This window comes from Paenibacillus senegalensis JC66 (genome assembly GCF_000285515.1).
Classification (GTDB): Bacteria; Bacillota; Bacilli; order Paenibacillales; family NBRC-103111; genus Paenibacillus_L; species Paenibacillus_L senegalensis.
In genome coordinates this window covers 1,309,462-1,357,174 of record NZ_HE610957.1, presented here as the reverse complement: position 1 = coordinate 1,357,174, position 47,713 = coordinate 1,309,462, and the positions used below count along the sequence as shown (strand labels likewise).

Below are 47,713 nucleotides of genomic sequence, written 5' to 3'. Positions count from 1 at the left end.
GCCGTGCTGCCCGCGCCGGAGCCCGCAGCGAGCGAAAGCGCCGTGCTGCCCGCGCCGGAGCCCGCAGCGAGCGAAAGCGCCGTGCTGCCCGCGCCGGAGCCTGCAGCGAGCGAAAGCGCCGCGCCGCCCGCATCGCGGGACTCGCGGGCAGCTGCTTTGGGGAGGCTTAAGGAGCGTGATCCGCGAGCGCTCTGGCTTGTTTACATGCTGCTGTCTATCGGCATCTTTCTGCAAAACAGTCTTACGGGCCTTATCGTTTCCATAGCGATTACAACGGCAGCTTTTACGATCAGTAAGGTAGGCTGGCATTCGGTGCAGAAGGTGATCAAGGTGCTGCTGATCTTTATCGGGGTCACGGCCGTTGTGTCCGGTTTACAGCTTTCCTTTGCCGGAAACTCGCTGCTAGAGATCGGCTTTTCATTTCAGCCTGCTTGGGCTACCGCACTACAACTGGGCAAACTTGGCTGTGCTATGGTACTTGGTGTTATTTTTCCTCTTGCGGTCGGGTATTTAAGAATGAAACAGGGGCTTAAGCAGTCTCTTGCCTTTATGCAGCGCTGGGGATTCCCGGTGGAAGCTTTGGCGCTTTCGGTGGCGCTCATATTTCGCTTCATCCCTCTAATGTTTCAGGAATGGCAGCGGTTCTCGCGAATTGCCCGGGCCCGCGGCCGTTCTGCTGCGAAGCCAGGTACGGTCAAAATAAAGGATTTGCCGGCGGTCAGCATTCCTTTTGTTCTCTCCCTTCTACAATTGGCCGAGCAAACTTCGCAGGCCCTGGAAATGAGGGGATACACATCCATCAGTCAGCAGAGAACTACTTCGGTTCACCTGCAGATGCAGCATCGTGACTATTATTGGATTGCAGGGGGTGGTTTTCTGTTTGCCGTAATGCTTGCAGTCCGTCTTCTGCAGCTCTAAACTAAGCGGCAGGCCGCTGTTTCTTTAGGCGGCCCGTGTGCTGTCTTACGCTAACGCTCGCCCTCGCTCTTATTTAGCCGAAAAAGCAGGGGTTTTATTTCTAACGCTCCTCCTCGCTCTTATCTGTGACAAAAACCCAAAAAATGAAAAATAAGGACAATGGCGAGCGTTTGAATCCGCAGCGGATCGAGTCCGGGCAACGACAGAGAAAAAAGAGGGGAGAGCGCAGCGGATCGAGTCCAGGCAACGAACAGGCGACAAAGAGGGACGAGCGCAACGTCCCCACCACCCTCTGCGCAACTGTCATTCACAGTTAATCGGCAGTTTCATGACAAGCATTAAAGGCTAACGCAAACTGAAAAAAGAATAACTCATGCCTCTTCATGATTTGGTGCTGCTTTTCCTTTACGCACCTGCTCCTTTAGCCGCTGCGTCTGCTCTGCCATAATCCGATTCGACTGCTCCAGAAAATCAAGCAGCAGCCGCAGTTCTTCAGGTTTGTATTTCGAGTAAAGGCCGTTCATCGCTTGAGCTAGTGGAGCGAAAACCTCCTTGAGCTTGTACAAGTTGTCCGACTGGGGCTCCACCCATACTATACGAAGATCGCCGGGATCCTTTACCCTGCGGACATATCCAGACTTCTCCAAGCGGTTCAGTGCACTCGTTATCGCTCCAGTCGTCAGCCCGGTCATTTCCGCAAGCCGTCCGGCCGTTACTTTTCCGGCTCCCAGCACGAAATCCAATATTTTATGATCCGTAATATTAAGACCAAGATAAGCCGCCACCATCTGATGGAACATTATCGTTTGGGTAGACATCCCCTTCGATTCTTCCTCAAGAAATTGCTCGAGCTTGGAATCGGGTATAGGTCGTTTAGGGTCCATAATTTGCATCTCCCTTTTTTCTGCAAAACATCCGTTCCACTTTGTGGTCATATTATAGACTGGTTCCACGACTAAAGTCTAGTTTGCTTGCTGATCTTAAGACGGTGTTACCTATGTGAGAAGCATTGTATCCTACATAAGGGAATGAAAAACAACTGTAACCATTTATCTTAATTTTTAAGATTTCAGCAATCCGGGGTTAATTATCTTAATAATTAAGATTATAGCAAGTACAGCGCTAATTTACATGGTGAGGACTTTAAAGAATCTAGATTACATCGTCCAATTAATTGTAACGTTAGGGACTCTGAATATTTATCTTAATTTTTAAGATTCAATCCACTTGGTACTCATCTTGAATCATCTTGAAGATTTTCACCCACTTAGTATCTTTCTTTTAAGTATTTTATTTAACTTATTATCTTAATTTTTAAGATAATATTTAATCACATAACACATAATTACGTAACGAAAGGAGAACAAAAACAATGAAATTCATGAAAAAAGCGCTAATTATCGGAGGAGGAGTTGCCGGACCGGCGGCTGCCTTGTTTTTAAAACGGGCCGGCTGTTTACCGGAAGTTTTTGAAGCTGAGGAGGAGCCAAACCCTTATGGTGGCTTGTTCCTCAATGTTGGGCGCAATGGGCTTGGCGTATTAGACGAGCTTGGAGTTGGTGAAGCCATCCGGGAGTCCGGCTTTGAAATGCGGGTGATGAGCTTTCGCAATGGTGCAGGCAAGCAGTTAGGCGCAATCGGTGATCCGCACAAGCCTCATGGGGTAACGGTTAAGCGAAGCCTGCTGCAGCAGGTGCTGCTGGAGCAAACGGAACGAGAGAACATTCCCGTTTCTTTTGGAAAAAAACTGACCGGGATAGAAAGAAGCGGAAATGAAATAACGGCTTACTTTCATGACGGCAGCTCGACAACCGGAGATTTTTTGATCGGCTGTGACGGGATTCACTCCCGGGTACGTAAAGAGCTTTTACCTGATGCCGCACCCCCTTCTTTTACTGGCCTGATCAGCTTTGGCGGCTTTTCTCGCGTACAAGGCCTCGCTCCTGAGCCCGGCGTTCAAAATATGGTGTTTGGCAAACGCGCATTTTTCGGCTATTTAGTAAAAGAGGATGGAGAGATTTACTGGTTCGGCAACATGTCTATGAATGGAACGCCAACACGCAAAAGCCTGCAATCGATCCCGGAGGCTCAATGGAGGAAAACGATTGACGATCTATATAGCGATGATCCGGCTCCGATTCTGGACATTATCCAGGGAACTGATGCCAACATCAACGCCTACCCCATCTACGATATGCTTACCCAGCCGGTGTGGCATACCAATAGAGCCGTGCTGATCGGAGACGCCATTCATGCCGTTTCTCCGAATGCGGGTCAAGGCGCATCGCTCGCTCTGGAGGATGCTCTCGTACTTGCCAAATGCGTGAGAGATAGTGAGCATATCCACCAAGCGTTTGCTCTTTTCCAGCAGCTAAGAAAGGAACGGGTAGAACGGATTGTGCGTTATTCGCGTTCCATCGGCCAGCGCAAACACGCGACCAGCCCGGTTCAAGTGTTTTTCCGCGATCTCATGCTCCCGCAATTTCTGAAGGCATCCAATAAACAGTCGCTGTCCTGGATGTACGATTATCCGGTCCGGTGGAACGAGAAAGTGTCTCAACTGAATGGAGGCTCCGTATGCTAGAAGCTTTATACGGTATAGAATTTCTCTTGTTAATGGCATTTGCTGGCGTATGGGGGATCAACAGCCTTTGTGCGGCCAACTATGCCTATGCCGTGTTTCGAAAGGAGAAGGAGAACCTGTGGAGAATCATCGTCCGGTACGGACTGATTACCGGGATCAGTATATTTTTCCTATGGCTTGTTAATGTTCTGTTGATCATGCTTCTGTTAGGACCGTGGTTCGCACTCGACCGGCTTGTCGTGATGCTGCCCGTAGCGGCCTTCCCGGCGTTATTCGTCATGATTATGTCCCAGCCCAAATGGAAGTACAACGGACCTGTTGATCCCGATACACTCGTCACGATGGTTGTGCCTATTCATTCGATGTTCATCGGAAGTCTGCTTGTTTTTCACCTGCTCACCATGAACATCCCTGCTGTACCTGATACCACGGAAGCAATAGCCTATCTTGCTATCCTAACCGGCAGTGCCGCTATATTATGGTGGCTTCACAAGAACCGCTTCCACCGGCTGCGTTACCGCACTCCGGGCAGAGTAGTTCAAGTGGTTCGCGCTTCCTCACTTGTCACCGCATCCTGCCTGCTTCTAAGTGGAGGCTATGCCTGGTCCATTTACAGCAGCAAGCTTCCCGATACAATGGCCATGGTTAGTCATCATATGGTCGATTTCGGTGGAGGTGTTGAGTTTGCTGTGGATGGGATGCATCAGCATGGCCACAGTCACGGTCAACAGGCGGCGCCCAGCGAAGCGGCGATAAGTGTTACCGAACTGACCGGCCCCCAGACGGGAGAAGCCGACAAGCGGTTTACACTTGTTGCAGAAAAAAAGACCATCGAACTCAGCTCCGGAAAAACGATCGAAGCTTGGACCTACAATGGTCAAGTGCCTGGCCCCGAGCTAGTGGTCAACCAAGGAGATCTGGTTGAGGTTACAATCGTAAACCGGGATATTGAGCAAGGGGTTACCCTCCACTGGCACGGCATCGATGTGCCGAATGCCGAAGACGGTGTGGCGGGCATGACCCAGGATGCCGTGCTTCCCGGCGAATCGTTCACTTATCGTTTCGTTGTCGAAGAGGTCGGAAGCCACTGGTACCACTCCCATCAAGTTTCATCTATTCAAGTGCAAAAGGGGCTGTTCGGCTCGTTCGTCATTTTGCCTGAGCATCAGGAGCCCGCTCCAAACTCCTTGGATATTACGACAATGGCTCATGACTGGATCGAAGGCCATGAAACAGTTGCCACGACTCTGGATAACTTCGACACGGTCCGGCACGAAACCGTCGCTCCAGGAACGGAGATGAGAATTCGTCTGGTGAATTCGAGCAGCTTAACGAAGATTTTCGGGCTGCACGGCACAGCCTATACAATAGCCGCGATTGACGGGTACGACCTGAATGAGCCTGGGCAGCTAAGCGACGTTCTGCTGGAAATCGGGGGCGGCGGAAGATATGACGTCACGTTTACGATGCCGGATACTCCGGTAACCCTTCAGCTGCATGGATCGGACGCGGCCATTGTATACAGCAGCGATGGAAAAGGCGAGCCTTCGCTGTACGATTCCCGCCGGACACGCATGCCCGTGTTGGATCCAACCCGATACGGCTCACCTGACCCGGAAGCATCACCTTTTAGTGCTGACACCGAATTTGACAGGGAATTCACGGTGCTTCTTGATATGATTTATTTAGGCAGCCATAATGGACAGGGCAATGCGTTGTGGGCTATTAACGGCAAAACGTTTCCGAACACCCCTACCTTTATGGTGCGGGAGGGAGATCTCGTGAAGTCGACTATTTACAACCGGACGTTTGCGCATCATCCGATGCATCTGCACGGCCATCACATCCATGTTGTAAGCAAAAACGGCAAGCCGCTGGAGGGCAGCCCGCTCGTTCTGGATACCCTGCTGGTCAAGCCGGGCGAGGTGTATGAGGTCGCCTTCGAGGCCAACAATCCGGGAATGTGGATGGATCACTGTCATGACCTGAATCACGCCGCGCTCGGTATGTCGATGCACCTGTCTTATGAAAATGTGACGACCCCGTATAGGATGGGAGGTCCGGCGGGGAATCATCCGGAGTAAAGCGGGTTTGGCTGCGAACTACTTTAACAAGCAAGCCGGCAGGCCGTTTGTCCTGCTGGATATCAGCCTGATCGAATCGGCGACTCGCGGAGAACTCGCCGTCGCTAGGATCCGATTTTTGGCCCACGTTTTTGGTATCAAATAACGGTGTTCAACGGCTTCGGGGACCGGCACAAGGGATAGGTAAAGATTCGAAGCTAAAACTTCGCAGCATGTGAGCTTCCCGCCCGGCGATCGTCGGCCCCTATAAGTTTGTAGGGTTATTTTAGGGTTCAAGGCATACATATGAAGTAAGATTTAAAGTTCCCGTTTGAGAGGAGGATAGCAAATGAGCTGGTGGTTGATCTGGCTCCTGCTCGGAATTGCCTTTCTGATTTTGGAAATTGTTACATTTACCTTTATCTGCTTGTGGATTGCTGCCGGCGCCCTATTCGCTACGCTGTTGGCCTGGTTTATGCCGGAGGCGCTTGCTGTGCAGATTTTTGCTGGGAGTGCGCTGACCCTGGTGCTTACGCTGGCAACGAAGCCGCTGACCCGGCGTTTTTTTCGCAAATCTGAAGGCTTTCGGGATACTCCGATCATAGGCCAGCAGGCAATTGTGGAGGATGATTTTCCTGCTGGGCAACTGGGCACTGTCAAGCTTAACGGAGAGAGCTGGAGCGCACGCAGCACCCAACATTTGAAGGCGCAGGACCGGGTCAAGATCACCGCCCGCAGCGGCACGGTATTGATTGTACAAAAGCTGGACGAATCTAATTCGACAGGAGGATAAGCGATTGTGCTTGTGTTAGCTATCGTTTTTTTCATTTTGGTGCTCGTCATTGCCATTTATACGGTCAAGATTATCCCGCAGCAGCAAGTCGCGGTGATTGAGCGGCTCGGTAAGTACCACCGGCAGTTGGAGGCCGGCATCCGGATTATTATTCCTTTTCTTGATCTTGTCCGGGAACGCCATGATCTGCGGATTCGCCAGCTTAATGTCCCGCCCCAGAAGGTTATTACGAAGGACAACGCCCAGGTAGACATCAATACGGTCATCTTCTTTCAAGTCACAGATCCGCATCTGGCTACATACGGGATTCAAAACCATGTGGAAGGTGTTAAAAACATAAGCAATGCAACGATGAGGCAAATCATTGGAAAGCTGGAGCTGGATGAAACGCTATCCGGAAGGGACCGCATTTCCATAGAAATCCGCCTTGCTTTGGACGAAGCGACTGAAAAATGGGGAGTGCGCATCAACCGGGTAGAAATCGTCGACATTCTGCCCCCGGTAGAGATTCAGGAAGCGATGAACAAACAGATGCAGGCGGACCGGGAACGCAGAGCGGTCATATTGCAGGCAGAGGCGGCTAAGCAGGATGCGATCCTGAGAGCACAGGGGCAAAAGGAAAGTCAAATCTTGCAGGCGGAAGGGGAGAAGGAGGCCCGCATCCGTCAGGCGGAAGGGCTGAAAGCCGCGCAAGAGCTCGAGGCGGAAGGAGAAGCCAAAGCGATCGAGCTGGTTGCTTCCGCAGAAAGAAACCGGATAGAGAACTTGAAGCAGGCTGGACTAGACAGCCAAGTGCTGACCTATAAATCCTTTGAGGCGCTGGAGGAGCTGGCTAAGGGCGAGGCCAATAAAGTGTTTATCCCGACGGGAGCGATTGATACACTAGGCAGCATCGGAGCCATGGCGGAAATGCTCAAAGCGAGCGGCAAGAACAGCCAGCCGTAAAATCAAATAATCAAGGCGGAACCCGCTTGGAGGGATCCGCCTTTGCATTTTAGTACAGCTTTCCTTGAAGATAAAGCTTGGTACAAAGCTTGCGTACCGCAAGAACATAACAGTTTTCACGGAGGGAAGCCGGGTTGCCGAAATAAAAGGGAAGAATCGCTTTCATTGTAGAAGTCATTTTATCGTACAAGAGATTAAACACTTCCGGTTCGCTTAGAAACCTTGTGTCGCGCCCCTGCAGCCATTCGAAATAAGAGACAATAACCCCTCCGGCATTGGCCAATATATCCGGTATGACGATCACTCCCTGATCATTCAGCCAGGTGTCGGCTTCTCCGGATACAGGTGCGTTGGCTCCTTCAACGATGATGCGGGCTTTCACTTTTTCCACGTTATCTTGGCGAATCTGGTCCTCGAGGGCGGCTAGAATGAGCACGTCCACCTGTAAATAGAGCACTTCCTCATGACTTAGCAGCTCAGCTTTAACTCCGGCTTCCGTCAGATGCTCTTCTTTTGTTGGCAGCTCTCCATGCTTTCGGGCGAAGGCGGCAAGAGCCGGAACATCGAGGCCGTCATCGTTGTACAAAGTAACATTCCGGTCACTGACCGCCACTAATTTGTTTTGCAGATGCTTGCACTGGTAAGCCTCAAGAGCAGCGACCGAGCCTACATTGCCGAACCCTTGCACCGCCATTCTGAGAGGTTTCCCGGCATGGGCCAAAGCGGTTCTGGCAAAGGGGTTGTCACTGTCGGACAGCCAGTTGGTCTGATCCTGCAAAAAGTCGTGCAGCATGTAACGGAGTGTAAAGTAAACCCCCTTGCCGGTAGCTTCCCGGCGTCCCAATGAGCCGCCGCTCATGACGCTTTTGCCTGTGAAGCTTCCCAGGTAAGGCTTGCCGGGGTTAATGCTTTTATATTCAGACATCATCCAGTCCATTTCCCTTTCACCCGTACCAACATCAGGCGCCGGGATATCCTTGTCCGGACCGAGGACATCATTAAAGTACTGAACATACTTCTTGCAAATCTTATTCAATTCTCTATCGGAAAATTGTCTGGGATGAATGGCTACCCCCCCTTTGCCTCCGCCAAAAGGCACCTCGTGCAGGGCATTTTTTAACGTCATCAAAGTGGCCAGGTTAAGAACCTCTTCTTCATTTACGGTTTCGTGAAACCGGATTCCGCCCTTGTACGGCCCCAGCGTATCATTATGCTGAATGCGAAAAGCGGGAATGCGTACCACCGACGCATCGTCTCTTGCTACCCGCAAATAGGATTTATGAATATGATTGGGTGTCGTCAAAATAGTGGCTAACGAAGTAAATGCACGCTCCCGGTCTTGATGCTGCAGACTGGGCAGAAATGAGGAATCTTCCAGCAGTGCCTGCAGAGAATGTTTTACAATCGTATCTGTTTGGTGTGCCATAATGATCAGAACCTCCTTTTTTGGTGAAGCCTGGATCTTCCATGGGAAAGGTTGCAGTTCCTGACATTATAGCGGTTTTATTCCCTTAATTCAAAATTGCGGCTTATAGGCAGCGATTCGGAGTCTTTTGTAGTCGGCGTATACCGCATCTTCTTTCCACAACTTGGAGACTACCAAGGAACGTGTACGCTGTACCGCCCTGTCTATTTGTTCGGAAGTAAACCCAACAAAGAAGTCGCCGGCCAGATTTTTGAGCCAGGTATCCACTCCCGCCTCCCCATCCGGCAGCCGGGTGGGACGGTCAAAGTGATGCGCCAGCTTGACTTGAAAGCCTGTTTGCTCCAGCAAGCTGCAGTAAGCCCCGATGCTGGGAAAATACCACGGGTTCCGGCTTGCCGCATCAAGCCCAAAATCTTCAGATAATACTTCGGACAAAGACTGAACGATCGTCTCGACATTGCCTGCACCGCCAAACTCGGCGACAAAGCGGCCCCCTGGCTTCAGCGCATTCCAAATGCTTGCGGCAGCCTTGGCCGGCTGGTTCATCCAGTGCAGCGCAGCGTTGGAGAATACGGCATCGACCTGCGAGTCCAGCTGAAACGTATAGGCGTTATCGACTATAAACATAATGTCCGGATATTTGGCTTTTGCTTTTAAAATCATTTCTTTAGAATAATCAATGCCAATAATATGAGCTCCTGCAAGCCGAATTTGCTCGCTTAAAACTCCCGTTCCACAGCCCAGATCAACAATCCGTTCCCCGGCCTTCGGGGCAAGCCACTGCAGCACATCTTCCCCGTATCCGGAAACAAAGCTTAGCTTTTGATCATAGACATCAGGGTTCCACTGGTTTTGTGAGTTCATATAAAGGACCTCCTCAGGTTGCAAAATGGTGGGGCCGTTGCTTTAGATTCATTTTTACACAAGAGAGTTCATTATGAAAATATATAAAAACTATTTTGTTTATAGGTAATAGCTATAAGACGTAACCAAAAGGGTCAACCACTAGTTTAAGTTTTGAGCCAGAAAAATTAAAAATCATATGGTTTAAAGCTGGGGGCGTTTTCAAAATTGTGGTATTCTATTCACAAACTAGTTTGAATAAAGGACACTTGTCTAGTAAAAGACGCTAGCCTAAACAAAACACGATACATAACTATTTTCGTATTGAGGGGTGGATGTAAGTGGCGGCTTATGATTCGCAGGCGGGAACCTGCTTGGGCATCGACTTGGGCGGCACGGGCATTAAAGGGGCCGTTGTTAATAGGGAGGGAGAACTGAAATACCAGCTATCGGTGCGTACCCCCGTTGAAGAAGGAAGAGAAGGAATCCTGCGGGCGCTGTTTTCTTTAATCACTGAGCTGATGCATGAAGCTCAGGAGCCGGTAGCGGGCATCGGCATCGGTTCAGCCGGCAGAATTGATCCGGTTACCGGCACCATCTTGGCAGCGGCTAACCTTCCGGGGTGCGCCGGCACTCCGCTGGCTAAGCTGATACACGAAAAGTTCGGCATCCCGGTGCATGTCGATAATGATGTGAATGCTGCAGCAATTGGAGAGCTATGGGCAGGTGCTTTGGGGGATATCCAATCGTTTGCTTTTGTTGCTCTAGGCACTGGAGTAGGCGGGGCTTTGGTCAATGAAGGCAGGCTCATATACGGCGAACGCGGAGCCGCGGGTGAAGTGGGCCATATGATCTTAAAGCCCGGCGGCACGCTGTGCGGCTGCGGCCAGCGGGGCTGCCTGGAACAATATGTCTCAGGGACAGCGCTTAACCGTGCCGCTCAAGCTGTACATCCGGAGTGGAACAGCCATAGGCTTATTCAGCAATGTGCAGAAGGCCACCCCGCAGCATTGGAGGTTATTGACCAATTTGTCAAGGACTTGTCCAGCGCCCTAATTACGCTCCACAACCTATTGGATCCAGGAGCTATTGTTCTCGGCGGAGGCTTGACTGCATCCAGTTCCGTATGGTGGAGCCGTCTGGAAGAGGCGTTAAGCGCTATGTCCCCAAAGAAGTCTGTCACGGTTCGTGCTGCGCAGGCGGGCAATCAAGCGGGAATGATCGGGGCCGCAGGCCTGGTTTTTTCGCGTTTAACTTGAAAGGATACGTCTTTTAGATTTTGGGAGGTTGGGAAATAGTGAAGGACACAAGCAATATTTATATATATAATGCAAAGGCTGTTACCGAAACAGAAGTGATTGAATCGGCGATTGTGCTCATTAAGGACGGTGTTATCGCTCATATCGGGCAAGCCATGGATATTGATAGTCTTCCCGCAGATATATTGGCGCTGGATGCGGAAGGCTCCTACCTTGTACCTGGATTTATCGATCTGCATGTACATGGAGGGGCCGGTGCGGATTTTATGGATGATGATCCTTTGGCCGCGGCAAGGGTATGCCGGTTCCATGTCAAGCATGGAACGACCGGTCTTTTGATGACTACCCGGACGGTACCAGCAGAGGTAGCCTCAGCGGCTGTGGAGCGTTTGGGCCAATATGTGCAGCAGCCTGATCCATATGGAGCTGTCCCGCTGGGAATTCACCTGGAGGGACCGTTCCTCAATGAACAGTTTAAGGGGGCGCAGAACGCCGACGATCTGCTGCCTCCTTCTGTGGACTGGGCTGAGCGTTGGATTAGACTCTCCGGCGAAACTCTGCGACTCTGTACACTGGCTCCGGAGCTAGAGGGTGCGGATGTCTTAATCTCTTGGCTAGCTGAGCAGGGAGTTATCGTATCGGCAGGCCACTGCGGTCCGAACCATGATGAAATGAAGCGGGCTATCGATCGGGGAGTCCGTCACATTACCCATTGCTTTAATGGAATGCGCGGATTCACCCACCGGGAGCCGGGGATGCTGGCCGCTCTGCTGATGGATGACCGGGTTGCGGCGGAATTAATTATGGACACGATTCATGTCCATCCGGCTAGCGGCCAATTGCTGTTTCATAACAAGGGGACGGCGGGCACGGTTCTAATAACGGATGCGAGCCGGGCAACAGGGATGCCGGATGGCGAGTATCCGGGGCCGGCTGGAAGAAAGCTGACCGTTAAAAGTGGGATCGTGCGCCTGCCAACAGGTGAACTGGCCGGCAGCACGTTGACGATGAATCGGGCAGTGGGAAATGCCGTCCAGCATATGGGTCTATCCCTGGTTGAAGCGGTCTGCATAGCCAGCTTGACGCCGGCTCGGAAATTGGGGATTGACAATCGTACTGGTTCGCTTGTTCCTGGCAAGTCAGCAGATTTAGTGATGCTCGACAGCAAATTCGATGTTAGGCTGACTCTGCTGGGAGGAAGAATCGTATATCAATCAGAGAGTTCCGGGTTCGGTCTGCAGCTGCCGAGCTAAATCCTTTGCAGCCGAGTTAATCCATTTATTATTATGGGATAGGATAGGTCAGAAGCAGACTACATCAGAGTAGAATAGGCCAGACGGTCAGGGAATTTTTGAGCGAGGCGCTCGGCACAAAAATTCCATGGAATCTTACAGCTATGTAAATAGCATGTAAGTGACTATATAAGGAACTTTGCATATAGCTTGCAAGTAACTATGTAAGGAACTTTGCAAGTAGCTATGCAAGAAGTATGTAAGGAACTATGTAAGGAACTTTGCAAGTAGCTATGCAAGAAGTATGTAAGGAACTATGTAAGGAACTTTGCAAGCAGCTGTGTAAGTAACTATGTAAGTGGCTATGCAAGTGATTTATGCGAGTTCGCGGACACGTTTAACCATCAGCTGATTAAAAAGCTCAGGTTCTTCAAAACAAGCCAGATGCCCGGATTGATCGAATTGCACAATTTCTTTGTACGGAGCGCTTATTGATCGGCAGTAAGGGTCAATAAAGTCGTGGACAATTTTGTCATGGCAGCCTTTAATGAACACGAGCGGAACCTCAACCGCAGATACGGCCTCAAACAGGTTTACATGGTTGAATTCCTGCCACATATGCTGCATGGTGTAGGTAAAGCCCTTCATAAAATTCAGCCGGTCTTTCCAGGAAAAATGGGAGCTAAGCAGGCAATGAATATTGATAGAGAGCGCGTTTTTTTTGTGGGTGACACCGCCAAACCGGGTGAGCCATTTTCTCTGAATGACTAAATCATCCATAGAGGAGTAGCTGCCGTGATTCGGAGGGCCAATGCGCTCCAACTGGAGAATGGCTTTGCGTAAGTCTTTGTCCCTAGCTTTTTGCAAGCAGTAGCTGTAAGAAAGGGTTTCTTCCTCCGAACGGTTGACCGGCTGATTAATACCAACGAAGGCCTGCACAAACTCGGGGTGTTGATGAACATATAGCATACCGAGCAAAGCCCCCATTGAATGTCCTACAATAAATACTTTGTGCCGGGAATGTTCATTCAGAAGCAGCTGCACAAGCTGATGAGCATCGGAGAGAAGCTGTGCGATGTTCATCGTATCAGGGGGTATCTGGGCATTGTAAGATTTGCCGCTGCCCCGTTGGTCCCAATTGACGACCAGGTAATGCTCTTCAAGCTCACGATTGAATTTGCGAAGAGCACCGGCTTGCGGACTTCCAGGGCCTCCATGAAGAAAGAGCAGAAGGGGAAGATCGGCATGCCTGCCGCGTATCGTAAACCATTGGTACGTTCCTCCAAGCATCACTTTACGTATTTGATGGATCATAATCCATCTCCTTTCGCCCATATTATATGCGTCCTAATAACGTTTCTTTATTTTCATGTTATAAGGATGATATTCTGAAAAGGTATGGACAGAGCTTTTTGCTTCGTTGTAATCTCCGTCGTCCGCTGTGCGTGGTAGCAGGATAATGGAAAGGTGGATGCGAGGTTTCCTAGCGCGATATATTTGTGCGCTGTGCTTGCGCGCTATCAAGCGATGCCAATCACACGATACTGTGGGTAGATCAGCGCGAATCCTGCGGCACTATGTCTGCGGGAGGATCAGCGGCTATGCTTTCGTGATGTCCTATGCTAACGCTCGTCCTTGCTCTTATGGAGACAAAAAGTCCCGAAAACCGCTTTCTGAGCAAAATAAGGACGAGCGCGAGCGTTAAAACCCGAAACGGTTACAAATCAACTCACAAAATGCCCAATATGGCCTGACGGTCTTTTCCTAACCTCTTTACAGTTAAGGCGTCAATCTCATTTTCACGACACGAACAAGAAAATTATACCAGAAATAACACTGCCATGACGGTTTGCACAACAAAATAAAGCTGTTATAGTCAAACTTATCCTAGAATAAATATATGTTATAATTTATAGAGTGAAGTTGCGGAACCCCATTTTAAACGAAAAGACGAGAAATTATTTGATGAGGTGACTTCTGCTAATGAGCATTTTTAAAAACTTTATTCTTGTTGTGCTTAACTTGATCGGCGAGATGTGGTTCGGCTATAGCCGCAAATCAGAGTTTTATGACGAACATGCCACGACCAAAACAAAGGGTGGTTACTTTGTATTTGTAGCTCTAGCTCTGATCGTTGTTATTTGTGTGCTAACCTGGCTATGTATAAGAATTTATCGATAGATGCAAAGGACGAAATTACTTTACTGCATGAACACATATAGCTGCAGTTCAACGCAGGAAGTAAAGTGCAAAACAAAGGGAACATATGCGGAAAATCGTATAAATTCGCCGCTGACAGCATCCCAGTTGACAGGATGTTTCGCGGAGAATGACCCAGGACACCACCGGGCTATGATAGGAAAACAACCGCTGAACAATCGTGAACACCCAGCAAACACCCCCGCATGCTCCATTTCAATCAAATAACCTTGATGAAAAAGCAGACCCGCAGGCGATGTTGCGCTGCATGACGGCGGGTCGATCGATGCTTATCCGGTTCTCAATGCGTTTTTCGGTCTATTTGGCCTACATATTTTCCGTAATCCGGCACAGCAATCTCAGCAAATTCTTTAACCAATTTCTTCAGGCTTGTAGTCAGCAGTTCACCAGACATGGGTAGACCGTGCCCCGTAACCGCTGCCGCAGGCTGCAGTGCCTCTAGCTTAACGACCGATTGCTGGGCGGATTTCCAGTCCGTAGTCAAATACCGTGGAGGTCCGCTAATTTCCTGCTCCTGGGTTATTACTTTATAGAGGTACTCCTGTTTTACAGTAACAAAAGCGTCTCCTGCAATTAACGTTCGATCCTTTTCCCTAAACAGCGAGATGTGGCCTGGTGTATGCCCCGGAGTATGAATCCATTTAAAATCCGGCATATGTGGAACGGTTCCATCAGCTGCAAGCATGCGCACATGGCTTCCTAAATCGATCGGTTCGTTGGGGAATAGGGGGGACAATTTCGCCACCATGCCCCCTTCAACGGTCGGGTCCGGGTCCGGATAGCTTTTCTGGCCTGTCAGGAAAGGCATTTCCAGTTGATGGGCATAGACCGGAACATCCCAATGCTTGACCAGATCAATTACGGCACCGACATGATCAAAATGGCCGTGAGTCAAAATGATAGCTTTAGGCCGGCTATTTGCACCAAATCGTTCTTCAGCGACCGCAATAATCTCATCCGCCGAGTGTGGCATTCCAGCATCCACTATCACAAATTCCTGATGATCGGGATTTCCGGCAAAACAGAGGTTAACGATCTGCACGGTGTAACAAAACAAATCAGGCATCACCTCAATTCCCGCACCGCTTCCAATTGATGTTGCCGGAATATATTTATAATCGCTTCCGTAGTGCATTTCTTTATCCATTATTTTATCTCCCTTGGCAGAATTAGCATTTCTTTGTTTTTGCTTCATTTAAAATGCTCGTATGATGAGCAGTCTCGAATTTCTTGGGACTGATCCATATATTTTCTGAGATTGAACCATGAATTTTTTGAATTAACGTTATTATGCCCCATATTACAAGAACAATAATTGACCAAGTATTCTTCGCGATCCTCTCAGGAAACTGGAACACCCGCGCGAATATCTTAATCGCCACGGGTAAGATGCGGAAACAGGGGGAGGAATGAAGTAATCCGATATAGATAAGAGAGGGCGCACGCAAACCATCAGGCATAGCAAAGCACCCCGCTCATCGAGAGAAGGGTGCTCCGAAATGTCCTCACTCCTGGTCGTGTTGAATTTTGCCCCGTCAATGGGCTGAAATTGTAAAGCACTGCACATTTCCATTCATTGTTAGAGCTTGCAGCTGGATTGAATGATAAGGCACATCGTACCGGTGCAGAACTTCTTGGATCGCACGGGCATAAGTTGAGAATGATTCCTCCGGCAGCCTTTCCATTTCGTCAGCATACGCTCCGATAGAGATGACGTAGTTCAGCTTCGCGCTTTCCGTTTGTCTATGCACTGCTGCTTCACTGCGCCTCACGGGGTCGTAGGACAAATTATCGAAAACCTCACTCAGCATATCACGGGTAACGTTCAGGTTTTCCTCCGGCTCGGCGGCAATTGTTACGGGCAAGTAATCGACCGCCGCGGTAATCCAGGATTTCAGTGCGCTGCTGCGTTCAGCGATAAACCGGGTCTCCAGTACATATTGATAATGGTCGTATAGTTCATCATTTTTCATAATTTCCACTGCGGCGACTTGTCTGGTTCCATTTAAGACATACTCAAATTTTCCGAAATGGTTTTTGGTTTTGAAATCGAACCCGACACCTTTAAATACGAGCGTTCCTTGTTCATAAGTTTGATTCACATAGTTTCTGGACTTGACCATCGCTTCCATATAGCCTACCGGATTCCCGAAAAAAGAAAAATAACCGAGGCAGCTTGCGATGAGCAGGCCTCCAGCGAGCAAGCCAAGAATGGATTTGCCAAGCAGCTTCCGTTGGCGGAATGCGAGTTTGCACAGTTCGGCGATACCAATCCCCATGCAGGCAAAAACGAAGGCCAGCAGGGCGAAAAACGGAATATAGCTGGAATGAAAATCACTTAAAATTGCCCCTGCCCCGCCAAAAACAAGTGAAGCAGCAAGAATCGGCAGCATCTTCCCATAATATAATCGGCATGCGAAGGGGGTCAGAATTAAGAGCGGCAGAGTGTACAAAAATTCGACACTCGCCCCCGTAACGATACAGGAAAGCAGCATAGCCGCCAGTACGCCACCGAGCTTGATGCGATTTTGGTATTTGGCGAGCTGAGAGCCGAGCTGATTTACTTTAGCCTGATTATCCGGGACAGCTTCTGTGCGCGCATCAAAGTCTTCCTGTACAGCCTTGAAGTAATCTCTGCATTCCTCACATTCAGAAATATGCTGCCGGACAAATGCCTCGCTTTCCTCCGCAGCCAGCTCCTCTATGACGAGCGGTATTAGATCTTGGGCAATTCTGCATTTGCTCATGGTGCCATCTCCTTTCTAAGCTTCTGCCTGACGCGGTAATAATTGACTCGGCAGTAATTGGCGCTTTTTCCGACCCTTTTGGCAATTTCATCGAATGAAAGATCGCGGACTAATCTCAACCACATGATTTCATTAAGAGGAGGAGAGAGCTTATTGATCTGTGCTAAAAGGTCCTCAGCCAGCATCTTGTTTTCCACATCATCGCGATGACTGGCCTCTTCAGCCTGGGCCTTGGTAACATCATCGATATTTTGCAGCGGTTTTCCCGCTTTTCGGTAATGCCGGTACAGCTGATGCTTAGCAATACCGAACAGCCATGTTTTCAGCGAGGCTTCACCCCTGTACTGTTCCATGTTCTTAAGCGCCTCAAGAAATGTGGTCTGGATGATATCATCGACCATATCCGGCTGTACGCAGCGCGCTCTAATAAAACGGTACAGCTCTTGGTAATACAGCCGATATATTTCCTCTATCTGCTCTACCACCCACACACCTCCTCGCTGAGCTTTTTATAATTGTTAGTGTCGCTTAGCCGCTTTTTTGTTACAGCGCTAAATAAAAAAATACTTGGCGAAAACTCGCCAAGCTCCAGATTGCAGTGCCGATGGTTTTTTATCTGATCATTTGTAATATTCGATAATAAATGAAGGAGAGGATGTTCGGCTTTTCAATGGTGTTCTTATCGGGCTTTGCAAAAAAAATAAGCCTTCTATGTGGTTAAATGTGATCCGTTGATTAGACCGTTTCATTTAACAGCATAAAATGCTTATTTTACAATACAGAATATGCGTCCCAGGAGAGATTCGAACTCCCGACACACGGCTTAGAAGGCCGTTGCTCTATCCAGCTGAGCTACTGGGACTTGCTCGAAAATGCTGCTTGGTTTTTGCAACAAGCAAGAGTTATAATAGCATAGCCAAAAAAGAAATGTCAATACGTGCTATGAATATTTTTTTGATGAATCGATTTTTTAATGCTGTCCAGGGAGAATGGTTTGCTATTCCCCATATAATTTATTTAGAATTCCAAGATTGATTTTGCAATTAGGTAATGAAAACGGTACTATCTAGCTAACCTTGTATTTCCAGTTGAGAAGGTGGTGATTGATTAAATGAGCGTGGTGAAAGACAACGTCATTCTGTTTCCGAAGACGATTGATTATTATCAGATCGAAATAACGCGGATGCTGGAAGGCGAACGTTATAAAGAAGCAATAGAGCTGCTCGAATTTCTGGTGCAGTGTAACAGCGGGGATTCACGTACGGACGAAGAATGGGAATCACTGCTGGGATGGCTGAAATCAATGCAGGGTGAATGGATGAAAGGCTCCCTAGAGGAAGAAGCGGACTATAGTGAAAATGAAGAGGACATGCGCGAGAAGGCATTGGCTGCGAAGAGCAGAGATGACCAGCATTATGCGGAGAACCTGCTTGCGATTTTGCAGGAGGGGGCATCGATAGCCAAACAGACTCTTGCTCTGGAGCAGCTGGCCTATCTCGATCATCCGAAGATCAACCAGGTTTTGAAGCAATGGCTTCCGGAGGCTGCTCTTCCGCCCATGCTGCAATTCAAATGCCTGCAAATACTGAAGCGGAGAGGCGAGGAAGGAGTCGTTGAACTGAACAAGCTTGGCGAGCCGGTTCATCTAATGATTCAAGACACTCCGTCCTCCATAGAGGACTTTCCGGCACAAATTAAACAAATTGTAGAACGGCTGTTGTCGATTAGTGAAGTTAACGATCCGAATCTGTCTTATTTTGCTACTGAAACCTGGCAGGAGTTTTTGGCTTACATTTACGGAACACCGATCTATGACGAACTCCTTGTTCTGGAGACGGAGGAGGCCGATGCCTGGGCCTGCGCTTTTCATATCCTGCTCGAAGAAACGATGTTTGGAAGCAGCGATGAACAGGAAAAGACCGATAAATATGGCATCACCGAGCAGCTCAAATTCACTTTGCTAAAGGCTCTGCAGACGTTTAGAGAATTCAAGGCCAATGTTTTTCCGGGCGGATAACCGATTCTTGAAATGGAATCGTTTTATGATATAATGGAATGGTTATGTTAGCTGAAGCGTGAAAAGTAGGTACATTTTTGGAGGGGAAGGCATAAAATGAAAGCAAGCTGGGAAAAAATAGAGAAGAACCACGGTGTTCTTACCGTTGAAGTCAATGCCGAGCAATTTGCCGAAGCATTGGATAAAGCCTTTAAGAAAGTTGTTAAGAAAATCAATGTTCCGGGATTCCGTAGAGGCAAAGTGCCGCGCCCTATTTTTGAACAAAGATTCGGTGCGGAGAGCCTTTATCAGGATGCTTTGGACATTCTGCTTCCAGACGCCTACATACAGGCCGTAGAGGAAACAGGAATTGAGCCGATTGATCGTCCTGAAATTGATGTCGAGCAAATTGGCAAGGGACAGGCTTTGAAGTTTAAGGCCAAGGTAGAAGTGAAGCCAGAGGTTGAACTCGGCGAATATAAGGGACTGGAGTACCCTGAACTGAGCTCCGAAGTAACCGAGGCTGAGATTGCCTCTGAGCTAGAGAAGCTGCAGCAGCGTCATGCTGAACTGATTGTCCTTGAAGAAGGAACGGCTGAGCAGGGTGACACGGTTGTCATTGATTTCGAAGGCTTTTTAAACGGCGAGGCCTTTGAGGGCGGCAAAGCGGAGAAATACTCGTTGGAACTCGGCTCTAACAGCTTTATTCCAGGCTTTGAAGACCAGCTTGTCGGCATGGCTAAAGATGAGGAGAAAGACATTCAGGTTACTTTCCCCGAAGATTATCAGGCCGATAATCTGAAAGGACAAGAAGCAACCTTCAAAGTAAAGGTTCATGAAATCAAGCGCAAAAATCTTCCTGAGCTGGATGACGAATTCGCAATGGACGTGAGCGAATTTGAAACCTTGGAAGAGTTCAAGCAGGATCTCAGCAGCAAGCTGAAGGAAAGAAAGGAACAAAGCAACCGCAATCAGATTCAGGAAGTTGTCGTGAACAAAGCTGCAGAAGCCGCTCAGGTTGATGTTCCGCAAGTTATGGTGGACAACGAAGTAGGTAATATGCTGAGGGATTTCGAGAACCGCTTGAGAATGCAAGGAATGACACTGGATATGTACTACCAGTTCTCCGGGCAGGATGAAGAGGCATTGAAAGCACAGATGCAGGGAGATGCCGAGAAGCGCGTTCGCAATAATCTCGTATTGGAAGCCATCGGAACTGCGGAGAACCTGGAAGCTTCGGAAGAAGAGATCAACGAAGAAATCGAGAAGATGGCTGCTGCTTATCAACGCACGGCTGATGAAATTCGCGGCATTTTGCAGGCGAACGGAAGTCTGGACAGCATAGGGAAAGATCTCGTCATTCGCAAAACAATTGATTTCCTGGTCGAGAACGGCAAAGCCGTACAGCAGCAGGATAATGAAGAAAGTGCGGAAGCAGCTTCCGAAGACAAGTAAACCTATACCTTTAACAGCAAAGGCGCGTCTAGAACGTGCCTTTCTTTTAACCCGACTTAACTTTTTTTAATTAAAATTGTGCGGGAACAGGTGTGGAAATGACACAAAAAGGCAAACATGATAGAATGAAGTTGATTCACACCTTACAATCAGCTTTATTTAGGATAAGGAGGGGAAATCCATGGCATTGATTCCAATGGTCGTTGAGCAGGAAGCTCGCGGGGAGCGATCGTACGACATCTATTCCCGGTTGCTTAAAGACCGGATCGTTTTTATAGGGAGCGCCATTGATGACGATGTAGCCAACCTGGTTATCGCCCAGCTGCTGTTTTTGGCTGCTCAAGATCCGGAGCAGGATATCCATCTGTATATCAATTCACCCGGTGGTTCCATTACGGCCGGAATGGGTATTTTTGATACCATGCACCATATTAAGCCTGACGTCTCTACTATTTGTGTAGGAATGGCAGCCAGCATGGGTTCCCTTTTGCTCACAGCCGGAGCCCCTGGAAAGCGTTACGCGCTTCCTAACAGTGAGGTGATGATTCACCAGCCTTTAGGCGGTGTAAGAGGGCAGGCGGCGGATATTAAAATTCATGCCGATTGGATTATCCGAACTCGTGAGAAGCTGAATCGGATTTATGTAGAGCGGACGAAACAGCCGCTGGAAGTGATCGAGAGGGATACTGACCGGGACTTTTTCATGACTGCCGAAGAGGCCAAAGAATACGGCATCATTGATAAAGTCATCACCGGCAAGATTTGAAAGGAACAGGGGTGAGCTAATGTTCAAATTTAATGAAGAAAAAGGCCAGTTGAAGTGCTCTTTTTGCGGAAAATCCCAAGACCAGGTGCGCAAGCTGGTAGCTGGTCCGGGTGTATATATTTGTGATGAGTGTATTGAGCTTTGTACTGAAATTGTGGAAGAAGAACTCGGACATGAGGAAGAGCTCGATCTGAAGGACATTCCAAAGCCGAAAGAAATCCGCAATATTCTTGATTCTTATGTCATCGGTCAGGACCAAGCGAAGAAATCTCTTTCTGTTGCGGTCTATAACCACTACAAAAGAATTAACTCCCAGAGTAAGGCTGATGATGTCGAGCTCCAAAAGAGCAACATCCTGCTTTTAGGACCTACAGGAAGCGGAAAAACGCTGCTTGCTCAAACCTTGGCTAAAATTTTGAATGTGCCGTTTGCGATTGCCGATGCGACATCACTTACCGAAGCCGGTTATGTGGGTGAGGATGTGGAGAACATTCTGCTCAAGCTTATCCAGGCATCGGATTACGATGTGGAGAAGGCGGAACGCGGTATTATCTATATCGATGAGATTGATAAGGTAGCGCGCAAGTCAGAGAATCCGTCAATCACCCGTGATGTGTCCGGCGAGGGTGTACAACAGGCACTGTTGAAAATTTTAGAGGGCACGGTTGCCTCCGTACCTCCGCAGGGCGGACGCAAGCATCCTCACCAGGAATTTATTCAGATTGACACTACGAACATTCTGTTTATATGCGGTGGTGCTTTCGATGGTCTGGAATCGATCATCAAGCGCCGGATCGGCAAGAAAGTAATCGGCTTTGGGGCTGACGGCTTAAAGGCGGATTTGAAAGCAGGAGAATATTTGTCCATGGTATTGCCGGAGGACCTGCTCAAGTTCGGCTTAATTCCGGAATTCATCGGGCGTCTGCCGAACATTTCCACATTGGAGCCGCTGGATGAAGCTGCTCTGATCCGGATTCTGTCGGAGCCGAAGAACGCTCTTGTCAAGCAGTATCAGAAGCTTCTTGAACTGGATAACGTCGAGCTGGAATTCCAGCAGGAGGCGCTTGAGGCGATTGCCCAGGAAGCTATCAAACGGAATACAGGAGCACGCGGCCTAAGAGCGATCCTGGAGAAAATCATGCTCGATGTCATGTATGATATTCCGTCCAGAACCGATGTGAAAAGCTGTCTTGTAACTAAAGAAGTAGTACAGGAAAAGATCGCACCGATGCTGATGACAGGGGATAGTGACAAGAAAAAAGAAGAAAGTGCATAAAGGGTAGTTATTACCGGTCAAACACCTCCAATCTGGTTCCAGTTAATGGAATTCGGAGCGGGGGATGTTTGCTGTCATGGGAGAGAGATACCAATGTACCATAGAACCGACACCATTCCCGTTCGAGTGGGCGATCTGGTCATCGGCGGGAATAATGATGTTATTATTCAAAGCATGTGTACAACCAAAACCGCAAATGTGGAAGCGACCGTTGCTGAAATTCTCAGGCTCGAGGAAGCCGGCTGCCAGGTGGTTCGGGTAACCGTTAATAATATGGAGGCGGCAGAAGCCATTAAAGAAATTAAAAGCCGTATTCATATTCCGCTTGTTGCCGATATTCATTTTGATTACCGTCTTGCTCTTAAAGCGATTGAGAACGGGATAGACAAGGTTCGCATCAATCCGGGCAATATCGGCAGCCGGGATCGGGTTGAGGCTGTAGTCAAGGCTTGTAAGGAAAAGTCCATTCCAATTCGCATAGGAGTCAATGCGGGATCTCTTGAGAAGCATCTGCTCGAGAAATATGGATACCCGACGCCGGAAGCGATGGTGGAAAGCGCGATGTACCATATTGGCATTCTCGAAGAGCTGGACTTCCATGACATTATCGTTTCCCTGAAAGCTTCGGATGTGCCTATGGCCATTCAGGCGTATTCCCTTGCTGCCGAAACGATTAGATACCCGCTCCATCTTGGAATTACGGAATCGGGGACACTTCATTCCGGAACGATTAAGAGTTCAGCCGGGATTGGCGCTCTGCTCTCCATGGGGATTGGTTCTACTGTGCGGATCTCGCTAAGCGCAGATCCGGTCGAAGAAGTGAAGGTAGCCCGTGAGCTGTTGAAGACCTTTGGCCTGATCTCCAATGCCGCTACTCTCATTTCCTGTCCTACTTGCGGAAGATTGGATATCGATCTGTTCGCGATTGCCAATGAGGTCGAGGAATATATTTCCAACGTCAAGGTGCCGATCAAGGTTTCCGTTCTCGGCTGTGCAGTGAATGGCCCGGGAGAGGCGCGCGAAGCGGATATCGGCATCGCCGGGGCTCGCGGGGAGGGACTCCTGTTCCGTTACGGAGAAATGATCCGCAAAGTGCCTGAAGCAGAGCTGGTTAGCGAGCTGAAGAAAGAAATCGATCATATTGTCAAAGTATATGAAGAAACCGGGACCATTCCCGGCCGCAAGCATTAGGCGCCACTTCTTCAATCCACAATAACCATAAATAAACCGCTCGCCGTCTTAAGAGGGTTTCACAGTTGACTGGTCTAGTCGAACTGTTGGGCCCACCTTAAGCAGGCAGCGGTTTTTTAACGTGAGTAAGAAACTATTCTGTGGACGGCGAGGAATCGTCTGTGGTCTGCAAATACTGTACAATGCCGTCAGCAATTGAACGCGCGAGCTCTTTCTGGAGCGGTTCTTCGGTCAATCTCTTGCGATCCTGCGGACTTGAGATGAATCCCATCTCGACTATAACAGAAGGCACTTTGCTGTGTTTGAGCAGGAAGAATGTTTTGCCGTAGACGGGGGCATGATCTTGTTCGTACAAATCATTCAATGATAGCTGAATAGCTTTAGCCAGAGCTTTGCTCTCGGGATTGTTTTGATATAAGACAACTCCGCCCGACTCTGATGGCGAAGAAGCCCAATTGACATGCAGGCTTACCATTACACTCGGCTTTAGCTGGTTAACGATTTCCTTGCGCTGCACAAGATCCCGCCGATGTCGCGAGCGCAGCTTTTTCCAGCCATTATCCTCGCTTAAAGCGTAGTCCCCTGTGCGATTTATAACTACTCTATAATTTCTTTCGGTCAATTCCTGGAACAATTTACGAGCCAGTTCGAGGTTCAAATTTTTTTCCAGCAGCTCTTTGTAGCTGGTCCCCCCATCAATACCGCCGTGTCCCACATCAATTAAGATATCGGTCTGCGGGATAATTTCAGGCGAAAGCGGCATGGGAGAAGATTCCGCCGGCGGATTCGCCAGCGCGAAGCTTGAATAGAGCAAGGTTAACAGGAGCAGCAGGATGGAACCTAAACGGATGGGCATAAACGTATCATCCTCACCTTAGTACATTTCAACCGATAGTGTTGGCGCCTATTCAGGAAATATTCATAGGAGTGGCAAAATCATAAGAGGTATGATGGGTCCAATACAGCCAGTATATAGCCAGGTCCGCAGCCAGTCAGTCTGTAGCCGTGTCGTATAGCCGGCTCTAAAGCCATGTCTATGCCCGTTGCATTTGCAGTCGGGTTTTCCAATTGGAGCTGCACCTGTTCCCAAATTCTAACGCTCGCGGGTGTCCTTATTTGGGCGGAATCAGGGGATTCAAATTCTAACGCTTGCGGTCGTCCTTATTTTGCTGCAGAACAAGCGTCAGGGCATGGGTTCCACCCAATATTATAGCCTCTGAAATCAAACTGGCAAAATGCTCAGACAAAAAACTTTGCCCATATCGGGGACTACGAGCTACAAGTAACGGCAATACTAGAGGAAAGAAATTTTGACACAATGAAGGGTAGGACTGGAGGTTCGTTTATGAGTTTGAGTTGGATCTTGATGGGAGTACAATTCGTATTTGCGGTTATTATAGGTTTGTATTTCTGGAATTTGCTGCGCAATCAGCAATCCAACCGAATTGCCGTAGATCGGGAATCCAAGAAAGAAGTTGAAAAGCTAAGAAAAATGAGGGCCATCACGCTGACGAAGCCATTGGCGGAGAAAACACGCCCTACCTCAATGGACGATATCGTTGGTCAAATGGATGGGCTCAAGGCGCTGAAGGCTGCTCTGTGCGGTTCTAATCCGCAGCATGTACTGGTTTATGGGCCTCCGGGTGTAGGAAAAACGGCGGCAGCCAGGGTCGTATTGGAGGAAGCAAAGAAAAACCCGGCCTCCCCCTTCCGGAAGGAATCGACATTTACGGAGATAGATGCTACGACCGCCCGCTTTGACGAGAGAGGCATTGCGGACCCGTTAATTGGCTCTGTTCATGATCCTATTTATCAAGGTGCCGGAGCGATGGGGGTAGCCGGAATTCCTCAGCCGAAGCCGGGCGCTGTAACTAAGGCTCACGGGGGAATCTTGTTTATTGATGAAATCGGGGAACTGCACCCTATTCAAATGAATAAATTATTAAAGGTGCTTGAGGATCGCAAAGTGTTTCTGGAAAGCGCCTATTATAATTCGGAGGACACGAATATCCCGAGTTATATCCACGATATTTTTCAAAATGGGCTTCCAGCCGATTTTCGTCTCGTAGGAGCGACTACACGGACACCTCAGGAAATACCTCCAGCTATCCGCTCGCGCTGTATGGAGATTTTCTTTAGGCCGCTAACTCCGGATGAAATCGGTGAAATAGCCGCCAATGCGGTAGCGAAAATCGGACTGCCGGAAGCTCCGGATGCGGTCCGCGTAGTCAAGAGATATGCTACAAATGGGCGTGAAGCGGTTAATATAATACAACTGGCCGCGGGGATTGCGATGACAGAGAATCGGAAGGTTCTGAGCGCGGCTGATGTAGAATGGGTTGTAAACAGCAGTCAGATTCCGCCTAGACCTGATAAAAAGGTAGCGCAGAATCCGGAAATTGGACTCGTTAATGGACTTGCGGTATACGGGCCTAATCTGGGAACCCTGCTGGAAATCGAAGTAACCTCCATGCCCTCTGACCCGGGACGAGGATCATTTACGATCACCGGGGTTGTCGATGAGGAAGAGATGGGAAATAGCTCCAAGACGATCCGCCGCAAAAGTATGGCCCGCGGTTCTGTGGATAATGTGCTGACAGTGCTGAAAAGACTCGGTTTAAGGCCGCAAGACCATGATCTGCATATTAACTTCCCCGGAGGAACGCCAATTGACGGACCTTCGGCAGGGGTTGCGATGGCCGTTGCGATTGTGTCCGCGATTCACCGCATCCCGGTCGACTCTAAATTAGCGATGACAGGGGAAATCAGCATTCATGGAAGTGTTAAGCCGGTGGGCGGTGTCGTGGCCAAGGTTGAGGCAGCTTTACAAGCGGGAGCTACTCGGGTGCTGATACCAGCTGAAAATTGGCAGGATCTTTTTGACGGCTTGCAGGGTGTAGAAGTCATCCCGGTGCATACGATAGAAGAAGTGCTGAACCTCGGGCTGGGTATTGAGGTGAAAGCGGTCGAGCCGAAAACGGATGAGCCGCTGCCTTTTTCCAAAGAGATTCATGTACCAGCCACGCCAGGCATTACCTACATGCAGGCCGTTTCCAAGGAAACGAATGCAACCTGATTAATGGCTCTCGGATCAGCCTGGCTGTAGGGGAGTAACCCGGCTGTACGGGTAGAAAGCCAATCATTTTAATTAAAGATAACAGCCGAATTGGTGTTTTGAAAAAACTTTTGATAAAATGGGTTAACAGCTAAAAGATAGGTACATCGGAGGTGCTGTACGATGGGGAACAGAACAAAGGTGCGTACAATGCCTTTGCTCCCACTCAGGGGGCTGTTGGTTTATCCGAGCATGGTTTTGCACTTGGATGTCGGACGTGAGAAGTCCGTTAAGGCGTTGGACAAAGCAATGGTAGAAGATAGTCTGATCCTCCTATGCTCCCAGTCCGAAGCTAACATGGAAGAGCCGGACCAGGACGATATTTATCGGATCGGCACCGTTTCCAAAGTCAGGCAAATGCTTAAGCTGCCCAATGGAACGATACGGGTGCTTGTGGAGGGCATAATCCGCGCCGAAATTCTTGAATACAAGGATACTGCAGAATATTATGAGGTAGAGATCAAGGAACTGCCTGAACAGCTGGTTCCTGATCCTGAAATAGACGCGTTGATGAGAACGGTATTGACCCAGTTTGAACACTATATCAACCTGTCTAAGAAGGTAACACCCGAAACTTTGGCTGCTGTTTCCGATATTGAAGAACCAGGACGGTTAGCCGACGTGATTTGCAGCCACTTATCTCTAAAAATTAAAGATAAGCAGGAAATTTTAGAGACGGTTAATGTAAGAGCCCGTTTGGAGAAGCTTTTGGATATTCTCAACAATGAACGGGAAGTGCTGGAGCTGGAGCGCAAGATCAGCCAGAGGGTCAAGAAGCAGATGGAAAAGACCCAGAAGGAATATTACTTGCGAGAACAGATGAAGGCCATTCAGAAGGAGCTTGGAGACAAGGAAGGCCGCGCTGGCGAGGTAGAAGAGCTGAGAGCGCAATTAGCCGAAGCTGAGCTGCCGGAGAAGGCGCACGAGCGAGTGCTGAAGGAGATCGACCGGCTGGAGAAAATGCCCGCCACTTCCGCGGAGGGAGGAGTTATCCGCAATTATATAGACTGGCTGCTGGCCCTTCCCTGGTCGAAGCAATCCGAGGATGATCTGGACCTGGATCATGCGGAGCAGATTTTGCACGAGGATCACTTCGCACTGGAAAAACCGAAGGAACGGGTGCTGGAATATTTGGCGGTACAAAATCTGGTGAAGAAAATGAAAGGGCCTATTCTTTGTCTGGTAGGACCTCCCGGAGTCGGTAAAACGTCCATCGCTCGATCCATCTCGAGAGCTCTTGGGCGTCAATTCGTGCGAGTATCGCTTGGCGGTGTTCGAGACGAGGCGGAAATCCGCGGCCACCGGAGAACCTATGTCGGAGCGATGCCCGGCCGGATTATTCAAGGTTTGAAGACAGCGGGAAGCAATAACCCCGTATTTCTCTTGGACGAAATTGACAAAATGGCGATGGATTTCAGGGGAGACCCTGCATCCGCTCTGCTCGAAGTATTAGATCCCGAGCAAAACAGCACTTTTAGCGATCATTACATCGAACTGCCTTTTGACTTGTCCAATGTCATGTTCGTGACGACAGCGAATTCGGCGCATAACATTCCTCGCCCGCTGCTGGACCGGATGGAGCTGCTCTATATTCCGGGGTATACGGAGCTTGAGAAGCGGGAAATCGCCCGCCACTACCTCCTGCCGAAGCAGGAAAGCGAGCATGGATTGAAGGAAGGCCAGCTGGAGCTGGAGGATGAGGCATTAGCGACAATTATCCGCAGATATACGCGTGAAGCCGGCGTGCGTAATCTGGAACAGCAGATCGCCAGCCTGTGCCGCAAAAGCGCCAAAAAAATAGTTTCCGAGCAATTAACGAAGGTGGAAATCAATCAGGAGAATTTGAAAGATTTCTTAGGACCGGCTAAGTTCCGCTACGGGATGGCAGAAGTCGAAGACCAGATTGGTACCGTTAGCGGCCTTGCCTGGACCGAGGCTGGCGGAGATACTTTAGTGATTGAGGTCAGCATCGTTCCCGGCAGCGGCAAGCTGACCTTGACCGGTAAGCTCGGTGACGTCATGAAGGAATCGGCCCAGGCGGCATTCAGCTACACACGCTCCAAGGCAAGAGAATTGGGGATCGCTGCAGATTTTCATGAGAAAAATGACATTCATATCCATATTCCGGAAGGGGCCATCCCGAAGGACGGTCCTTCTGCCGGAATAACGATGGCTACGGCGCTCATCTCGGCCCTGACGGAAATTCCCGTGTCGCGCGAGGTTGCCATGACCGGGGAAATTACCCTTCGCGGCAGAGTGCTGCCCATTGGCGGGCTGAAGGAAAAATCCCTGGCTGCTCACCGGGCCGGGATTAAAAAAATTCTGCTCCCGAAGGACAATGAAAAGGACATTCAGGACATACCGGAAAGCGTTCGCGATGAGCTGACTTTCATTCCGGTGAGTCATATGGATCAAGTGCTGGAGCATGCTCTTGTGGAGCAGCCATTTAGCCGGCAGGAGCCTGTAGCTCCTCATCACGACGAACAATGGGAAGAGCAGGTGCAGCCTTAATGAAGATCAAGCAAGCGGAATTTGTCATTAGTGCTGTCAGCTCTGCCCAATACCCCAATGATGCTCTGCCAGAGATTGCTCTGGCAGGGCGTTCTAATGTCGGGAAAAGCTCTTTGATCAATCGGATGCTCGGACGCAAAAACTTGGCCCGGACAAGCTCGCAGCCGGGAAAAACGCAAACGCTTAATTACTATCGCATTAATGAACAGTTATTCTTTGTCGATTTGCCCGGTTACGGGTACGCCAAGGTGTCTAAGACGATGCGTGCGGAGTGGGGTAAATTTATTGAACGTTACTTGCTCGAGCGTGAGCCGCTAAAGCTTTTATTGCTGCTGGTTGACCTGCGCCATCCACCGACGAAGGACGATCAGGCGATGTATGAATGGCTTCATTATCATGAAATTCCACTCTGTGTAGTGGCTACTAAGGCCGACAAAATTCCAAAAGGAAAATGGGCGAGGCACAGCAAGCAGGTAAAAGAAACGTTGCAATTAGACCCCGCTATTCCTCTAATCATGTTCTCATCTGAAACCGGGATGGGGAAAGATGAGCTTTGGGCCATTATTGAACAGCATAGCCAATCTTAAGGCGGGAATCGGAAGAGAACGGAGCGATCCGTAAAAAAAATGCTTCCGGTTGCCGCTTCTGCCCTTTTTTCAACCTTTTTTCCGCGAAATGACTAGAAAACTAGGAAAATAAGCAGGAATAATTAATCGATTTGTAGTATAATTATTAATGTAGTGAGAGGTGGATCAATTTCATAACGCTCATTATAGCCTGCTGGATACGGGTATATAGATACACACAAATCATGTAATTTATATATAATAACTAAAACATCAGGCGGAATTATGAAATTGATTCATGTATTGTTTTAAAAAACAGAATTGAGGGATTTTTATGGCTCAAAGGTTAGCGACTGAATATGTCAAGACCTGCCTGAAGTTATCAGAAGCCGAAATGACCGATTTCATCCGCTTGTTTGAAGGGTATAAAGCCAGTATGCAAGTCATGGTGATGGATAATGGAAGCCAAAATCTTGTGCTGCATGACGATGCATCTGGTGAAGACATTGTATTGACGTTCGAACGAACTACGGAAGGTTATGTCTGTCTAGGCTCCTGCAAGCTTTGCAGTCCCAAACTGGCTAACCTGATGCGCAAAGCCGTTTCGCGGTTTAAAGGCGATGCTATAGTCAATCGGGTATACTCTCATTTCACGATGATTTATCATTATGAACAGGGCTCAGTGGTTAAGATTGTTGAGGCAAAGGGCAAGATCAGCAGAGTCGTTTACGAACGTAAAGACTCAATGGCTGAACTTGAACGGATTTATCAAAACCGGGCTGCCGAGAACGAGATTGATTCGCTCTACGTCCAGATCAATCAGCTTTTAGATTTGCGCAATGCTACACCAGAGCAGGAAATCAGAGTTCATATTGATCAAAAGCTGAAGAAATTGACACATCGTCTGTTTGTACTTGAAGCCTAGTCTTGTGTTACTAGTCTTGTGTTATATGTAATACCATATAAGGGGGCTGTTCTCAATAAGTCTCTAAAATAAAAAGGCCGGGGCTGTCCATCAGTCAGTATAAACTGACTGATGGACGGCCCCATTTACTTCCGATCGCACTGCGGGGGCGATTGTATGCGGTTTTTTGCATACCATTCGCATCCGCGCCCCGCTCGGCGGCAAACGTATGCGGTTTTTCAATTTCGTCTAGATCACTGGCTGCAGCTCCTTAATAGCTTAAAGCCCTGCATTTGTACGATTTGTCATACAAATCTCGGGTAATCGCACTTCAATCTCCTGCGTTTGTACGATTTGTCATACAAATCTTGGGTAATCGCAGTTCAATCCCTGTATTTGTACGATGTTTCATATAAACCTCCGGTAATCGCACTTCAAACGCATGAATTTGTACGACAGTTCGTACAAAACGCAGGAACAAGCCCGCGTGCCCTCGAACCCCGGCAACCTTTGTTATTTTCATGCCGGAGTTGTGCCTGAGAATTCAATGGCATGACTGTTTTCGCAAACAATTTTGCATACAATTTCGCTTACCCTTTCACATGCACTTTCGCAAACAATTTCGCATACAATCGCCTCAGGGCCGCTGGTCTCGGGTCCGCTGCTTGCGGGGCGATTATGCTAACTATCGGACTGCAACAGCCGCTTTTCGGACAGTCCCTTTTAGGACCTTATTAAAAAATGCGGTAAGGTGACGCAAAGCTGGGGAATCGAGGTTGTTGATTTATCGCTCTTGCTTATTCGCTGCGGAATAGGTAACAGGGGGGCGGCGGGATGTACGGCGAGATATCCGGTGAGGTGATCGCCAAGGGATCTAGGGCTAACGCTCGCCCTCGCTCTATACATCATACCCATTTTCGCAGTAAGCTTAGTCGCCAATCAGAAGTACTATCTATTTGCTGGTTAAGTTCGCCAAATGGAGGACAAGTTGTTGGTTCGTTACACAAAACGGAGGACGAGCGAACGGGCTTTTCCGAGCTGTTGGACAAGTTTATGAAAAAAAGTGTTGCATTTCCCTCCGATAGATGTTATTTTTATTGTCGTTGAAAACTTTATAGGAACCAGGATTCACTCAGGACATTGTATGTTGCGAGAGAGTTTTCCCTCGGGAAGTGAATGACGTAGGTCCTAGCGGATGAAATCAAACAATTTTATTCCTAGGAAGGGGGAACCGAAAGCTATGGAATACTCTACTTTCGGAAGACACGTTGCTGTTGACACTTGGGGAGTTGATTTCGAGCTCCTGAACAACGCAGATTGGTTACAAGCACAAATGATTGAAGCAGCGGAAGTTTGTGGTGCAACTGTATTGTCGGTACAATCCCAACAGTTTGAGCCTCAAGGGGCAACCGTATTGTTACTCTTGTCGGAAAGCCATCTATCCATACACACTTATCCTGAGAAGGGCTTTGCTGCGTTGGATTGCTACACTTGCGGGGAAACCGTGGACCCGCAATTGGCCATCGACCATATGATTTCGGTGCTGCGCCCTGAACGAGCATATGCGAAGAAGCTGGTTCGCGGCCTGGGTGAATTAGAGGTAGAAAATCCTAAGATGGATCTAGTGCAATTGGTTAAGTAAAAAAGACATTTTCATATATTCACAAATGACCATGGAGCGATCCATGGTCATTTGTTTGTCCTTCCTCCCATACAATGTACAACAGTAAAGCGTTGGCATGCCTATGGAATGAGGAGGGACAAATTTGGGAAAGCTAAGACCTGCTCGTGTAGCAAGCGGAATGATCATTGTTTTCTTAGTGGTATGGCCTTTATTTCACATTTCCGGGATGCTCAAACAAAGCCGGAGTGATCAAGATGCCGGGTATTTATTGTATCAGGTATCCTTGTTTCAGATGGAGATGCTGGCCAATCTGCTTGGAGAAGCAGAGAATGCAGACCATACCGGACAATTAAATGCGCTAATGCAGACGGCGTACTCAGCCAATTATACCCATGAACGGCTCCTGTTAGCTGTAGACAGAGACCGGATGGCGCCGCTCGATTCGTTGCCGCAGCTGCTGCAGTATATTATGCGGCTTCAATTAGGCGGCGAGCGGGTAATCAAACCTGAGGAACTGGAAACGCTAGGCGAGCTGAAGCAAGGCTATGATGAGATTTACGACCTGTACAGCAAGCTGATGAGAGAAAACAGCCGCAGAATAATAGCCTCGGCCAATGAGCAGTTAAAGAAGAAAGACGGCGAGCTGGCCGAGCGAATCAGGGAGCTGCTTCCGTAATGGGGAAATTCGCCAGAGCAGTTAGCTGAAGATCGAATCGGTTTCAACCGGGGATATTCATAATTTTTTCATATCTGCGAACGTTTCCGGGTAGCCGCTATGGTATACTAGCGTTAGTACAACCAGCAGATCGGACTTTTTTAGGCAGGTGAACACAATGCATATAATAACAGTGGGGCTGAACTATAGAACCGCTCCGGTGGAAATCAGAGAGAAATTCGCGTTCGCTCAGGAAGAACTCCCGGCAGCGTTAGAGCAGCTTAAACAGACTAAGAGCATCATGGAATGTGTGATTGTGGGCACCTGCAATCGAACTGAAATTTATGCAGTGGTCGATCGCATGTATTTGTGCGGTCATTATATAAGAGGGTTTATCGAAGAATGGTTCGGCATACCGCGCCAGGAATTTAATCCTCATCTTTATGTGAAAGAAGATGAGCGGGCGATTCATCATTTGTTTAAAGTCGCCAGCGGATTAGATTCCATGATTATCGGAGAGACGCAAATTCTCGGTCAGGTCAAGAACGCCTTCCTGCTGGCGCAGAAGGAGAATACGACCGGGGTTCTGTTCAATACATTGTTCAAACAGGCCATTACGATGGCCAAGAAAGCCCACTCGGAAACGGGCATTGGCGAAAATCCGGTTTCCGTCAGTTATGCGGCTGTGGAACTGGGCAAGCGTATATTTGGCTCCTTCGAGGATAAGACGGTCATGATTGTCGGTGCCGGCAAAATGAGCGAACTGACAGTCAAGCATTTGTACGCTAACGGAGCCAGCAGAGTCATGGTCGTTAATCGTACGCTGGGTAAAGCGCAGGAACTCGCTGCCAAGTTTTCCGGTACGGCCGTCCCGTTTAATGAACTGCAGGATAAGCTTGCCGAGACGGATATTGTGATCAGCTCTACCGGTGCAAGCGAGCTGGTTCTTACCCGGGAGCAGGTGCAGGAAGCATTGAAGCACCGCAAATATCGCCCGCTATTTATGATCGATATTGCGGTGCCGCGTGATCTCGATCCCCGGATCGCTGATGTACAGAACGTGTTTCTGTATGATATTGATGATCTGCAATCCATCGTGGAAAGCAACCTGGCTGAACGCAAGAACGAATCCCTTAAGATCGAAGCCATGATTGAACAGGAAATGGTCGATTTCGAGCAGTGGTATAAAACATTGGGCGTCCGTCCAGTTATTCATGCCCTGCAAACCAAGTCCAATCAGATTCATGAGGAGACGATGGACAGCCTGCTGAAGAAGCTCCCTGATTTGAGCGAGCGGGAAATCAAAGTCATCCGCAAGCTGACGAAAAGCATGATGAACCAAATGATGCGTGATCCTATTCACCGGATTAAGGAACAGGCCGGTGAGCGGAACGGTCAGGAAGCTATCGAATGGTTCACTCATATTTTTGCCCTGGAGGCGATGCTTGAGCAGGAAGAAGAGCCTGCCTCGCCTTCTGCCCAAGAAACAGCCAGCGTGGCCAGCCTTCACAAAACAGGAGACAAACGTTCGCTGCTTAACCTTCAACTCAAGGAACTGCTGGCTCAATCCTGACCCGAATGGTTCTGCCTGCCCGTTACTGGCAGGGTATTATCCATTTGCGTAGCAGCCGGATTTCGTGCTTCTGCCGGAATCATTCGTTTTAGTAAACAGGAGGTTGCATGGTCATACAGAGCTGGATCTACGATAGCATACTATACTTATACGCCCTGAGCCTGCTGTTTTATTTCTCTGGTTTCGTCTTTACGGACCAGAGAGCCAAACGGATAGGCACAGGGCTGCTTATATTTGTTTGGGCCTTGCAAACCCTTTACGGCATTACGCGCTTTAGTCTGTCGCAAGGCTTTGGCATGGAGGACAGCTTTTTTCTGTTTACATGGATCCTGGTCACAGTCTCGCTGCTCCTTAACCGCTACGCCACAATGGAGCTATTCATGATCATTATGAATGGGATCAGCTTTATAGTGCTGCTGCTTACCTTTGTCATCCGACCGGACTGGATATCGGTATGGAAGGGCTGGGACATTGCCGATGAATTGCAGTTTATCCATATGAGCTTGGCCATCGCGAGCTACGCCGCTTTTACAATGTCGGCTATTTTTTCCGGGCTGTACCTTTTTCTGCACCGGCAGCTCAAGCACAAAGCCTGGACACGGACCATGAGGAGGCTGCCGAGTCTAGAGAAGCTGGAGCAGTTCAGTACCCGGTCGATAATAGTCGGTGTGCCTCTGTTAGTGTTATCTTTATCGCTTGGGATCATCTGGATTCTGGTAGACGGAAGGCTGCACCTGCTGCTGGATGCCAAGGTGCTGAACACCCTGCTTGTTTTATTGGTCTACGGGTATTCTCTAATTCTAAATAAGGTGATTGTTATATCGGCAGCACGCTTAGCCAAGTGGAATTTGTTTGCTATTGCCGTAGTTATTGTCAACTACTTCTTTACTAGCCGGTTTTCCTACTTTCATTAACGAGATGGGGGAGTGCTTTGCAGGCTTATTGTTCTATTCTGGTCGATTTGCAGCATCAGCCGTGTCTCGTTGTGGGCGGGGGAAAAGTGGCCGAACGAAAGATCGATACTTTGCTGGAGTATGCTGCGCGCATTACAGTGGTTAGTCCTGAGCTGACGGAGAAGCTTGCGGCCTTGGAGGCGAAGGCTATCATACGGGTGTACCGAAGACCTTTTCAGGCTGAAGATCTGCGGACGGCATTTCTGGTGCTTGCCTGTACGGATTCTCCTGATGCAAACCGTCAAATTTGTGAGGAAGCGATCAGGGCGGGGAAGCTGGTGAATTCGGCCGCGCCCGGCGAGGCGGGCAACGTAATCCTGCCGGCGACCTTGCGGAGAGGCAGGCTAACCCTCTCGGTTTCAACACTTGGAGCGAGCCCGTCGCTGGCCATGGCCATCCGGGATCAGTGGGAGCAGGAGTTTGGAGCGGAATACGAGCAGTATTTGGAATTTCTTGCTGAATTTCGTGAGTTGGTCCAAAAGCATATTAAGGACCCGTGCGAAAGAAGGAAATGGTTTAAAGATATGGTACACTGGGATGTGTTGGAAGCAGCTCGAAACAGCCGTCTGCAGCAGCTATTTGAAGAGAAAAGAAGCCTGCTGCTGCAATCGGCTGCCGCTCCAAGGGGATAATGCGCAGCCTATGCAAGACCTTATGTAAAAATCTGCGATGGATTGATATTACTAACCGTTTGTGGCTTTTCTCTTATGGTGAACGGAACGGACACAAAGGTTTACTGGAGGATATTTCATGCGTACAATTGTAGTTGGATCTAGACAAAGCAGCCTGGCACTAACCCAAACAGGTCAAGTGATTGAGCAATTACAGCAGCTATGCCGGGAGAACGGGCTGGACTGGCAGTTTAAGGTTCATAAAATCGTGACCAAAGGGGATCGGATCCTTGATGTTACTCTTTCCAAGGTCGGCGGGAAGGGCTTGTTTGTCAAGGAAATAGAGCAGGCACTATTAGACGGAGTCATTGACATTGCTGTGCACAGCATGAAGGACGTGCCTTCCGAACGGCAGCAGGGGCTGATTCTCGGAGCCATTCCGAAACGGGTCGATCCCCGCGATTGTATAATATCGAACGGTCATGTCAAGCTGGACGAGCTGCCTGAAGGCGCGCTCATCGGGACAAGCAGCCTGCGCCGCGCGGCACAGATAAAGGCTTACCGCCCCGATTTGCGCATTGAATCCATCCGCGGCAATATCGATTCGCGCATACGCAAGCTGACTAGCGAAGGGTTCGATGCGATTGTACTGGCGGCGGCCGGACTTCAGCGGATGGGGTGGCTGGACCGAGTGAGCCAGTTTTTGCCGCCTGAGCTTTGTTTGCCGGCAGTAGGACAAGGGGCATTAGGCGTGGAATGCAGAGAGAGCGATGCAGAGCTCGTAAAGCTTCTGGCTCATTATAACGATCTAGAATCGGCGGAAACCGTTCAGGCTGAGCGCAGCTTTCTGGCCAGGCTCAATGGAGGCTGCCAGGTGCCTATTGCTGCCTATGCCGAGAAATTCCGCGAACCGGTGTCGCAATCCTCAAGCATCCGCTTGACAGGGCTTGTGGGGGAACCGGGCGGCAGCGTTATTTTGCAGGAAACGATGACCGGGGATGACCCGCAGCAATTGGGACGCAAGCTCGCAGATGAGCTGGCTGCCCGCGGTGCCGAGGAAATACTGGCAAAAGTGAGAGAAGCTTTATAAGGTTTAGGGCTATGACAGGGCGAATGGGAGAGGGAATGGCATGAAACAGGGAAAGGTCTATTTGGTTGGAGCCGGTCCGGGTGATCCCAAGCTGATTACAGTTAAAGGCCGGGACGTTCTGGAACAGGCGGATGTTGTCGTATATGACCGTTTGGCTAATCCGTCCTTATTAAGCTTTATCAAAGCCGAAGCGGAGCGGATCTATGTCGGTAAACGGCCGGATCGGCATACCTTGAAGCAGGAAGTAATCAATCAGATGCTGGTTGATCTGGCCAAGCAGGGTAAAACGGTGGTGCGCTTAAAAGGGGGCGACCCCAGTGTATTCGGCCGGGTCGGGGAAGAAGCGGAGCTGCTGGCAAGCCACGGAATCGAGTTCGAAATGGTACCCGGAGTCACCTCGGCTACGGCTGTGCCTCTCTATGCAGGAATTCCCGTGACACATCGTGATATGACCTCTTCTTTAGCTATAGTGACCGGGCATGAATGTCCTGTCAAAGAAGGAACCAATCTCGATTGGGCCAAGCTGTCGACCGCCACCGGCACGCTTATTTTTCTAATGGGCGTAGGAAACCTAGGAACCCTTAAGGAGGTCCTGATTGCCAACGGCAAGGATAAAGCCACCCCGGCAGCTGTTATCCAATGGGGGACACGGGCACGGCAGCGGACGGTAAGCGGCACGCTGGAGACGATCGTCGACGATGTCCAGCGGGCAGGCCTGCAGTCACCGGCCGTCATTATCGTAGGGGAAGTCGTCAGACTCCGCGACAAGCTTAATTGGGTAGAACGCAAGCCGCTATTCGGCAAAAGAGTGCTCGTTACCCGGACTAGAGGACAGGCCAGCGAGCTGGCTAACCGTATTTATGAGCTGGGTGGAGAAGCGATTGAGCTGCCGCTTATTCGCATTCAACGGCCGGCTTCAGAAGCCAGGCTTGAACGTATCGCCCAAACATTGTCCACGGTTGACCGCTATGATTGGATATTGTTCACCAGTGTGAATGGGGTAGCTCATTTCTTTGAAGAACTCCGGCTGGCCCGATTGGATGTCCGTCGTCTGGCGAAGGCAAGAATAGCTGCGGTCGGCCCCAAAACGGCCGAAGCACTGCTCGAACGGGGGCTGATAGCCGAACAGCCGGAGCAGTGCTTCCAGGCGGAAGGGCTGCTTGAGGCGCTGCGGCATGAGCTTAAGGCAGGCCAGAAAGTTCTGCTTCCCCGCTCCGAACAGGGCCGCGCTATTTTGCCGGAACAGCTGGCTGAGCTGGGGCTTGAAGTAACGGATTTGCCCTTATACGAGAACGTTCTCTGTCATGAGAACAAAGAGGAACTGCTGCGGCTTCTCAAGGAGGAGGAGGTCGATATGATCACATTTACGAGCTCCTCCACCGTGAACCATCTGTTTGAGCTGCTTGGCGAGGCAGGCGTAACGAGGCCGCTGGAATTGCTGCACAATATCGAAATTGTCTGTATAGGTCCAGTGACAGCGAAGACGGCTGGCAAACATGGGCTTACGGTGCATCGGCAGGCAGCTGAAGCAACTTTGGATTCCCTCATTGAGGCTTTGTGTAAGTCGTCATGGTAAAGAACTCGGGAGCAGGCAACAGGCATGTACGGTTCCAACTATACAATTCAAGGAGTGGATGGAGTTGAGCTTTCCCCATCAGCGTAACCGCAGATTAAGAACGTCCGCTGCACTTCGCAGTTTAGTAAGAGAACACCAGATTTCAATAGACGATTTGATTTATCCTTTATTTGTAACTCATGGCGTGGCAGTGCGTGAGGAGATTCCTTCCATGCCAGGCGTCTATCATCTGTCATTGGACCAATTGGAACAGGAAGTGCTGGAGATCACGGAGGCGGGGATTAAAGCGATTCTGCTGTTCGGGGTTCCGGAGCACAAGGATGCTGTGGGCAGCTCCGCTTACGATGAGCATGGCATTGTCCAGCAGGCCACGCGCCAGATCAAACGGATAAATCCGGAAATACTGGTCATTGCCGACACCTGCCTATGCCAATTCACCGATCATGGCCATTGCGGGGTCATTCATCGCGATCCGGACAGCGGTCATGCCGTTATTGTCAATGATCCGTCTCTTGAACTGCTGGCCAAAACCGCAGTCTCGCAAGCCAAAGCAGGAGCCGATATTATTGCTCCTTCGAATATGATGGACGGATTCGTGCGGGAGATCCGTACCGCGCTGGATGAAGCCGGGATGCCGCATGTGCCGATTATGTCCTATGCGGTCAAATATGCTTCCGCTTTTTATGGTCCGTTCCGTGATGCGGCACATTCCTCTCCGCAGTTCGGAGACCGCAAGACGTACCAGATGGACCCTGCCAACCTAAGGGAAGCTGTTCGCGAAGCCGAAGCGGATGTGCAGGAAGGGGCCGATTTCCTCATTGTGAAGCCTGCTCTCGCTTACATGGATATTATTAAGACCGTCCGTGACCGTTTTACCCTGCCGGTGGTTGCTTACAATGTCAGCGCGGAGTATTCGATGGTCAAGGCGGCCGCAGCCAATGGCTGGATCGATGAGCGTCAGGTTGTGATGGAAAGTTTGCTAGGGATGAAGAGAGCCGGCGCTGACTTGATCATCACTTATTTTGCTAAAGATATAGCCGGTTGGCTGGCCGACCAATAGAAGTAGGGCCGCACTCGGCCGCTGTTAGTTTACGGCTTTAAAAAATACCGTGCCTCTTACGGTTTTTGTGCTTACAGCTTATGCCTACAAGCCTCTGGCCGAATATTCGGCCAGAGGCTTGGCTGCTGTATCAGCCTTTTACATAATCGGGTCTCTTCCAGCCTGTCAATCCGGGAACTCAAAGTTATCGCAAGAAAACGCTTCGGAAGTATGGAAGAACCTTTCCACGGTTTTCTTATCGATAATGCTAGTTCAAACTATATAGTAACCCGCTTTGTCATACATTTGTCGGATATTTGTAAGCGGCCTTGTTGTTACCCTTATAGGATTAGGGCATAATTAAAACATAGAACGGTTACGTGAAATGGGGAGTTAAGACGATGAGCTATAATGACAATTTTATTCGAGCATGCCGCCAGCTTCCGGTCGAGCGCTTGCCGGTCTGGTATATGCGGCAGGCAGGCAGGACGGATCCGGAATATAGAAAGATTAAAGAGAAATATAGCTTGCTCGAGATTTGTCAGCAGCCTGAATTAGCGGCGGAGGTTACTCTCATGCCGGTTCGCAAGCTCGGGGTAGATGCGGCCATTCTCTATTCGGATATTATGAACCCGGTAGCTTCCATAGGGGTAAACTTCGACATCGTGCCCAACGTGGGCCCCGTTATTGAGAACCCTATCCGCTCCAGCGAAGCGATAGACCGGCTCAAGCCAATCGATGTGGAGAAGGATTTGTCCCATGTGCTGGAGACGATCCGTATTTTGGACAGGGAACTTAAGGTGCCGCTGATTACTTTTGCCGGGGCGCCGTTTACCATTGCCAGCTATCTGATCGAAGGCAGGCCTTCCAAATCGTATATCCGCACTAAGGAACTGATGTATTCGGAACCGGAAGTTTGGCAGCGGCTAATGGATAAGCTGGGCGATATGGTGATCGAATATTTGAAGGCTCATATTGCTAATGGAGCGAAGGCGGTACAGCTGTTCGACAGCTGGGTAGGCTCCTTGTCACCGGCAGATTTCCGCATGTATGTATGGCCGACCATTCGCAGAATCTTTCAAGAGCTGTCTTCTTACGAGCAGCCCAAGATTTACTTTCCGGGAGTGGCCTCGGGAGAGCTGCTGTCCGTGCTGACCGAACTGCAGGCTGACGTTATCGGGCTGGACTGGCGCGTTCCGATCAGAGAAGGGCGGAGACGTCTGGAGAACCGCTTTGCTGTTCAAGGCAATTTGGACCCCTATGTATTGACGGCGCCAATGCCGGTAATTAAGGAACAGGCTGCAGCGATTATCGACCAGGGTATTGAAAAGCCGGGATACATTTTCAACCTTGGGCATGGTCTGTTTCCTGAAGCTTCATTGGATAAAATCAAAGAGCTGACCGCTTTTGTACACGAATATTCTGCCGGCAAGCTTAAATCGAATACAAAGGAAGTGACCTCCTGATGGCAAAGCGTCAAGTCGGTGTGCTCGTAATGTCTTACGGGACGCCGGAAAGCATGGATCAGATCGAAGCTTATTACACCCATATACGCCGCGGCAATCCACCATCTGAAAAGCAGCTGCAGGAGCTGCGGGACCGTTACGAAGCGATTGTAGGAGGCTTCTTTCCGTTAAGAAAAAATACGGACGATCAAGTGACGGCTTTACAAGAAACTTTGCGCAGCCATTATCCTGAAATAGAGTTCGTCTGCTATCAAGGCTTAAAGCATGCCAGCCCTTTCATAGAGGATGGCGTGGAGCAGATGGTAAAGGACGGAATCAAGGAAGCGATTGGTGTTGTTCTCGCACCGCACTATTCGATAATGAGTGTGGGCAGCTATATGAAAAGAGCGGAACAAAAAGCAGAGGAGCTCGGCCTATCTATTAGTTTTGTAAAAAGCTATCATCTTCATCCGAAGCTGCTTCAGGCGTTAACGAACCGGGTTGAGCGTGCGCTTAAGGACAAGTTTCCGGATGTAGCCGCTGATGATGTCCGTGTTATTTTTACTGCTCACAGCCTGCCTTCACGTATTTTGGAAATGAATGACCCGTATGTCGATCAATTAATGGAAACTTCCCAAGCCATTGCCGAGAGGCTGAATTTGAAGCAGTGGCAGTTTGGGTGGCAGAGTGCCGGACAAACGGCAACCCCGTGGCTGGGTCCGGATATCCTTGATACGTTGGAGACGATTCATAAGGAAGAGAACGTTAATGAAGTGTTAATCTGCCCGGTCGGCTTCGTGTCCGATCATCTGGAAGTGCTGTATGATATCGATATTGAATGCATGCAGTTGGCTCAGCAGCTCGGCATGCATCTGGAGCGCACGGAATCGTTAAATGTAGATCCTTTATATATGGAGACATTAGCGGATGTTGTACATGATCAGTTAGAAAAGGACTGATGAGCGATGGGAGAACGATGCAGAGTTGTCATCATTGGCGGGGGAATTAGCGGCCTCAGCGCCGCTTATTACACCTGGCGCTTCCTGAAGGAAGCCGGGGTACAGGCGGATATGACCGTCGTGGAAAGAGATCAGCAATGGGGAGGCAAGGTCCAGACGGTTCGTCAGGAAGGCTTTGTAATGGAGAAAGGGCCGGATTCCTTCCTAGCCCGTAAAACACCGGTCATCGACTTGACGCGGGAATTGGGTCTGCAGGAGGATCTGGTTGCAACCAATCCACAGGCCAAGAAAACGTATATCCTTCATAACGGCAGGCTGCATCCTATGCCTCCGGGTCTTGCACTAGGGATTCCAACACAATGGAAACCCTTTTTAAATAGCGGCCTGATTTCCCCGCTGGGCAAGGTGAGAGCCGCTATGGATTTGGTTCTGCCGCGGCGCAGGGATGATGGGGATGAGGCGCTGGGCGACTTTTTGGAACGGCGGCTCGGTAAAGAGGTGCTGGAAAATGTTTGTGAGCCGCTATTGGCCGGGATCTATGCGGGAGATACTCATCAGCTCAGCCTGCAGAGCACCTTCCCCCAATTTCAGGCTATGGAAAGAAAAAGCCGCAGCCTCATCCTCGGCATGACCCGCAGCCGCCAGCAAGCCCCGCCTACAGCAGGGGTGCCGGAATCGGTAAGCCGGAGCATGTTTTTGTCATACCGGCATGGGCTTAGCAGCTTGATTGAAGCTTTAACCGGATATTTGCAAGAGCAAGGGGTACGGCTGCTGTCAGGGCAGATGGTGACTTCCCTGGAAAAGCAGCCGCAAGGCGGAGCCAGCCTGCGTCTGGACAGCGGGCAGGAACTCAGCGCCGACTGTGTGATCGCCGCTGTGCCTACCTTTGTGCTGCCGAGCCTGCTGCCGAATCTGCCGGCGGTGGCCCGGTTAGCAGAAATGCCTTATGTATCTGTAGCTAATTTCGTTGCCGCTTATGACCGCAAGTCGATTGGCCAGGAGCTGGATGCATCAGGCTTTCTTGTTCCACGCAAAGAAGGAAGGTTTATTACCGCGTGCACATGGACCTCTGCCAAATGGAAGCATACCGCTCCGGATGATAAAGTTCTAGTACGCTGCTATATAGGACGCTCTGGAGAAGAGCATTGGCGGCAGCTTCCGGATGAGACGCTCTCCGCCAATGCAAGACGAGAGCTGAAGGAACTGCTCGGAATTGAAGCCAAGCCGCTGTTCTCCCGTATTAACCGTTGGGAGCAATCGATGCCGCAATATCCGGTGGGCCATTTGCATACGATCAAAAAGGCCCGCCAGGAAGCGGCTGAGTATATGCCGGGCCTGTGGTTAACCGGGTCGGGGTTTCATGGGGTGGGAATACCCGACTGCATCCGCCAGGGCAAGGAAGCCGCCCAGGAGCTGGCTGCATATTGGCGAAACCGTCATGTACCGCAATAATTTTGTTAGAGAGACAGGTGATCTGAACATATGGCAAGAATCGATGACAAATCCAAGCTTGCATTTGAGGAAGCGAAAAAAATTATACCGGGCGGAGTGAACAGTCCGGTTCGCGCTTTTAAATCGGTTGGATTGACGCCGCCTTTTATTCATAAAGGTCAGGGCTCGCGGGTGTACGATATTGACGGGAATGAATGGATTGACTATGTAGGTTCCTGGGGACCGCTCATTATGGGACACGCTCATCCCGCGGTTGTGGAAGATTTGCAGGCTGCGGCGGAGCTGGGCACCAGCTTTGGCGCACCGACGGAGCTGGAGACGAAAATGGCGCAGATCGTATGCGAACGCATGCCTTCTGTAGAGATGGTAAGAATGGTGAACAGCGGCACGGAAGCAACGATGAGTGCGCTGCGCTTGGCCAGAGGCTATACAGGGCGCAACAAGATCCTTAAATTTGAAGGAAGCTATCACGGCCATGCCGACTCGCTGCTAATTAAAGCCGGCTCCGGAGTGGCCACCTTAGGCTTGCCGGACAGTCCGGGAGTGCCGGAAGGGGTAGCGGCTAATACCATTACGGTACCGTATAACGATTTGGAATCGGTAGAGCTGGCTTTTGACAACTACGGAGAAGATATCGCCGCGGTCATCGTGGAGCCTGTAGCAGGCAATATGGGGGTAGTACCGCCGCTTCCCGGATTTCTCGAAGGGATTCGCAAGCTGACCCAGGACCATGGAGCTCTGCTGATCTTCGATGAGGTGATGACCGGGTTCCGTGTGGACTATCATAGTGCCCAGGGCTTGTATGGCATTAGCCCGGACCTGACCTGTATGGGCAAAGTCATTGGCGGGGGACTGCCGGTTGGCGCCTATGGCGGTAAAAAGGAAATTATGGAACAGATGGCTCCCGTTGGACCCATCTACCAGGCGGGCACTTTATCCGGTAATCCGCTCGCTATGGCTGCAGGCTATCGCACGCTGAAGCTGTTGACCCCTTCCGTATACGATCTTCTGGATCGCAAAGGCGCGCTGCTGGAGGAAGGCTTGGCGAAGAATGCTGCGGAGAAAGGGCTGCCTGTCACAATAAACCGTGTGGGCTCCATGGTATGCCCGTTTTTTACAACCAAGAAAGTAATCAATTATGAAACGGCTAAAACGAGTGACCTGGACATGTTCCGCAAATACTTTGCCCTGCTATTGGAGCGCGGAGTCAATATTGCGCCTTCCCAGTTTGAAGGAATGTTTATTTCAGCGGCTCATAGTCTGGAGGATATTGAAAGAACGATTGAGATTCATCGAGAAGTACTTAAGGAGCTTTAACTCTAATGAGCAAGTATAATTTTTGGGATCTTCCCTTGGATTTATTGCTTGTGCTTGGCGGTTTTGGCCTTGTCCTGCTGGGCATTTTGTTCATCGGAAGCAAGTCTAATCCCTAACAGCTAGGCATGTTAACGAGCGCCATTCAAGCAACTGCGGCCGTGCGGGCTTTAAGCCTGCGCGGTTTTTTTGTTTTTCAGCGTAGGTTAGTAGAAGTGCCCGGCAGAAGATCCCTTCATTTCAGCAGCATTAAAGGCCATCCTCCCCTGCTTTGAACAAAAATGTTGGCATGCTCCCCGGCGGTCGCCCATATAATGGAATGAGTAAGGAAAGTGACCAATTAGGAAGGGAGGACTTAGAGTGACCGAGCATCAGACTGGACTTCGTTTCGATATTTACGAACGTGTGTATCTGGATGAAACCTCTGCGCCAATCGGGGAATTGGATGAAATGGAGCTGATTCCGCACATTCAGGTCGTTCAGGAAAATGAGCAGGCGGTGCTGCAAGGCAACCTGTGGCTCACTGGCAAATATACGGGCGAAAATGGAGAAGAAAGCTGCACTCTGGAGCATTTTATTCCTGTTGAAATTACACTGCCTATGAACCGCATCCAGAGACTGGAAGATATTACTGTTGAAATCGAAACGTTCGATGTAGATCTGCTTTCATCTAGGAGTGTTAACGTAACCGGGGTGTTGTCACTCCATGGTATTGAGATGATTTCTCGAGCGGATGAAACCTGGAAGGAAGAAGAGGAATTTCAGGTGGTCCACCAAGCAGACGAATCTGCCCCGCAGTTAACGGAGGAGGTGAGGCAGGATCAGACTGTAGAAAAGCTTCTGGAGACCCCAGGTTCGGTTCAGCCACCCGCAAGAACTCCGGGTTTTGGAGATCTTTCCGCAGACCGGCAGTTCCGTCCCTCCGCGCCGCCATTCCCATGGTCTCGCAGTCAAGAGGCAAACGAAGCATCTTCTGAAGAAAGCCAGGCTGCATCACGTCGGGTAAGCGATCCGTTTCGGGCTATTGAGCAGGGGACTTGGGGACAATCCGAATCCGAAGCAAACGCTTCTGCTGCTGATACTTCTGCCGGTGATGCTTCTCCCTTTGATCCCTTCTCGATCACTGCTTCTTCCGACAGCAGCGCGGCTTCCGAGACGTTAACGGCGGGTCATTCGGCTATTTCCCGAGAAGAAGTCAAGCCGCCTGCGGTAGAAGCCCAGGAAGCGCCTTTTGTTGAAAAAAAGGAGCAAGAGCCGGCTAACGAGAAGCAGGAAGCGGAAGAACTGCCGCAAGCCGAAGCGGAAGCCAAAGCTGAAACGAAAGCTGAAGTCAAGGCAGAAGTGTTGGCGGAGGAGCAGGAAACTGTGGATGTGGTGATTCCGCCAGACAAGCAGGAATTGAAAATAGCGTTTAAACCGGCTGAGCCAACCCAAAGCTACCATCTGACTAATTTAGTAGGCAAATTGGACGTTACCGAGGAGGCCGGCGGGCACAGGGCGGAAGAAAAGCCGAGCGAACCGGCAGCATCCGCAGCACCTGCGGACAACGAGCCTTTGGAGTTTAGAAGATTGGTTTCAAGCAGTGCGAATGGGGAAGAGAAACAGTTTAAAAGGATGCGAATGTGTATCGTGCAGAAGGAAGAAACGCTGGAGACCATTGCCGAGCGCTATAATCTGAATCCGCGTGAAATTGTTTTGTATAACCGTCTCGGAGATCAGCAGCTGGAAGAAGGACAAGTGATCTATATCCCGTAGCTGGCTGAATCTATGGAGAATGAGCTGATGCTGACAAGCAGGCTGGAGAAAGCCTCATGCAATGTGAAAAACGGATATCATGGCTGTGTGGTCCCAAAAAACAAGCCCGCCGTTCGGATTTCGAGACGGTCGGGCTAAGTTTTTTTGGGCTGTCTGTTTAATGCTTCATCAATCTGCTGTTTGCTTAAAGCAGCTGTTCTCAGTAAACCTCCCAAATAAAGCCGAGGTAAATCAGAAAAAAAGCAAATAGCAGAAAGACATCAAGCGGGTTTGGCAAAAGTAATGTGCGGACAAACTGAATACAGATTAACGGAAACAGAACAGCCTTGACTGTAAAGCGGACCTTTAACCACCAGCGCTGCATCTTACTCCCTCCTCCGATTCCCCTGCAGCCAGTTGTGGACGGGGTATCTTTGACTAAGTGTATGAGCAGGACAAGCATGGATATGCTGTTAGCATGGCAAATTCGGCAAAATATTGACTCTTCGGGAAATTATCGCTATGATTAAGGGTAGAGCGAGATGAGCATATAAGAATGCTCATGTATGAGAATTCAGTATAGAAACGCAATATAATAAGGTGAGAAAGACGTTGAAGGGGAAGAGTAGACAGCGAATCCTCCAGAGAGCGAAATCCGGTGGCTGTAAGATTTCGCAGGCTGTAATTGTTGAAGGTCGCCCCTGAGTTGTGGAGTTCACTGCGCAAGAGCTTTAGCTTAACGGCAGATGGAGTCCGCCGGCCACAACCGTTATCTGTTTGAGTGTCGTATAGCATTCTATACGAAATAAAGGTGGTACCACGGAAGTTCAACCTTTCGTCCTTTGAGACGAAAGGTTTTTTCTGTTTGGCGTGCCCAG

At 49.6% G+C, this 47,713-nt stretch carries 39 protein-coding genes, 1 tRNA gene and 1 other annotated feature; of the genes, 30 read left to right on the top strand and 10 right to left on the bottom strand.

What is annotated here, in order from left to right; translation table 11 throughout:
• The coding region (locus PSHG_RS30845; protein ID WP_010270964.1) for an energy-coupling factor transporter transmembrane component T at positions 1–918 on the top strand (918 nt) is incomplete at its 5' end.
• 371 nt (positions 919–1,289) lie between these two features.
• On the opposite strand, the gene PSHG_RS26710 is transcribed toward PSHG_RS30845, so the two are convergent.
• Positions 1,290–1,802, bottom strand: coding sequence for a MarR family winged helix-turn-helix transcriptional regulator (locus PSHG_RS26710; protein ID WP_010270962.1), 513 nt, complete (start codon positions 1,800–1,802; stop codon positions 1,290–1,292).
• A gap of 488 nt (positions 1,803–2,290) precedes the next feature.
• Here PSHG_RS26710 and PSHG_RS06325 point away from each other — a divergent pair, with 488 nt between their 5' ends.
• The 4 genes from PSHG_RS06325 to PSHG_RS06305 all read left to right on the top strand — a co-directional run bounded on the left by PSHG_RS06325 (position 2,291) and on the right by PSHG_RS06305 (position 7,303).
• Positions 2,291–3,502 carry an FAD-dependent oxidoreductase gene (locus PSHG_RS06325; RefSeq protein WP_010270959.1) on the top strand — a complete coding sequence of 404 codons (1,212 nt, stop codon included), beginning with the start codon at positions 2,291–2,293 and terminating at the stop codon, positions 3,500–3,502.
• Positions 3,496–5,586 (top strand): multicopper oxidase family protein, encoded by a 2,091-nt coding sequence (locus PSHG_RS26705; RefSeq protein WP_010270957.1) that lies wholly within the window; start codon positions 3,496–3,498, stop codon positions 5,584–5,586. The genes PSHG_RS06325 and PSHG_RS26705 overlap by 7 nt, the downstream gene beginning before the upstream one ends.
• 328 nt (positions 5,587–5,914) lie before the next feature.
• On the top strand, positions 5,915–6,358 hold the full coding sequence (locus PSHG_RS06310; RefSeq protein ID WP_010270954.1) for an NfeD family protein: 444 nt from the start codon (positions 5,915–5,917) through the stop codon (positions 6,356–6,358).
• A 3-nt stretch (positions 6,359–6,361) separates the two neighbouring features.
• A complete protein-coding gene (locus tag PSHG_RS06305; protein WP_042121176.1) occupies positions 6,362–7,303 on the top strand; it encodes an SPFH domain-containing protein in 942 nt (313 codons plus the stop codon).
• 49 nt (positions 7,304–7,352) lie between these two features.
• Here PSHG_RS06305 and PSHG_RS06300 read toward each other — a convergent pair whose 3' ends face one another.
• Both PSHG_RS06300 and PSHG_RS06295 read right to left on the bottom strand, forming a co-directional pair.
• Positions 7,353–8,729 carry a Glu/Leu/Phe/Val family dehydrogenase gene (locus PSHG_RS06300; RefSeq protein WP_010270949.1) on the bottom strand — a complete coding sequence of 459 codons (1,377 nt, stop codon included), beginning with the start codon at positions 8,727–8,729 and terminating at the stop codon, positions 7,353–7,355.
• A 90-nt stretch (positions 8,730–8,819) separates the two neighbouring features.
• A complete protein-coding gene (locus PSHG_RS06295) occupies positions 8,820–9,593 on the bottom strand; it encodes a class I SAM-dependent methyltransferase (RefSeq protein ID WP_010270947.1) in 774 nt (257 codons plus the stop codon).
• Between the two features lie 320 nt (positions 9,594–9,913).
• Between PSHG_RS06295 and PSHG_RS06290 the strand changes: the two genes are divergently transcribed.
• On the top strand, positions 9,914–10,831 hold the full coding sequence (locus PSHG_RS06290) for an ROK family protein (protein ID WP_010270945.1): 918 nt from the start codon (positions 9,914–9,916) through the stop codon (positions 10,829–10,831).
• Between the two features lie 38 nt (positions 10,832–10,869).
• Positions 10,870–12,084: an N-acetylglucosamine-6-phosphate deacetylase gene (gene nagA / locus PSHG_RS06285; protein ID WP_010270943.1), complete on the top strand. Its 1,215-nt coding sequence runs from the start codon at positions 10,870–10,872 to the stop codon at positions 12,082–12,084.
• A gap of 354 nt (positions 12,085–12,438) precedes the next feature.
• Here nagA and PSHG_RS06280 read toward each other — a convergent pair whose 3' ends face one another.
• The gene (locus tag PSHG_RS06280) at positions 12,439–13,377 is read right to left on the bottom strand and encodes an alpha/beta fold hydrolase (RefSeq protein WP_010270940.1); all 939 of its coding nucleotides are present in this window, start codon (positions 13,375–13,377) and stop codon (positions 12,439–12,441) included.
• A 669-nt stretch (positions 13,378–14,046) separates the two neighbouring features.
• Here PSHG_RS06280 and PSHG_RS06275 point away from each other — a divergent pair.
• Entirely contained in the window at positions 14,047–14,244 is a 198-nt protein-coding gene (locus tag PSHG_RS06275) for a hypothetical protein (protein WP_010270938.1), read from the top strand.
• Positions 14,245–14,563: 319 nt separating this feature from the next.
• On the opposite strand, the gene PSHG_RS06270 is transcribed toward PSHG_RS06275, so the two are convergent.
• The 4 genes from PSHG_RS06270 to PSHG_RS06250 all read right to left on the bottom strand — a co-directional run bounded on the left by PSHG_RS06270 (position 14,564) and on the right by PSHG_RS06250 (position 17,892).
• Positions 14,564–15,430 carry an MBL fold metallo-hydrolase gene (locus PSHG_RS06270; RefSeq protein WP_010270933.1) on the bottom strand — a complete coding sequence of 289 codons (867 nt, stop codon included), beginning with the start codon at positions 15,428–15,430 and terminating at the stop codon, positions 14,564–14,566.
• A gap of 388 nt (positions 15,431–15,818) precedes the next feature.
• Positions 15,819–17,030, bottom strand: a complete 1,212-nt coding sequence (locus PSHG_RS06260) for a zf-HC2 domain-containing protein (protein WP_010270928.1) — start codon at positions 17,028–17,030, stop codon at positions 15,819–15,821.
• Positions 17,027–17,515 (bottom strand): RNA polymerase sigma factor, encoded by a 489-nt coding sequence (locus PSHG_RS06255; protein ID WP_010270927.1) that lies wholly within the window; start codon positions 17,513–17,515, stop codon positions 17,027–17,029. Before PSHG_RS06255 ends, PSHG_RS06260 begins: the two co-directional genes overlap by 4 nt.
• A 303-nt stretch (positions 17,516–17,818) precedes the next feature.
• Positions 17,819–17,892: transfer RNA gene (locus PSHG_RS06250), tRNA-Arg, on the bottom strand.
• 249 nt (positions 17,893–18,141) lie between these two features.
• Here PSHG_RS06250 and PSHG_RS06240 point away from each other — a divergent pair.
• From PSHG_RS06240 to ispG, 5 genes are all read left to right on the top strand, one after another.
• Positions 18,142–19,047: a hypothetical protein gene (locus PSHG_RS06240; protein ID WP_010270924.1), complete on the top strand. Its 906-nt coding sequence runs from the start codon at positions 18,142–18,144 to the stop codon at positions 19,045–19,047.
• Positions 19,048–19,143: 96 nt separating this feature from the next.
• Positions 19,144–20,481 (top strand): trigger factor, encoded by a 1,338-nt coding sequence (tig, locus tag PSHG_RS06235; protein WP_010270922.1) that lies wholly within the window; start codon positions 19,144–19,146, stop codon positions 20,479–20,481.
• 181 nt (positions 20,482–20,662) lie between these two features.
• Complete coding sequence (gene clpP, locus PSHG_RS06230; protein ID WP_010270920.1) at positions 20,663–21,247, top strand: ATP-dependent Clp endopeptidase proteolytic subunit ClpP; 585 nt, start codon at positions 20,663–20,665, stop codon at positions 21,245–21,247.
• A gap of 19 nt (positions 21,248–21,266) precedes the next feature.
• Positions 21,267–22,523 carry an ATP-dependent protease ATP-binding subunit ClpX gene (clpX, locus tag PSHG_RS06225; protein ID WP_010270917.1) on the top strand — a complete coding sequence of 419 codons (1,257 nt, stop codon included), beginning with the start codon at positions 21,267–21,269 and terminating at the stop codon, positions 22,521–22,523.
• A gap of 93 nt (positions 22,524–22,616) precedes the next feature.
• A complete protein-coding gene (ispG, locus tag PSHG_RS06220) occupies positions 22,617–23,714 on the top strand; it encodes a flavodoxin-dependent (E)-4-hydroxy-3-methylbut-2-enyl-diphosphate synthase (protein ID WP_010270915.1) in 1,098 nt (365 codons plus the stop codon).
• Between the two features lie 133 nt (positions 23,715–23,847).
• On the opposite strand, the gene PSHG_RS26700 is transcribed toward ispG, so the two are convergent.
• The gene (locus PSHG_RS26700; protein ID WP_010270913.1) at positions 23,848–24,570 is read right to left on the bottom strand and encodes an N-acetylmuramoyl-L-alanine amidase family protein; all 723 of its coding nucleotides are present in this window, start codon (positions 24,568–24,570) and stop codon (positions 23,848–23,850) included.
• A 489-nt stretch (positions 24,571–25,059) separates the two neighbouring features.
• On the opposite strand from PSHG_RS26700, the gene lonB reads away from it, so the two are divergent.
• The 17 genes from lonB (at position 25,060) to PSHG_RS06125 (ending at position 46,856) form a co-directional block, all read left to right on the top strand.
• Positions 25,060–26,790: an ATP-dependent protease LonB gene (lonB, locus tag PSHG_RS06210; RefSeq protein ID WP_010270912.1), complete on the top strand. Its 1,731-nt coding sequence runs from the start codon at positions 25,060–25,062 to the stop codon at positions 26,788–26,790.
• Between the two features lie 162 nt (positions 26,791–26,952).
• Positions 26,953–29,340 (top strand): endopeptidase La, encoded by a 2,388-nt coding sequence (gene lon, locus PSHG_RS06205; protein WP_010270911.1) that lies wholly within the window; start codon positions 26,953–26,955, stop codon positions 29,338–29,340.
• Positions 29,340–29,927, top strand: a complete 588-nt coding sequence (gene yihA, locus PSHG_RS06200) for a ribosome biogenesis GTP-binding protein YihA/YsxC (protein WP_010270910.1) — start codon at positions 29,340–29,342, stop codon at positions 29,925–29,927. Before lon ends, yihA begins: the two co-directional genes overlap by 1 nt.
• 313 nt (positions 29,928–30,240) lie before the next feature.
• On the top strand, positions 30,241–30,831 hold the full coding sequence (locus PSHG_RS06195) for a hypothetical protein (RefSeq protein ID WP_010270909.1): 591 nt from the start codon (positions 30,241–30,243) through the stop codon (positions 30,829–30,831).
• Between the two features lie 1,219 nt (positions 30,832–32,050).
• Positions 32,051–32,452, top strand: coding sequence for an adenosylmethionine decarboxylase (speD, locus tag PSHG_RS06190; protein WP_010270908.1), 402 nt, complete (start codon positions 32,051–32,053; stop codon positions 32,450–32,452).
• Positions 32,453–32,576: 124 nt separating this feature from the next.
• Positions 32,577–33,110 (top strand): hypothetical protein, encoded by a 534-nt coding sequence (locus PSHG_RS06185; protein WP_010270904.1) that lies wholly within the window; start codon positions 32,577–32,579, stop codon positions 33,108–33,110.
• A 157-nt stretch (positions 33,111–33,267) separates the two neighbouring features.
• A complete protein-coding gene (hemA, locus tag PSHG_RS06180) occupies positions 33,268–34,662 on the top strand; it encodes a glutamyl-tRNA reductase (protein ID WP_010270901.1) in 1,395 nt (464 codons plus the stop codon).
• Positions 34,663–34,769: 107 nt separating this feature from the next.
• Entirely contained in the window at positions 34,770–35,576 is an 807-nt protein-coding gene (gene ccsA, locus PSHG_RS06175) for a cytochrome c biogenesis protein CcsA (RefSeq protein WP_010270898.1), read from the top strand.
• Between the two features lie 17 nt (positions 35,577–35,593).
• Positions 35,594–36,247, top strand: a complete 654-nt coding sequence (locus PSHG_RS26695) for a precorrin-2 dehydrogenase/sirohydrochlorin ferrochelatase family protein (protein ID WP_010270896.1) — start codon at positions 35,594–35,596, stop codon at positions 36,245–36,247.
• 118 nt (positions 36,248–36,365) lie between these two features.
• A complete protein-coding gene (gene hemC, locus PSHG_RS06165) occupies positions 36,366–37,316 on the top strand; it encodes a hydroxymethylbilane synthase (protein WP_010270894.1) in 951 nt (316 codons plus the stop codon).
• 40 nt (positions 37,317–37,356) lie between these two features.
• The gene (cobA, locus tag PSHG_RS06160; RefSeq protein ID WP_010270891.1) at positions 37,357–38,892 is read left to right on the top strand and encodes a uroporphyrinogen-III C-methyltransferase; all 1,536 of its coding nucleotides are present in this window, start codon (positions 37,357–37,359) and stop codon (positions 38,890–38,892) included.
• Positions 38,893–38,956: 64 nt separating this feature from the next.
• Positions 38,957–39,952, top strand: coding sequence for a porphobilinogen synthase (gene hemB / locus PSHG_RS06155; RefSeq protein WP_010270889.1), 996 nt, complete (start codon positions 38,957–38,959; stop codon positions 39,950–39,952).
• 380 nt (positions 39,953–40,332) lie between these two features.
• The gene (gene hemE, locus PSHG_RS06150; RefSeq protein WP_010270886.1) at positions 40,333–41,397 is read left to right on the top strand and encodes a uroporphyrinogen decarboxylase; all 1,065 of its coding nucleotides are present in this window, start codon (positions 40,333–40,335) and stop codon (positions 41,395–41,397) included.
• Positions 41,397–42,335, top strand: coding sequence for a ferrochelatase (gene hemH, locus PSHG_RS06145; protein WP_010270883.1), 939 nt, complete (start codon positions 41,397–41,399; stop codon positions 42,333–42,335). The genes hemE and hemH overlap by 1 nt, the downstream gene beginning before the upstream one ends.
• A 6-nt stretch (positions 42,336–42,341) precedes the next feature.
• Positions 42,342–43,787 carry a protoporphyrinogen oxidase gene (hemG, locus tag PSHG_RS06140; protein WP_010270880.1) on the top strand — a complete coding sequence of 482 codons (1,446 nt, stop codon included), beginning with the start codon at positions 42,342–42,344 and terminating at the stop codon, positions 43,785–43,787.
• A 30-nt stretch (positions 43,788–43,817) separates the two neighbouring features.
• On the top strand, positions 43,818–45,104 hold the full coding sequence (gene hemL / locus PSHG_RS06135; protein ID WP_010270877.1) for a glutamate-1-semialdehyde 2,1-aminomutase: 1,287 nt from the start codon (positions 43,818–43,820) through the stop codon (positions 45,102–45,104).
• 357 nt (positions 45,105–45,461) lie between these two features.
• Entirely contained in the window at positions 45,462–46,856 is a 1,395-nt protein-coding gene (locus PSHG_RS06125) for a LysM peptidoglycan-binding domain-containing protein (RefSeq protein WP_010270873.1), read from the top strand.
• Positions 46,857–47,055: 199 nt separating this feature from the next.
• Here the strand turns inward: PSHG_RS06125 and PSHG_RS31015 are convergent, their stop codons facing one another.
• Positions 47,056–47,220, bottom strand: a complete 165-nt coding sequence (locus PSHG_RS31015; protein WP_162830518.1) for a hypothetical protein — start codon at positions 47,218–47,220, stop codon at positions 47,056–47,058.
• A 218-nt stretch (positions 47,221–47,438) separates the two neighbouring features.
• Positions 47,439–47,681 (top strand) — a binding site (T-box leader).
• The last annotated feature ends 32 nt before the right edge of the window (positions 47,682–47,713 follow it).

Bases quoted from the DNA above. Each gene is read 5' to 3' on its own strand.
- PSHG_RS26710 (WP_010270962.1), bottom strand. From the start codon at position 1,802: ATGGACCCTAAACGACCTATACCCGATTCCAAGCTCGAGCAATTTCTT.
- PSHG_RS06325 (WP_010270959.1), top strand. From the start codon at position 2,291: ATGAAATTCATGAAAAAAGCGCTAATTATCGGAGGAGGAGTTGCCGGA.
- PSHG_RS26705 (WP_010270957.1), top strand. From the start codon at position 3,496: ATGCTAGAAGCTTTATACGGTATAGAATTTCTCTTGTTAATGGCATTT.
- PSHG_RS06310 (WP_010270954.1), top strand. From the start codon at position 5,915: ATGAGCTGGTGGTTGATCTGGCTCCTGCTCGGAATTGCCTTTCTGATT.
- PSHG_RS06300 (WP_010270949.1), bottom strand. From the start codon at position 8,729: ATGGCACACCAAACAGATACGATTGTAAAACATTCTCTGCAGGCACTG.
- PSHG_RS06295 (WP_010270947.1), bottom strand. From the start codon at position 9,593: ATGAACTCACAAAACCAGTGGAACCCTGATGTCTATGATCAAAAGCTA.
- PSHG_RS06280 (WP_010270940.1), bottom strand. From the start codon at position 13,377: ATGATCCATCAAATACGTAAAGTGATGCTTGGAGGAACGTACCAATGG.
- PSHG_RS06275 (WP_010270938.1), top strand. From the start codon at position 14,047: ATGAGCATTTTTAAAAACTTTATTCTTGTTGTGCTTAACTTGATCGGC.
- PSHG_RS06270 (WP_010270933.1), bottom strand. From the start codon at position 15,430: ATGGATAAAGAAATGCACTACGGAAGCGATTATAAATATATTCCGGCA.
- PSHG_RS06260 (WP_010270928.1), bottom strand. From the start codon at position 17,030: ATGAGCAAATGCAGAATTGCCCAAGATCTAATACCGCTCGTCATAGAG.
- PSHG_RS06240 (WP_010270924.1), top strand. From the start codon at position 18,142: ATGAGCGTGGTGAAAGACAACGTCATTCTGTTTCCGAAGACGATTGAT.
- tig (WP_010270922.1), top strand. From the start codon at position 19,144: ATGAAAGCAAGCTGGGAAAAAATAGAGAAGAACCACGGTGTTCTTACC.
- clpP (WP_010270920.1), top strand. From the start codon at position 20,663: ATGGCATTGATTCCAATGGTCGTTGAGCAGGAAGCTCGCGGGGAGCGA.
- clpX (WP_010270917.1), top strand. From the start codon at position 21,267: ATGTTCAAATTTAATGAAGAAAAAGGCCAGTTGAAGTGCTCTTTTTGC.
- ispG (WP_010270915.1), top strand. From the start codon at position 22,617: ATGTACCATAGAACCGACACCATTCCCGTTCGAGTGGGCGATCTGGTC.
- PSHG_RS26700 (WP_010270913.1), bottom strand. From the start codon at position 24,570: ATGCCCATCCGTTTAGGTTCCATCCTGCTGCTCCTGTTAACCTTGCTC.
- lonB (WP_010270912.1), top strand. From the start codon at position 25,060: ATGAGTTTGAGTTGGATCTTGATGGGAGTACAATTCGTATTTGCGGTT.
- lon (WP_010270911.1), top strand. From the start codon at position 26,953: ATGGGGAACAGAACAAAGGTGCGTACAATGCCTTTGCTCCCACTCAGG.
- yihA (WP_010270910.1), top strand. From the start codon at position 29,340: ATGAAGATCAAGCAAGCGGAATTTGTCATTAGTGCTGTCAGCTCTGCC.
- PSHG_RS06195 (WP_010270909.1), top strand. From the start codon at position 30,241: ATGGCTCAAAGGTTAGCGACTGAATATGTCAAGACCTGCCTGAAGTTA.
- speD (WP_010270908.1), top strand. From the start codon at position 32,051: ATGGAATACTCTACTTTCGGAAGACACGTTGCTGTTGACACTTGGGGA.
- hemA (WP_010270901.1), top strand. From the start codon at position 33,268: ATGCATATAATAACAGTGGGGCTGAACTATAGAACCGCTCCGGTGGAA.
- ccsA (WP_010270898.1), top strand. From the start codon at position 34,770: ATGGTCATACAGAGCTGGATCTACGATAGCATACTATACTTATACGCC.
- hemC (WP_010270894.1), top strand. From the start codon at position 36,366: ATGCGTACAATTGTAGTTGGATCTAGACAAAGCAGCCTGGCACTAACC.
- cobA (WP_010270891.1), top strand. From the start codon at position 37,357: ATGAAACAGGGAAAGGTCTATTTGGTTGGAGCCGGTCCGGGTGATCCC.
- hemE (WP_010270886.1), top strand. From the start codon at position 40,333: ATGAGCTATAATGACAATTTTATTCGAGCATGCCGCCAGCTTCCGGTC.
- hemH (WP_010270883.1), top strand. From the start codon at position 41,397: ATGGCAAAGCGTCAAGTCGGTGTGCTCGTAATGTCTTACGGGACGCCG.
- hemG (WP_010270880.1), top strand. From the start codon at position 42,342: ATGGGAGAACGATGCAGAGTTGTCATCATTGGCGGGGGAATTAGCGGC.
- hemL (WP_010270877.1), top strand. From the start codon at position 43,818: ATGGCAAGAATCGATGACAAATCCAAGCTTGCATTTGAGGAAGCGAAA.
- PSHG_RS31015 (WP_162830518.1), bottom strand. From the start codon at position 47,220: ATGCAGCGCTGGTGGTTAAAGGTCCGCTTTACAGTCAAGGCTGTTCTG.